The sequence below is a fragment of the Floridaenema evergladense BLCC-F167 genome, assembly GCF_041929205.2.
In the GTDB taxonomy this organism is placed as follows: Bacteria; Cyanobacteriota; Cyanobacteriia; order Cyanobacteriales; family Aerosakkonemataceae; genus Floridanema; species Floridanema evergladense.
In genome coordinates this window covers 2,170,640-2,228,310 of sequence record NZ_CM171625.1, presented here as the reverse complement: position 1 = coordinate 2,228,310, position 57,671 = coordinate 2,170,640, and the positions used below count along the sequence as shown (strand labels likewise).

Annotated in this window: 58 protein-coding genes and 1 pseudogene (1 of these 59 cut by a window edge); 30 read left to right on the top strand and 29 right to left on the bottom strand. The window is 39.4% G+C overall.

Annotation, left to right across the window (positions count from 1 at the left end; translation table 11 throughout):
- The first annotated feature begins 97 nt into the window (after positions 1–97).
- The 4 genes from ACE1CA_RS10855 to ACE1CA_RS10840 all read left to right on the top strand — a co-directional run bounded on the left by ACE1CA_RS10855 (position 98) and on the right by ACE1CA_RS10840 (position 1,135).
- Positions 98–211, top strand: a complete 114-nt coding sequence (locus ACE1CA_RS10855; RefSeq protein WP_486517751.1) for a DUF6888 family protein — start codon at positions 98–100, stop codon at positions 209–211.
- 11 nt (positions 212–222) lie between these two features.
- Positions 223–432: a DUF6887 family protein gene (locus ACE1CA_RS10850; RefSeq protein WP_413280279.1), complete on the top strand. Its 210-nt coding sequence runs from the start codon at positions 223–225 to the stop codon at positions 430–432.
- A 103-nt stretch (positions 433–535) separates the two neighbouring features.
- Positions 536–766 (top strand): DUF433 domain-containing protein, encoded by a 231-nt coding sequence (locus ACE1CA_RS10845; protein WP_413280278.1) that lies wholly within the window; start codon positions 536–538, stop codon positions 764–766.
- 30 nt (positions 767–796) lie between these two features.
- Positions 797–1,135, top strand: a complete 339-nt coding sequence (locus ACE1CA_RS10840) for a DUF5615 family PIN-like protein (RefSeq protein ID WP_486517750.1) — start codon at positions 797–799, stop codon at positions 1,133–1,135.
- Positions 1,136–1,212: 77 nt separating this feature from the next.
- Here ACE1CA_RS10840 and ACE1CA_RS10835 read toward each other — a convergent pair whose 3' ends face one another.
- Complete coding sequence (locus ACE1CA_RS10835; RefSeq protein WP_413280276.1) at positions 1,213–1,614, bottom strand: hypothetical protein; 402 nt, start codon at positions 1,612–1,614, stop codon at positions 1,213–1,215.
- A 271-nt stretch (positions 1,615–1,885) separates the two neighbouring features.
- Here ACE1CA_RS10835 and ACE1CA_RS10830 point away from each other — a divergent pair, with 271 nt between their 5' ends.
- The 5 genes from ACE1CA_RS10830 to ACE1CA_RS10810 all read left to right on the top strand — a co-directional run bounded on the left by ACE1CA_RS10830 (position 1,886) and on the right by ACE1CA_RS10810 (position 5,739).
- Positions 1,886–3,262 carry a helix-turn-helix domain-containing protein gene (locus tag ACE1CA_RS10830; RefSeq protein WP_413280275.1) on the top strand — a complete coding sequence of 459 codons (1,377 nt, stop codon included), beginning with the start codon at positions 1,886–1,888 and terminating at the stop codon, positions 3,260–3,262.
- 29 nt (positions 3,263–3,291) lie between these two features.
- Positions 3,292–3,840, top strand: coding sequence for a Uma2 family endonuclease (locus ACE1CA_RS10825; protein ID WP_413280274.1), 549 nt, complete (start codon positions 3,292–3,294; stop codon positions 3,838–3,840).
- 60 nt (positions 3,841–3,900) lie between these two features.
- Entirely contained in the window at positions 3,901–4,404 is a 504-nt protein-coding gene (locus tag ACE1CA_RS10820) for a DUF29 domain-containing protein (RefSeq protein ID WP_413280273.1), read from the top strand.
- Between the two features lie 74 nt (positions 4,405–4,478).
- Entirely contained in the window at positions 4,479–4,982 is a 504-nt protein-coding gene (locus ACE1CA_RS10815) for a DUF29 domain-containing protein (protein ID WP_413280272.1), read from the top strand.
- Positions 4,983–5,097: 115 nt separating this feature from the next.
- Positions 5,098–5,739, top strand: coding sequence for a Uma2 family endonuclease (locus tag ACE1CA_RS10810; RefSeq protein WP_413280271.1), 642 nt, complete (start codon positions 5,098–5,100; stop codon positions 5,737–5,739).
- A gap of 15 nt (positions 5,740–5,754) precedes the next feature.
- Here the strand turns inward: ACE1CA_RS10810 and ACE1CA_RS10805 are convergent, their stop codons facing one another.
- On the bottom strand, positions 5,755–6,867 hold the full coding sequence (locus ACE1CA_RS10805; protein WP_486517950.1) for an IS630 family transposase: 1,113 nt from the start codon (positions 6,865–6,867) through the stop codon (positions 5,755–5,757).
- Between the two features lie 94 nt (positions 6,868–6,961).
- On the opposite strand from ACE1CA_RS10805, the gene ACE1CA_RS10800 reads away from it, so the two are divergent.
- The 3 genes from ACE1CA_RS10800 (at position 6,962) to ACE1CA_RS10790 (ending at position 9,048) form a co-directional block, all read left to right on the top strand.
- A complete protein-coding gene (locus ACE1CA_RS10800; RefSeq protein ID WP_413280270.1) occupies positions 6,962–7,567 on the top strand; it encodes a cytochrome b/b6 domain-containing protein in 606 nt (201 codons plus the stop codon).
- A gap of 63 nt (positions 7,568–7,630) precedes the next feature.
- Complete coding sequence (locus tag ACE1CA_RS10795; RefSeq protein WP_413280269.1) at positions 7,631–7,732, top strand: DUF4058 family protein; 102 nt, start codon at positions 7,631–7,633, stop codon at positions 7,730–7,732.
- 68 nt (positions 7,733–7,800) lie between these two features.
- Positions 7,801–9,048: an L-lactate MFS transporter gene (locus tag ACE1CA_RS10790; protein ID WP_413280268.1), complete on the top strand. Its 1,248-nt coding sequence runs from the start codon at positions 7,801–7,803 to the stop codon at positions 9,046–9,048.
- Positions 9,049–9,121: 73 nt separating this feature from the next.
- Here ACE1CA_RS10790 and ACE1CA_RS10785 read toward each other — a convergent pair whose 3' ends face one another.
- Positions 9,122–10,690, bottom strand: coding sequence for a hypothetical protein (locus ACE1CA_RS10785; RefSeq protein ID WP_413280267.1), 1,569 nt, complete (start codon positions 10,688–10,690; stop codon positions 9,122–9,124).
- Positions 10,691–10,727: 37 nt separating this feature from the next.
- Here ACE1CA_RS10785 and dacB point away from each other — a divergent pair, with 37 nt between their 5' ends.
- From dacB to ACE1CA_RS10770, 3 genes are all read left to right on the top strand, one after another.
- A complete protein-coding gene (gene dacB, locus ACE1CA_RS10780) occupies positions 10,728–12,236 on the top strand; it encodes a D-alanyl-D-alanine carboxypeptidase/D-alanyl-D-alanine endopeptidase (RefSeq protein WP_413280266.1) in 1,509 nt (502 codons plus the stop codon).
- Between the two features lie 340 nt (positions 12,237–12,576).
- Complete coding sequence (locus tag ACE1CA_RS10775; protein WP_413280265.1) at positions 12,577–13,872, top strand: hypothetical protein; 1,296 nt, start codon at positions 12,577–12,579, stop codon at positions 13,870–13,872.
- 380 nt (positions 13,873–14,252) lie between these two features.
- Positions 14,253–15,242: a hypothetical protein gene (locus ACE1CA_RS10770; RefSeq protein WP_413280264.1), complete on the top strand. Its 990-nt coding sequence runs from the start codon at positions 14,253–14,255 to the stop codon at positions 15,240–15,242.
- Between the two features lie 242 nt (positions 15,243–15,484).
- On the opposite strand, the gene ACE1CA_RS10765 is transcribed toward ACE1CA_RS10770, so the two are convergent.
- The 3 genes from ACE1CA_RS10765 to ACE1CA_RS10755 all read right to left on the bottom strand — a co-directional run bounded on the left by ACE1CA_RS10765 (position 15,485) and on the right by ACE1CA_RS10755 (position 19,014).
- Positions 15,485–16,966: a toll/interleukin-1 receptor domain-containing protein gene (locus ACE1CA_RS10765; protein ID WP_413280263.1), complete on the bottom strand. Its 1,482-nt coding sequence runs from the start codon at positions 16,964–16,966 to the stop codon at positions 15,485–15,487.
- A gap of 126 nt (positions 16,967–17,092) precedes the next feature.
- Positions 17,093–18,115 (bottom strand): long-chain acyl-[acyl-carrier-protein] reductase, encoded by a 1,023-nt coding sequence (locus ACE1CA_RS10760; protein WP_413280262.1) that lies wholly within the window; start codon positions 18,113–18,115, stop codon positions 17,093–17,095.
- Positions 18,116–18,306: 191 nt separating this feature from the next.
- Positions 18,307–19,014 (bottom strand): aldehyde oxygenase (deformylating), encoded by a 708-nt coding sequence (locus ACE1CA_RS10755; protein ID WP_413280261.1) that lies wholly within the window; start codon positions 19,012–19,014, stop codon positions 18,307–18,309.
- A gap of 423 nt (positions 19,015–19,437) precedes the next feature.
- On the opposite strand from ACE1CA_RS10755, the gene ACE1CA_RS10750 reads away from it, so the two are divergent.
- Complete coding sequence (locus ACE1CA_RS10750) at positions 19,438–20,184, top strand: carbohydrate ABC transporter permease (protein WP_413280318.1); 747 nt, start codon at positions 19,438–19,440, stop codon at positions 20,182–20,184.
- A 31-nt stretch (positions 20,185–20,215) separates the two neighbouring features.
- Here the strand turns inward: ACE1CA_RS10750 and ACE1CA_RS10745 are convergent, their stop codons facing one another.
- Positions 20,216–21,244 (bottom strand): hypothetical protein, encoded by a 1,029-nt coding sequence (locus ACE1CA_RS10745; RefSeq protein ID WP_413280260.1) that lies wholly within the window; start codon positions 21,242–21,244, stop codon positions 20,216–20,218.
- A 183-nt stretch (positions 21,245–21,427) separates the two neighbouring features.
- On the opposite strand from ACE1CA_RS10745, the gene ACE1CA_RS10740 reads away from it, so the two are divergent.
- The 3 genes from ACE1CA_RS10740 (at position 21,428) to ACE1CA_RS10730 (ending at position 23,973) form a co-directional block, all read left to right on the top strand.
- Positions 21,428–23,116 (top strand): CBS domain-containing protein, encoded by a 1,689-nt coding sequence (locus tag ACE1CA_RS10740; RefSeq protein ID WP_413280259.1) that lies wholly within the window; start codon positions 21,428–21,430, stop codon positions 23,114–23,116.
- A 195-nt stretch (positions 23,117–23,311) separates the two neighbouring features.
- Positions 23,312–23,602: a DUF433 domain-containing protein gene (locus ACE1CA_RS10735; RefSeq protein ID WP_413280258.1), complete on the top strand. Its 291-nt coding sequence runs from the start codon at positions 23,312–23,314 to the stop codon at positions 23,600–23,602.
- Entirely contained in the window at positions 23,602–23,973 is a 372-nt protein-coding gene (locus tag ACE1CA_RS10730; protein ID WP_413280257.1) for a DUF5615 family PIN-like protein, read from the top strand. Before ACE1CA_RS10735 ends, ACE1CA_RS10730 begins: the two co-directional genes overlap by 1 nt.
- Positions 23,974–23,980: 7 nt before the next feature.
- Here the strand turns inward: ACE1CA_RS10730 and ACE1CA_RS10725 are convergent, their stop codons facing one another.
- Both ACE1CA_RS10725 and ACE1CA_RS10720 read right to left on the bottom strand, forming a co-directional pair.
- Positions 23,981–24,922, bottom strand: a complete 942-nt coding sequence (locus ACE1CA_RS10725) for an alpha/beta fold hydrolase (protein WP_413280256.1) — start codon at positions 24,920–24,922, stop codon at positions 23,981–23,983.
- A 30-nt stretch (positions 24,923–24,952) separates the two neighbouring features.
- A complete protein-coding gene (locus tag ACE1CA_RS10720) occupies positions 24,953–25,438 on the bottom strand; it encodes a DUF4112 domain-containing protein (protein ID WP_413280255.1) in 486 nt (161 codons plus the stop codon).
- Between the two features lie 129 nt (positions 25,439–25,567).
- On the opposite strand from ACE1CA_RS10720, the gene ACE1CA_RS10715 reads away from it, so the two are divergent.
- The gene (locus tag ACE1CA_RS10715; protein ID WP_413280254.1) at positions 25,568–26,167 is read left to right on the top strand and encodes a hypothetical protein; all 600 of its coding nucleotides are present in this window, start codon (positions 25,568–25,570) and stop codon (positions 26,165–26,167) included.
- On the opposite strand, the gene thrC is transcribed toward ACE1CA_RS10715, so the two are convergent.
- The 11 genes from thrC to ACE1CA_RS10660 all read right to left on the bottom strand — a co-directional run bounded on the left by thrC (position 26,112) and on the right by ACE1CA_RS10660 (position 40,160).
- Positions 26,112–27,203, bottom strand: coding sequence for a threonine synthase (gene thrC / locus ACE1CA_RS10710; RefSeq protein WP_413280253.1), 1,092 nt, complete (start codon positions 27,201–27,203; stop codon positions 26,112–26,114). The two genes, ACE1CA_RS10715 and thrC, sit on opposite strands and share 56 nt — an antisense overlap.
- A gap of 75 nt (positions 27,204–27,278) precedes the next feature.
- Entirely contained in the window at positions 27,279–28,058 is a 780-nt protein-coding gene (locus ACE1CA_RS10705) for an alpha/beta hydrolase (RefSeq protein WP_413280252.1), read from the bottom strand.
- Between the two features lie 206 nt (positions 28,059–28,264).
- Complete coding sequence (locus ACE1CA_RS10700) at positions 28,265–31,552, bottom strand: tubulin-like doman-containing protein (protein ID WP_413280251.1); 3,288 nt, start codon at positions 31,550–31,552, stop codon at positions 28,265–28,267.
- 123 nt (positions 31,553–31,675) lie between these two features.
- On the bottom strand, positions 31,676–32,569 hold the full coding sequence (locus ACE1CA_RS10695) for a vWA domain-containing protein (protein WP_413280250.1): 894 nt from the start codon (positions 32,567–32,569) through the stop codon (positions 31,676–31,678).
- A 23-nt stretch (positions 32,570–32,592) separates the two neighbouring features.
- On the bottom strand, positions 32,593–33,732 hold the full coding sequence (locus tag ACE1CA_RS10690) for a PstS family phosphate ABC transporter substrate-binding protein (RefSeq protein WP_413280249.1): 1,140 nt from the start codon (positions 33,730–33,732) through the stop codon (positions 32,593–32,595).
- Positions 33,733–33,753: 21 nt separating this feature from the next.
- Positions 33,754–34,983 (bottom strand): PstS family phosphate ABC transporter substrate-binding protein, encoded by a 1,230-nt coding sequence (locus ACE1CA_RS10685; protein ID WP_413280248.1) that lies wholly within the window; start codon positions 34,981–34,983, stop codon positions 33,754–33,756.
- 292 nt (positions 34,984–35,275) lie between these two features.
- Positions 35,276–36,115, bottom strand: coding sequence for an RpnC/YadD family protein (locus ACE1CA_RS10680; protein WP_413280247.1), 840 nt, complete (start codon positions 36,113–36,115; stop codon positions 35,276–35,278).
- A gap of 74 nt (positions 36,116–36,189) precedes the next feature.
- Positions 36,190–37,329 (bottom strand): S1 family peptidase, encoded by a 1,140-nt coding sequence (locus tag ACE1CA_RS10675; RefSeq protein ID WP_413280246.1) that lies wholly within the window; start codon positions 37,327–37,329, stop codon positions 36,190–36,192.
- A 42-nt stretch (positions 37,330–37,371) separates the two neighbouring features.
- Positions 37,372–38,208, bottom strand: coding sequence for a S1 family peptidase (locus ACE1CA_RS10670; RefSeq protein ID WP_486517749.1), 837 nt, complete (start codon positions 38,206–38,208; stop codon positions 37,372–37,374).
- 244 nt (positions 38,209–38,452) lie between these two features.
- Complete coding sequence (locus ACE1CA_RS10665) at positions 38,453–39,007, bottom strand: COP23 domain-containing protein (RefSeq protein WP_413280244.1); 555 nt, start codon at positions 39,005–39,007, stop codon at positions 38,453–38,455.
- 115 nt (positions 39,008–39,122) lie between these two features.
- Positions 39,123–40,160, bottom strand: a complete 1,038-nt coding sequence (locus ACE1CA_RS10660) for an adenylate/guanylate cyclase domain-containing protein (protein WP_486517747.1) — start codon at positions 40,158–40,160, stop codon at positions 39,123–39,125.
- A 195-nt stretch (positions 40,161–40,355) separates the two neighbouring features.
- On the opposite strand from ACE1CA_RS10660, the gene ACE1CA_RS10655 reads away from it, so the two are divergent.
- Entirely contained in the window at positions 40,356–40,610 is a 255-nt protein-coding gene (locus tag ACE1CA_RS10655) for a UPF0175 family protein (protein ID WP_413280243.1), read from the top strand.
- A gap of 11 nt (positions 40,611–40,621) precedes the next feature.
- Here the strand turns inward: ACE1CA_RS10655 and ACE1CA_RS10650 are convergent, their stop codons facing one another.
- Both ACE1CA_RS10650 and ACE1CA_RS10645 read right to left on the bottom strand, forming a co-directional pair.
- Entirely contained in the window at positions 40,622–41,959 is a 1,338-nt protein-coding gene (locus ACE1CA_RS10650; protein WP_413280242.1) for a TIGR03279 family radical SAM protein, read from the bottom strand.
- 81 nt (positions 41,960–42,040) lie between these two features.
- Positions 42,041–42,994 carry an undecaprenyl-diphosphate phosphatase gene (locus tag ACE1CA_RS10645; RefSeq protein ID WP_413280241.1) on the bottom strand — a complete coding sequence of 318 codons (954 nt, stop codon included), beginning with the start codon at positions 42,992–42,994 and terminating at the stop codon, positions 42,041–42,043.
- Positions 42,995–43,347: 353 nt separating this feature from the next.
- Here ACE1CA_RS10645 and ACE1CA_RS10640 point away from each other — a divergent pair, with 353 nt between their 5' ends.
- The 3 genes from ACE1CA_RS10640 (at position 43,348) to psbU (ending at position 45,691) form a co-directional block, all read left to right on the top strand.
- A complete protein-coding gene (locus ACE1CA_RS10640) occupies positions 43,348–44,046 on the top strand; it encodes a DUF3120 domain-containing protein (protein ID WP_413279032.1) in 699 nt (232 codons plus the stop codon).
- Between the two features lie 115 nt (positions 44,047–44,161).
- Positions 44,162–45,154 carry an adenylate/guanylate cyclase domain-containing protein gene (locus ACE1CA_RS10635; protein ID WP_413279031.1) on the top strand — a complete coding sequence of 331 codons (993 nt, stop codon included), beginning with the start codon at positions 44,162–44,164 and terminating at the stop codon, positions 45,152–45,154.
- Positions 45,155–45,250: 96 nt separating this feature from the next.
- Positions 45,251–45,691 carry a photosystem II complex extrinsic protein PsbU gene (gene psbU, locus ACE1CA_RS10630; protein WP_413279030.1) on the top strand — a complete coding sequence of 147 codons (441 nt, stop codon included), beginning with the start codon at positions 45,251–45,253 and terminating at the stop codon, positions 45,689–45,691.
- A gap of 164 nt (positions 45,692–45,855) precedes the next feature.
- On the opposite strand, the gene ACE1CA_RS10625 is transcribed toward psbU, so the two are convergent.
- From ACE1CA_RS10625 to ACE1CA_RS10615, 3 genes are read right to left on the bottom strand one after another with little or no spacing between them, the layout of a single operon-like run.
- On the bottom strand, positions 45,856–47,862 hold the full coding sequence (locus ACE1CA_RS10625) for a lipoxygenase family protein (protein ID WP_413279029.1): 2,007 nt from the start codon (positions 47,860–47,862) through the stop codon (positions 45,856–45,858).
- A gap of 58 nt (positions 47,863–47,920) precedes the next feature.
- On the bottom strand, positions 47,921–48,955 hold the full coding sequence (locus tag ACE1CA_RS10620; RefSeq protein WP_413279028.1) for a catalase family protein: 1,035 nt from the start codon (positions 48,953–48,955) through the stop codon (positions 47,921–47,923).
- 46 nt (positions 48,956–49,001) lie between these two features.
- Positions 49,002–50,012: a DUF2235 domain-containing protein gene (locus ACE1CA_RS10615; RefSeq protein ID WP_413279027.1), complete on the bottom strand. Its 1,011-nt coding sequence runs from the start codon at positions 50,010–50,012 to the stop codon at positions 49,002–49,004.
- A gap of 601 nt (positions 50,013–50,613) precedes the next feature.
- Between ACE1CA_RS10615 and ACE1CA_RS10610 the strand changes: the two genes are divergently transcribed.
- The 6 genes and pseudogenes from ACE1CA_RS10610 to ACE1CA_RS10585 all read left to right on the top strand — a co-directional run bounded on the left by ACE1CA_RS10610 (position 50,614) and on the right by ACE1CA_RS10585 (position 54,799).
- On the top strand, positions 50,614–51,036 hold the full coding sequence (locus tag ACE1CA_RS10610; protein WP_413279026.1) for a hypothetical protein: 423 nt from the start codon (positions 50,614–50,616) through the stop codon (positions 51,034–51,036).
- A 2-nt stretch (positions 51,037–51,038) separates the two neighbouring features.
- On the top strand, positions 51,039–51,236 hold the full coding sequence (locus tag ACE1CA_RS10605; RefSeq protein WP_413279025.1) for an HNH endonuclease: 198 nt from the start codon (positions 51,039–51,041) through the stop codon (positions 51,234–51,236).
- Positions 51,237–51,514: 278 nt separating this feature from the next.
- Positions 51,515–51,839 (top strand): annotated as a pseudogene (gene rplU, locus ACE1CA_RS10600) (50S ribosomal protein L21); the annotation flags it as partial.
- Between the two features lie 684 nt (positions 51,840–52,523).
- On the top strand, positions 52,524–52,814 hold the full coding sequence (gene rpmA / locus ACE1CA_RS10595) for a 50S ribosomal protein L27 (protein ID WP_413279024.1): 291 nt from the start codon (positions 52,524–52,526) through the stop codon (positions 52,812–52,814).
- A 313-nt stretch (positions 52,815–53,127) separates the two neighbouring features.
- A complete protein-coding gene (gene hemB, locus ACE1CA_RS10590) occupies positions 53,128–54,111 on the top strand; it encodes a porphobilinogen synthase (protein WP_413279023.1) in 984 nt (327 codons plus the stop codon).
- Positions 54,112–54,316: 205 nt separating this feature from the next.
- Positions 54,317–54,799, top strand: a complete 483-nt coding sequence (locus ACE1CA_RS10585; protein WP_413279022.1) for a GNAT family N-acetyltransferase — start codon at positions 54,317–54,319, stop codon at positions 54,797–54,799.
- A 142-nt stretch (positions 54,800–54,941) separates the two neighbouring features.
- Here ACE1CA_RS10585 and ACE1CA_RS10580 read toward each other — a convergent pair whose 3' ends face one another.
- From ACE1CA_RS10580 to ACE1CA_RS10565, 4 genes are all read right to left on the bottom strand, one after another.
- On the bottom strand, positions 54,942–55,766 hold the full coding sequence (locus ACE1CA_RS10580; protein ID WP_413279021.1) for a sensor histidine kinase: 825 nt from the start codon (positions 55,764–55,766) through the stop codon (positions 54,942–54,944).
- A gap of 143 nt (positions 55,767–55,909) precedes the next feature.
- On the bottom strand, positions 55,910–56,491 hold the full coding sequence (locus ACE1CA_RS10575) for an L-threonylcarbamoyladenylate synthase (RefSeq protein ID WP_413279020.1): 582 nt from the start codon (positions 56,489–56,491) through the stop codon (positions 55,910–55,912).
- A gap of 102 nt (positions 56,492–56,593) precedes the next feature.
- Positions 56,594–57,598, bottom strand: coding sequence for a N5-glutamine methyltransferase family protein (locus ACE1CA_RS10570; RefSeq protein ID WP_413279019.1), 1,005 nt, complete (start codon positions 57,596–57,598; stop codon positions 56,594–56,596).
- A gap of 67 nt (positions 57,599–57,665) precedes the next feature.
- Positions 57,666–57,671, bottom strand: partial view of a Tic22 family protein gene (locus ACE1CA_RS10565; RefSeq protein WP_413279018.1) — the end only. It continues 876 nt past the right edge of the window; only the last 6 of its 882 coding nucleotides appear in the window; its start codon lies beyond the right edge, outside the window; the stop codon is at positions 57,666–57,668.

Here is a 57,671-nt window from a genome sequence, read left to right as displayed (position 1 = left end):
TATATAGTTGTAATCAAGGTGGAAAATATTAAAAAAAGGAGCGGATATTCTTCCAACTACAGAACAAGGTTTAACCTGCATTAGGCTATGTCAAGCTTTGACTAATTTTTACCGATCGATCGAAATATTACGTTTGGATGAGCGCGATGGGTCAATTTTCATCTTTGCAGGGGAAGAACTTCAAATCAAAATTATTCGCAATGGTACATGAAGATTTATAACATGAACCCAGATTTTGACAAAATGAGTAAGGCTGAGTTACGTGCTTATGTACTCGCTCATCGTGATGACAATGAAGCTTTTTACAAGCTTGTTGATCGTTATGAAGCTGATTCTAAAGACCATGTATGGCATCCATGTCCTAAGACTCCTGAAGATTGGGAAAAAGTTCCGAAATTAATTGAGGAACAGATTAAGAAATTGGAAAATTAAGGTTTTTGATGGGTTGGTGATTAGCGATCGCTCTAGATAATGTGTGCGATCGCTAATAGCCAAAGTTTAAGATATAGTTGTAACAAAATTGATGGCAATTAAAATGAACGATTGGCAAGAAAGTATTAGCATCGATCCCAAGGTTTGTCATGGGAAACCTTGCATCAAAGGAGCGCGGATCATGGTTTCAGTTATTCTTGATAACTTAGCAGAAGGACTAACGCCGGAAGAGATTGTAGCTGAATATCCACCGCTTACTTTGGAAAACGTCAGAGTAGCTATTTCCTATGCTGCTGCACTGGCGAGAGAAGAAGAATTGTTGCCACTTAGATAGATAAAAATGCTTGTTAAATTAGATGAGAATATGAGTAACTCTCACGCTGAGTTTCTGCGACAGTTGGGTTATGATTGCGATCGGGTTACTGATGAAGGTCTGTCGGGTGCAGCTGATGAGATTGTATGGCAGCAAGTTTGTACTGAAGGGCGTTTTTTTATGACGCTAGATTTAGATTTTTCTGATGTTCGTCGTTTTCCGCCTGGAACGCATCCCGGTATTTTACTGTTGCGTCCGCGTAGTCGTAGCAGTCAGGCGGTGCTCAATCTTCTTTCTCGTATTTTGAGCGAACAAAGATTAGAAAGTCTGCAAGGTTGTTTAGTAGTTGCAGATGAAATACAGACAAGAATTCGTCGTCCGCTTAGTTAATTGAAACAAGAGCGATCGCACATATTTTGGTAAGAGTGCGATCGCTCTTTCCCGTATTATTAAAAATAATTTGCTTGCTATGGTAGACCAGTACAAGGTAATGCACGAGTATCACTTAGTCGAGCTTGTGATTGATCCATCAAACAGATGGCTGCCGGACATTGATTCATCAAGTCTTGCATACTAACCCCACCTCGACACTTGGCATTTGGAGGTATGATAATTGTATTGCCTTGATCTGGACAAGGTGCCCAACGTGATGATGAATAAAAACAAAGAACCTGTCCAGTGTCAGGATTTGTGTATGTTTGTGGAGATACAACTTGTCCCCAAGGACTACCTTGTGCTAAAATTCTCAAGCTTTGTTCCCCTGAATTGACTTCTCTGGGATTAGCATTAGTGATTTGAGCAAATCCTAAACTATAGCCAATAAAGCTTAAAGAAGCTGTTATTGCTAATATTGGTGTTGTATTTTTCATGTTTTTAACCTTAGATTTATTCTTTACGTGCCGAGACTGTGTTGATGGGTTAGGCTTCAACAAGTTTAGATACAAAAACTAATCAGATAAGGCTCTATCTGTATTTTGATTTTCTTTTTTTGGTTCAATTTTGTACAGTCGGGAAAAATCGGAAAAAGTAGGGTTATTTATAAAATAAATGTAAAATTAAGTTCTTTTGAGTTGTAAAAGTCGGAGAAAGTAGGAAAAAGTGGGATTATAATAAGCGAAACCCCAAGCATCTATTCGAGCTATGGACATTAAGGAAGTGTTAAAATTGGCAGATGATATAGTTTTTAAGAATACAGGAAAACACTTAGACGATTTAGAGCAAGCTATATTGAAAGGTGTTTTGCAAAATGAGAAATACTCAAAAATAGCAGAAGAATTTCATTGCAGCGAAGGTCATGTTAAAGATGTTGCATCTGATTTATGGAAAAGAATTTCAGATATTTTAGGTGAAGATGTTAGTAAATCTAATTTACGTTCTACAATTGAGAGACAGCGATTCTCTATAGTTTCATCGAATTTCGCTCAAGATTTTGTAGGAATTGGTAACGTCAACCTTTGTGCAAAACCTTTGCAGCCTCCAGAAGTTTCACAAGATCGATCGCACCACCCCAAAACCCAAATCTCTCTAGAAGATGCACCTGATATTTCCCCTTTTTTTGGACGGAGTGAAGAACTAAATCAGCTGGAAAAAGCGATCGCACAACAACACTCTCGCATAGTCACAATATTGGGAATGAGCGGAATTGGTAAAACTGCACTTGCTTTACAATTAGTCGAACAAATAAAAGATAAATTTGAATATGTAATTTGGCGCAGCTTACACAGCAAACCATTATTAGAAGAACTGCAAACAAATCTAATTCAATTCCTCTCTAATCAACCAGAAAACGGATTAAAACTCAACATTAACTTATCACAATTAATAGAGTATTTGCGGAAACATCGCTGCTTGATAATCTTAGATGATGTGCATTCAATTTTCAGCAAGGGACAATTAGCTGGTTGTTATGAAAACAGTTATGAAAATTACGGCGAATTATTCAAAAAACTGGGAGAAATACATCATCAAAGTTGCTTAGTTCTGCTTAGTTGGGATAAACCGAGAGAAGTTGCTAAATTAGAAGCTGAAAATCGTCAGGTTTGTTGTTTAGAATTGCCAGGTTTAGATTTGCGATCGGCTAAAGAAATCCTTAGAGAAAAGAGATTAGTTGAAGAAGAGAAATGGCAAGAGTTAATTGAAAAATATCAAGGTAATCCTTTATGGTTAAAAATAATCGCTACGATGATTCAAGATTTATTTGCTGGAAGAGTTGGGGAATTTGTTAAATATGATGACCTTTTGTTGAATGAAGATTTAAAAGATTTGTTGTTTCAGGAGTGCGATCGCTTATCCGAAATAGAAAAACAGATAATTTCTAGTATTGCTGAAGAAACCGAAGCTGTTGCTATTTCTCAAATATTGTCACATTTACAATTACCTGCTTCAGACTTGATTAATGCTATGCAATCTTTGGGAAGGCGTTCATTAATTGCTAAAATAAATCAAAGTAATGAAACGCTTTTTAACTTGCAACCTGTGGTAAAACAGTATGTTAAAGTAGGAGTTAATGAAGGATAATGATTAAAGGCTGAATTGGAGAATTAGGAATGTTAACTACTGCCGAAATTTCCCCAGAATCAAAAGTTTTTACTCTTGAAGATTATATGCTCAATCCGCCTGATAATACAGAATGGGTGGATGGACAATTAGTGCAGAAAAATGGGATGACATCAAAACATGGTAAAGTTCAATCAAAACTAAGTACTTATTGGAGAAATTACATAACATCTAGTAATCTGGGTGGAGAAGTTTACGTTGAAACAGCTTGTCGTACAGTAGGACGGGGGCGTTGTCCTGATGTTGCTTATTTGACAGCTGATTTAGTCGCGCAATTTGGGGAATTTACTGTACTACCACAGAGTTTTCCACTAATTGCTGAGATTATTTCTCCTACTGATAAAGCTGAAGAAGTATTTGCTAAAGTCAAAGAGTATTTAGATTCTGGTTGTCAGGAAATTTGGCTGGTTTTTCCTGAAAGTCAATGGGTTTTAGTGGTTACTAAAAAACAGCAAAAGTTGTTGAATTTAGGTGATGTAGTTAGTACAGAAATTATGTTACCAGGTTTTAGTGTGGCGGTTGATGAATTGTTGGCTTAAAAAGATGCAAATATTTAGCTAAAGAAAACTAAAATAGTTGTTGTTACTCATGTTTTAATTATGGATAGAAAAGCGATCGCATCTTCCCCCCAAACTTCCAACCTCTACGAAACAGACTTCTATGCTTGGACGCAGGAACAAGCAAAACTCCTGCAAGCAGGAGTATGGGAAAGTTTAGATATTGTCAATTTAGTTGAAGAAATAGAATCTTTGGGAAAACAAGTAAGGCAGGAATTAAGAAATCGTTTGGGAGTGCTACTCGGTCATTTGCTAAAATGGGAATTTCAGCCTAACAAAAGGTCGAGAAGTTGGTTTTTTACCTTGAGAGAACAGCGTCGAGAAATTGGTTATCTATTGAATGAAAATCCCAGTTTAAAACCTTATCTTCCTGAAGCATTACAAAAAGCTTATCTAGCTGGAATTGATTTAGCTGCCAAGGAAACATCTCTGAATGATGAACATTTCCCTGCTGAGTGTCCTTATGCGATCGAGCAAGTTTTGGATGCTACTTTTTTTCCCGGAGAACCCCTGGAATCGGGTCAAAACTGGGTGGTAGAAAATTAAAATAAGTTCTAGAACTAAGACTTAAACTAAATTCCCAGAAATTTCAAATAGTTATTGTTACTTCAGATTAAATTATGGATAGAAAAGCGATCGCATCCTCCCCCCAAACTTCCAACCTCTACGAAACCGACTTCTACGCTTGGACACAGGAACAAGCAAAACTCCTGCAACAAGGAGTATGGGAAAATTTAGATATTGCCAATTTAGTTGAGGAAATTGAATCTTTGGGAAAACAAGTCCGTCAGGAATTAAGAAATCGCTTGGGAGTGGTACTTGGTCATTTGTTGAAATGGGAATTTCAGCCTAACAAAAGATCGAAAAGCTGGTTTTTTACCTTGCGAGAACAACGGCGTAGAATACGACAATTGTTAAATGAAAATCCCAGTTTAAAACCTTATTTTCCTGAAGCATTGCAAATAGCTTATGAAGATGGAATTGATTTAGCTGCACGCGAAACATCCCTTACAGACAAAGATTTTCCTGCTGAATGTTATTACAGTATTGAGCAAGTTTTGGATTCTACTTTTTTCCCAGGAGAACCAATTACATCAGGTGAAAATTGGGTTGTGGAAAATTGAGAAATAATCAATCAACTGATTGCCATGAAGCAGAATTAATTCTGATGAATCGAACTGAACTGGATCTTGGCAACAATCAAATTATAGATTTAAATATCCTTTAATCACGAATTTTATGGTGACACTGCAACTGAAACAACTTGATATTCCACCCGGACAGCGCCTATTACTGCACAATATTACTTGGTCAGAATTTGAAGCTATTTTAATAGAATTAGGAGAAGATCGCGCTGCGAGATTAGCTTATAGTCAAGGAACGTTGGAGATTCAAATGCCTTCGCCAGAACATGAGGTAGACAAAGAATTAATTGGCGATATGGTAAAACTAATATTAGAGGAATTACAAATGGATTGCGAATGCTTTGGTTCAACTACATTTAAACGCGAAACTAAAAAAGCTGGTGTTGAACCAGACCAATGTTTTTACATTCAAAATCATCAATTGATGCGAGGAAAAAGGCGGGTTGATTTATCAGTCGATCCTCCGCCAGATTTAGCGATCGAAATTGATGTGACTTCTAAAACTCAATTAGAAGCTTATGAAACTTTGCAAGTTCCAGAGTTGTGGAGATATGAAAATAATCAATTACAAATTAATGTTTTGCAATCAGGAAAATATATGATTTCTCCTATTAGTCCGACTTTTCCTAGTTTACCAATTATCGAACTAATCACTGAATTTGTTAATCTAAGCATTACTCAGGGTAGGAGTCCAGCGTTGAGAGAACTGCGATCGCGAATCCAACAACTAATTTGATAAGCTGTTAAGCATTTAAACAGGGATAAGAGCATTACCTTTATTTTTAAGTTTTCGCTCCCATTTAATAATTAACTGTCCTTCATTTAAAAGTTGATGTAATAAATATTCTAATTCTTCGATTGATTTAAATAGTCGATTAGCAATAAATTCTTTTGTTGAATGCCAAACTAATTCAATTAAGTTATAATCCGGGCTATATTTCGGGAGAAACTCTAAATGAATATTGGGCATTTCAGCGGCAACTTTCTGGAGATATTCTGCCTTTTTATGAAAACTAGCATTGTCGAGAATTATCACTATTTTGGCTCCTTTTTCAGCAAATTCATCGGCTTCATTGCCAGCAGCTACCCATTCACCAATCAATTCTTGATAAAACAGTTTTAGCACTTGATAAAAACTTTCTGAATTGCTTTTATCCAGAAATTCCACAAACCTTTTCTTGTCGGAATACCTCAGCCCTCCCATTACATTAATCCGACCCTTTCTTCGATCTCCTCTCACCTCTTTTCGGCTACCTTTTTTACACCAATTCTTTCTTTTTATCACGCTTAAACTAAAACCGCTTTCGTCCCAAAACCATACTTGTAAACGTTCTGGATTCTCTTTTTCTATTTTTAAATATTCGGTTATCTTCTTTTTAAATTCTTTTCTTTTTTCCGGCTCTCGCTTTCCCTCTAAGCTGTACTTCGCCCAGAGGTAAACGAACTTTTTTTGCTCTAATATTCTCCTAACTTGCGACCCACTTAATTTTATTCCTGTCGTTTCTGCTAAATATGTTGCTAACCTTTGTGCCGTCCATCTGCCAAATTCGTATCCTAATTCTTTGGGTTCTTTATCTACTGTCTCTAATAATATTTCTCTATATTTATCTGTAGCTTTTTGATGATTACCCTTCATCCTTTCATCGACTAGGCTTTCTAGATTATCTGGATCTCCATGTACGCACCAATAAGATACTTTATTTATTGAACAGCCCAGAAATTCCGCTATTTTAGCTTGAGTTTTTCCATCATTTAGCAACAGTAACATCAGAATTCTTTCTCTAATGTTTCCATTTTCTTCTTCTTTTAGGGCTTTTTGTAGCTTCTCTACTTGTTCTAAGCTCAGATGATTCTTTGCTGGCATTTCCTGACTCATTTTGCTCGGTTGACTTTTCCATTTTACCCTATTTAAATGATTAACAGCTTATCATCTAAAATAGTTTAATCCTGCTACAACCATGCCATCTACAAAACCTTATCAACCCTTAATTCTCAGAATACTGCACGGCATTACCGCTTTACTTGTAATTAGTGCCGCTATCACTGGATTTTTAGTATATGATAGTTGGGACGGTCGCTTCGGTCGCCTTGCACTTACTTTAAAAAACCGCGAATTTATTGATATTCACGGCACTTTTGGCTTTTTCTTTCTGCCAATTATGATACTTTTTACAATTTACAGTATTCGAGTTGGTTATCGGCGTTTAATTCAAGCTAATTCCTTTAGTAAACTAAAAGAATTTGGTAAACCTATTTGGTGGTATACTCTGCAACGTTTCGCCAATAGTTTAATGTTAATCTCTGCTTTATTTGCCTTACTATCTGGTAAATTTCAAGACGAAAATTGGCTACCTGAAGGGCAACTAAATCATCCTTGGTATTATGCACATTTAATTGCTTGGTGTGGCGTTGTAGTTGCCTTAGCACTGCATTTATTAATGAGTGTAAAAGTTGGGGGAATTCCACTTTTACTTTCCATGTTTGATGCTAAAATTCACCCAGATGATAGTCCGAAATTATGGTCGGAGAAGGTGAAAATTTGGCTGCGGAATCCTCATTTGTAAATAGATTTTTTTGAGTTGTGATTAGATTAGCTAAAATAGAGCTAATTGGTTGGAGAAAAGGAAATGCTTTCTCCGAAAAACAAACGCTCAAAAGAAGGAAAAGAAGCTTATGAATGTAAACGCCAGCAAGTTTTGGCAAGTTTAGTTAGCGATCGCTTTATTTAAACCGAACTCTAGTATAATAATTTTACTTGACTCTTGTACCTAAAAATTGCAATTAAAAAATTAAACAAATGGAAAGAACAAAAGTTTTTGGAATGGCACCAGAACAAGGCAGATGGTTGTACATTCCATTAGGATTAATAGTATTACTGTGTCTTGGAACAGTTTACTCATGGAGCATTTTCCGCAAGCCTCTAGAAAAAGCATTTAGTATTGGAGCTACGGAAAGTTTATTACCATTCACAGTATTATTGGTAGTTTTTGCAGTTTTGATGCCAATTACTGGCTTTTTGATCGATAAATATGGTTGTCGCACAGTTACAGCAGTTGGTGGTGTTATCACCGGACTAGGTTATATATTCTCAAGTTTTGCTAACAATATTTCTAGCCTAGTTTTCACTTATGGAGTTATTGCAGGTGCAGGGGTAGGAATAGCATACGGAGTACCTTTAGCTGTTACTGCTAGATGGTTTCCTGATAAAAAAGGATTAGCAGTTGGCTTAACAGTAGTTGGCTTTGGTTTATCACCTTTAATCACAGCACCAATTGCTAAAAGTTTAATTGAAAGCTATCAAGTACCACAAACTTTTTTGATTTTAGGTGGTGCGTTTACCATCATTATTCTGTTGATTTCTGCTACTCTAACTTTTCCGCCAACTGGATGGAAACCCGCAGGATGGGAACCTTCCCAATCAGTTAGAATAGCCACAAATGATGATGTACAAATGATGCAAACTTCATCATTTTATGGATTGTGGATTTGCTATACAATAGGGACATTTGTGGGACTGTCAGCGATCGGTATTTCCAGCCCAGTTGCCCAAGAAATTATTAAGCTGGATGCCGGAACTGCCGCCGCCACAGTTTCACTTTTTGCCTTATTTAATGGTTTAGGTCGTCCTTTATTTGGTTGGATAGCAGATAAATATAAACCAAGAAATGCTGCGGTTATTAACTACGTCCTCATCCTCATTGCTTCGATTTTAATGAGCAGTGCTGGAAGAGGAAATGTCGCCAGTTATTTGGCAGCTTTTTGTTTATTTTGGCTATCTTTAGGCGGTTGGTTAGCTATTGCGCCCACAGCAACTTTAACGCTGTTTAACCCATTAAATTACGCCAAAAATTACGGTATTGTTTTCACGGCTTATGGTGTGGGTGCGTTTTTCGGTACGATCGTAGCAGGCAGAATTAGAGACATTTTCGGCAGCTACACATTAGCTTTTTACGTCACAGCTGTTCTAGCAATTGTTGGCATAATTTGTGCTTGGTTCTTACTGAAGCGTTCTTGGACAGTTTCATCAGAAGTAGATCTTTCTTAAACAGGGACTGGGGACTGGTAAAATTTGATTAGGATTGACAGATAAACTAGATTTCTTAAATTAATCCTGATAGTTAGGGAGAAGAAATGTCAGGTAGCGATCGTCTTCTGATCGCATTATTTCCTTGTCCCCTTATCTCTGGGTAATTAGCAATTGGCACATTTTTAAATGCACCAGTTTCCGGGACAGAAATATCTATTGAATAGACCCCTTTGGGAATTTTTAACCACACATAAGTATCTATTGAACTATTTTGGGGAATATCTTTCAAAGCGACAGGTAGAGGAACATTTTCCAAAGAATTCGCTGCTTTATAAGTTTGTTGAGAAACCGAATTACTCGCCGTTGTATCACCCACTTTAATTATATTAGTATCCACAACTTTTTCATCCAAGCGGCTAATTCGCATCTGCACGCTTACTATATTAGGCTCACCTGATTGGGGATCGGGAATTCGTTGCACAGCAATTAATTCTACTCTGGCTTTACTACCGTAAGCTAATTGAGCAAATTCCCCTGGTTTAAATTCATTATTATTATTATTATTATCTAAAACTAAACTATGCTCTTGAAGAGTTGGTACAGCTTTATCTGCTAGTGAAACATTAGCTGAGGGAGTAGTTTCTGAGCTTTTTGCTGAGGAATTGATTACAGTTGGAGGCGGGGGAAGATTAGGCTTTGTGGTGGAGTTATTGGCTTCTTGATTAATTAAATTTCCCGCAGCAGGAAGAGGAACTGAATTATTAGTTGTATTTTGATTTGTGGGTGTTCTAGAAGTAGTATTTGCAGCCGATCGCGAATTTTGCCCAATGGCAAGTACTAAAGCATTGTTAATATCTCGATCGCTAGGATTTCTCGCTACAGGAACATCGGGTAAGTTGGCATTTTGCATAGCCGAAGGTAACGGATAAGAAGTATTTCCGGGAATGGGGGTTTTTGGTAGTCCAGAAATTCCGTTAATAGGAGGGAGTGAGGAATTATTATTTAAATTATTAGCTACTGGTTCAGCAATACCAACTAAGGCGTTTTTAAATTTGGTAACATTATCAGTAATAATATCGAGTACGATCGCACTTCTCGGCACTCTTAACACAACAAAAGCATCGACAGACTTACCAACCGGAATACTTGATAAATTAATTATTCGTGAAGATTGCTTTACCGGATCGACTGGTTGATAAGTTTCTCCAGAAATCGAGTTTGTGGCAAATGTCGCCGCCATATTAATTCTATCCGCAGCGGTGACTTCGGTGGCATTCCGATAAATTCGCATTTGCACCTTCACCTCATCAGGTTTACCGAAAACTCGCTGTGTAGAAACTAATTGTATTTGTGCTTTATCCCCTAAAATTGATTGCAAATAAGTATTTTGTTGAACAGTAGAATTATTTTCTAAAGCTAAGTTAGGAGAATTTACATTAGGAATATTTACCGGAGAATTAGCGGAATTTAGTAAAGGTTTGAGGGCTTTTGGGGGAATAGGTGATTCTCGCTCAAAAACATCTAAAAAGCCTATAGCAGTTAATCCTAAAATGCCAATAATAACACTTATTCCGGTAAAAAAAGTTATAAAACTGTTTCCCGGCAACCGAAATTTTTTAGTAATTGGACGTTGGCTAAAATTTTGATTTTTCGTTTTCATAATTTAAGCTATAAAAAGCTAACCTTTTTTGTGTACTATGAAATTTCAAAAGCTAACAGCAGTTGCTAGAACAGTTGGTTGCTTAATATTATTTTCAGGTTTTCCCTTGGGTTTAAAAGCCGTCTGTGCTGAAGCCCAATTAGTTATTTCTCCACAATCTATACTATCAGGTAAGCAGCAATCTGCAACCAATATTTGCCCTGCTCAATTGCCAGAAGCGATCGATGCGATCGTCGATCGACCCGAATACCAACGCCTTCATTGGGGCATCTTGATTCAAACTCTATCACCTCCGCGCACCCTTTACAGCCGGAACGCGCAGCAATATTTTACTCCCGCTTCCAACGCCAAGCTGTTCACCACTGCTGCTGCTTTACTGCAATTGGGATCTGACTTTCGCATCCGCACTTCCGTTTATGGCAAAGATGGCATTGTGCGCTTAGTCGGACGTGGCGATCCCAGTTTAACAGATGCACAATTACGCGACTTGGCGCAACAGTTACGCCGTCAAGGAATTCGCCAAATTCAGCAGTTAATTGTCCAAGATGGTTATTTTCAAGCATTATCTCTAAACCCGACTTGGGAATGGGAAGATCTTTATGCAGATTATGGCGCACCTGTCAATAGTTTAATTTTGAATCAAAATGTAGTGAAATTACAGCTTTCACCCCAAGAAATAGGTCAACCTGTAAAAATTACTTGGAATGATCCTTTTGCAGTTGGGCAATGGCAAATTGAAAATCAAACATTAACAGTGGCGAGTGGAACAAAGAGTGATTTTGAAGTTAACGGTATTTTAGGAAAATCAAGCTTACAAATTCGCGGACAAATGGCGATCGACTCCCCACCCGAAGAATTATCTATACCTGTCAGAGATCCGGGCGAGCAAATTTTACAGCATTTTAAATTAGCCTTAAATCAAGAGGGAATTTCTGTAGCTGAATCTCAAATAATAAACAATGCAGAAAAAACCAATGAACCAGAATTAGCTTTTGTAGAATCTCCCCCATTATTACAATTAATCGCTGACACCAATCAACCCAGTAATAATCTTTATGCTGAGGTTTTGTTAAGAACTTTAGGAGTAAGAAATTCAACAATCCTAAATCAAGACACTGTTACTTTGGGATTAAATATAATTAAAACCACCTTAGCAAATTTAGGAGTCGATCGCGAAAGTTTTATCTTAGTAGATGGTTCTGGGTTATCTCGGCGTAACTTAGTCAGTCCTACATCTTTAGTGCAAACTTTACAAGCAATTTCCCAGTCACCCCAAGCAGAAACTTTCCGCACTTCTTTACCAGTAGCTGGAGTGAGTGGCACTTTACAAAATCGATTTAAAAATACTCCAGCATTGGGAATTGTTTATGCAAAAACAGGTACTTTAACAGGAGTAGTTACATTATCTGGATATGTTGATGCACCGAATTATGAAAGATTAGTTTTTAGTATTATGGTCAATAAATCAAATCAATCTGCTCAAGTTATTCGGCAATCAATTGATGAAATCGTGTTGCTATTAACTGGGTTAAGTCGGTGTAAATAAAAGCTACTTTTGGCGATTGGGAACTGGGAGCTAGGGACTGGGATTTCTTATGGACTAAGCATTTTGCTAATTAAGTTTACTTATCACCCTGAGTAAGGGAGAGTTCGGATTATTTAGACAAATACTTGAACTAGGAACATATTTCCACAAGCTACAACAGCCAATTTTTTCCATTCTAGTGGGTAAGTTTATCAATGAAAAGTTACCTGATTTTTTAACTAATATTGATGGTATTGTTATTTGGCGATCGACCAAATATCTTGACAATTCTTTACCGAAAACTTTCAGGAATATCTATTAAACCAAAGGTATTATTGAAGTATTCTTTTTAATAAAAAATATGAGCTTCTCAGTATTTAACGAATCTTTTTACCTCGCCCATAATCCTGATGTTCAAACAGCTGTCAAAGCCGGATTTTTCGCCTCTGGTCTTGAACATTTCCAAAAACTTGGTTTAGCAGAAGGGCGGGTTTCCGTCTCACCGTTCTACAACGAACAGTACTATTTACGCAAAAATTCAGATGTTGCCACAGAAGTTGCCCTCAAGACATATCATTCTGGTTTAGAACAGTTTATTTTAGCTGGTGAAGCAGAAGGAAAGGTTTCGGTTTCACCTTTCTATGACGAACGGTTCTACTTACAAAAAAATTCAGATGTAGCGACAGCAGTTACCTCTGGAAACTTCCGTTCTGGATTACAACACTTTTTTGCCGCAGGTGAAGCAGAAAATCGAGTTTTCATCTCACCTTTCTATGACGAACAGTACTATTTGCAAAAAAATCCAGATGTAGAAACGGCAGTTGCTTCGGGAATTTTGCGTTCTGGTTTACAACACTTTATCTTAGCTGGTGAAACCGAAGGTCGGCAAGCTAGTTTACTATTTGATGAACAATTTTATTTGCGGAAAAATCCCGATGTAGCAGCGCAGGTAGCAAATGGTAGATTTAGTTCTGCTTTAGACCATTACTTACAAGTAGGAAAGTTAATATATCTTTCGGGAACCAATTTTAACGAATTTGGTTATATTGGGCTATCTACTCTTCAAAAAGTCAATCCAGATGTAGAAGCATCGGTAAAAGCCGGGTATTTTGGTTCGGCTTTAGAACATTACATTCAATATGGACAATTTGAAGGTCGAAGAGCTATTTTTAATGGCACGAAAGGCAACGATACTGTTACTGGTTTCGGTCAAGTAGATGCAATTTATGGAGTAGATGCAAATATTTTTCAAGAAGCATATGCTGGTTCTCTCACTGGAGGTCAAGCCTTATATTTTGGCTCTGGGATTAACGAAGTTGATGTCCTTGTTGGTGGTAATGGACAAGATACTTTTGTTTTGGGGCAAACATTTATTAGCAGAGTTGGTTATTATGGTTACCCATTTTATCGAGGAAATGGAGATGCTGATTATGCCAGAATTAAAGATTACGAAATTGGCAAAGATGAAATTGTGTTAGCTGGGGCAGCAAGTAATTATGATTTTGTTCAGTCTGGCGATAGTTTGAATATAATTCTCAGTCGTTTTGGTTATGAGAATCAACCATTAACTACTCCTGATTTAATTGCTCAAGTTGAGGGAGTAACTTCTGTAAGTCAAATTGAGAGTAAGTTACGATTTGCGGGGGGATATATATAGCGTTTCTCGATCTGATGAGGTACGGCTTTAAGAGCTAAATTGCTGATTAATCAAGGGTTTTACTGTACCTCACTTGAGTAGGAATCGCTATAGTAAGTTGAGCTTAAATATTTATTAACCCAATCTAGAGATGGGAAAAAGACTAATTTAGGTGCAAAATGACAGCAGCGATCGCCATCTTTGTTACCAGTAAACTTAGCCAATTTTTTCCATTCTAGTGGGTAAGTTTATCAATGAAAAGTTACCTGATTTTTCAACTAATATTGACAGTACTATTCTTTGACGATCGACCAAATATCTTGACAATTCTTTACCGAAAACTTTCAGGAATATCTATTAAACCAAAGGTATTATTGAAGTATTCTATTTAATAAAAAAATATGAGCTTCTCAGTATTTAACGAATCTTTTTACCTCGCCCATAATCCTGATGTTCAAACAGCTGTCAAAGCCGGATTTTTCGCCTCTGGTCTTGAACATTTCCAAAAATTTGGTTTGGCAGAAGGGCGGGTTTCTGTCTCACCTTTCTACAACGAACAGTACTATTTACAGAAAAATCCTGATGTAACCAGAGCCGTTACTTCTGGGACATTTCGTTCTGGATTACAACACTTTATCTTAGCTGGTGAAACTGAAGGTCGGCGAGCTAGTTTGTTGTTTGATGAACAATTTTATTTGCGGAAAAATCCCGATGTGGCAGCAGCAGTAACATCGGGCAATCTTAGTTCTGGTTTAACTCATTACTTACAATTTGGACAATCGGAAAATCGCTCTGGAACCAGTTTTAACGAATTTCTTTATAGTGGGGTAACTAGGCCAACTTCTGCATTTCCATTCAATTTAGAAAAAGCCAATCCAGATGTAGAAGCAGCGGTAAAAGCTGGTTTATTTGGTTCGACTTTAGAACATTACATTAAATACGGACAATTTGAGAACAGAGAAGGTGTTACTTTTAATGGCACAACAGGCAACGATACTGTTGTTGCTTTTGGACCACTAGACACTATTTGTGGAGTAGACGTATATATTGGGCGAGTACAATATGGAGGTGAACCTTTGTATTTTGGCAATGGAGTTAACGAAGTTGATGTTCTTTTTGGTGGTAATGGACAAGACACTTTTGTTTTAGGAGGGACGAGTAAAGTGGGAATGGGTTTTAAGCCAGCGCCATTTTATCAAGGAAATGGAGATGCTGATTATGCCTGGATTAGAAATTATGAAATCGGCAAAGATGAAATTGTCTTAGCTGGGGGAGCAAGTAATTATGATTTTGTTCAATCTGGCGATAGTTTGAATATATTCTTTAGAGATAAAACCCCTGATTTAATTGCTAAGGTTGAGGGAGTAATATCTGTGAATGAAATTCAATAGAATTTGCAATTTACCGGGTGAGAGTCGTTTCTTTGAAGTTGAAAAATAGTAGGTTAGGCTAAACATTTATTAACCTTAACCTACAGATGGGAAGAAAGCTAAGTTATCATCAAAATGACAGCAACGATCGAAATCCGTGCTTCACTAAAACTTAGCCAATTTGCTCCATTTTTGCCACTGTAATTTGGTCTTTCCCCCAAGAAAAGTTGGTGTACCACTTTTCAAATTCGAGGACAAACAGGTTATTTAGACATCCCAATTAAATAGAGAATTTTATCATTAAAGTGGAGGTGTTGCAATTCATCTGGAGGCGGAACTAGAGGCGGACTTTCGATAATCACAGGAATAATTTCTGGGGGATTTAGTCCATCTTTTCCTTGTCGTTCTAGAGCATATAACACTTCTTTGAGTACCCACTTTGACTCTTTTGCAGCTGTAGACCAAAACAAGAGAAATAGGTCACATTCATTAATATGACGATAGAGTTCTTTTTCCCAACGATCGCCAGGTTCTAAATTTAGCACATCCTGAAAAATTTCAATTCCCGTCACAGCAAGTCCTTGTACTCGTTTTAGGACTTCTTGACGGTCTTTAGAAGAATAAGAAACGAATGCTTTTTTATAAATTCGTGCTACTTCTCCGACAGGTTGAAGTTGGCTGGAATTAGCAGAATTAGAAGTAGCGATCGACAGCTTAAATTTTAAATGACCAAGGGGAACACTGTTTTGGCTAACTGTAACAGTACCAATAACAGTCTTCTGAGTCAAATCGGCAGGAACCGTTACTCCAAATTGCACTGAATTAGCTTTTCCATTCCAAATTAACTGTTGAATAGGTTCATCAACTTCTAGTTTGGGAATGGAGAGAGAAAAAGTAAGTTCCGTTCCCCTTTCAATGGGAATTCCTAAACTTCTCACTCCTAGCTTTTTACTCTCTGAATCAGATTGTTCCGCCTGTTGTTGGACAATTTCCACTTCCTCCGGGAGATGGACAAATACTTGAACTAGGAACATATTTCCACAAGCTACAACAGGAGGACTAAAAACACTACAATCTACTAAGTCTTTGTTAGTAACTGCAACTTGTTTAGAAGATTCTTGAACTCGGTAAGTTTGTTCGAGTTGCTCTTTCAACTGAGCAGTATCGTAACCTGTGTTTTCTTGTCTCTCAACAGGAGAAAAGCCTCTAGCTGTATCGATATCTACACCCCGCGTCCAGCCTCTTGTTGCTACATCCGACTTAGGTTGAGAAGGTGGTAGAACTACTCCCCTAGTTGCACCACTCACTACAGAGAAGTCTAATTCTGAGTCTGTTGGAGAAATTATTTCATCATAAATGACTTCTGCTGAGTTCTTTAAACTTTCTATCTGCTCTTCCCAAGATGTCATAGAGGAATAATCAAGCACTTGAGAACAAAATTCTGGGAATTGAGAAGTAGCTAATTCATCTGGACTGAAGTTAATCGCAATAACCTTGTTTTGTGCTGCTATTTGTTCTAGTTCCCATCTTCTCTGAGAAACAGAATCAAGGTAAGCAGAAGTAACTAATATTACAACCACATCGGCGGAACGAATCTGCGATTTAAAGTCCTCTTTTTGAATGTTTCCTTCATGATAACAGTAAGTAGTAATAGACTCCCACTGAAACGATGTTAACTGCCTGAGAAATTCATCAAGTAAAGCTTGGTCTGGAGATGTATAAGAGATGAAGATATTAGCTCTCATAGTATTTGCTCCTTTTGCATAGTTCTTCAGCTTATTTTGTTAATTTAACTTTAAGTTTAAAAATAGTAGGTTAGGCTAAACATTTATTAACCTTAACCTACAGATGGGAAGAAAGCTAAGTTATCATCAAAATGACAGCAACGGTCGAAATCCGTGCTTCACTGAAACTTCGCCAATTTGTTCCATTTTTGCCACTGTAATTTGATTTCTTCCCCAAGAAAAGTTGGTGTACCATTTTTCAAATTCGAGTAGCATTGATTCAGCGAAACAGGCAAATAATTGGCGTGCTGGTACGTCCATGTTGACGATGCTCATGATTTTCCAATCAATATCGAGGGAATGTTCCACGATACCGCCATTGAGGACGTAGACACCGGGATGTTGAATTTTTGTGCCTAAGTTTTTGGGATAGCCGCCATCGATTAGCAAGCAGGGTTGTTTTAAGACTGTCGGATCGATTTCCACGCCTTTGGGCATACTGGCAACCCAAACTACAATATCAGCTAAAGGTAGAGCTTCTTCTAATCCCAGGATTTTGCCGCGACCGAGTTCTGCTTGTAGAGAGTTTAACCGATCGCGATCGCGAGCAATTAACAACAATTCTGCTACATCAGTTCGCGCATTTAGCCAACGGCAAATTGCACTACCAATATCACCAGTTGCACCACAAATTGCTATTGTCGCCTTTGAGAGTTCAATACCCAATTTTTGCGAGGCTTGCTCTATTTGCCGACAAATAATGTAAGCTGTGTGAGTATTGCCTGTAGTAAAGCGATCGAATTCTAATTTGATATTGCGAACTTGAGTGATTTGACTAAGATTGAAATTTTCAAAAATAATCGAAGAGAAACCACCTAAAGCAGTAATATTAATCCCATGTTTTTGAGCATGAGCCATTGCATTCACAATTTTGCGGGTTGCTGCTTTAATTCTTCTATTTGCCAACATTTCTGGTAAAAAGCAAGATTCCACATATTGACCTTGAATCTTTTGACCTGTAATGCTGGTGACTGTAATTTTATCGACAATCTGAGGTGGTGCAGAACACCAGAAATCTAAGCCTTGATCGGCATATTCCGGGTAGCCCAAATCTCTTGCTACTAATTGGGCGTGTTCTAAACTGGTAAGGTGACCGATGAGACCAAACATGAATTGTTTTAAGTACTGATATTTAGGCTGAGATAGAGGTTAAAAAGAAATACAGTTATTCGCAGTTAAAAAATCGCACACAAAACTGCCGATTAGAATATTTATTGGCTAATCGGCATTAGTATCGATTTTGCCTGCTTTTCCTATCAGCATGGGTTTTTGGAAGCTTTTAGGATATTTGATGACATGGATTAAGCAGCTTTTAGTCCATAAGCTGACATCCGCATAATATCGCGAGTGGTGAAACCAATATTACTTAAAGCTTCGCCATAAGCGATCATGAAATCTTCAACTAAAGCATCTTTTTCCATTGCTAAAACACGGGCATCATCTGCAACTTGATTGAGCATTTGCCAAACTATGGGTAAGTTTTGTTTATTTGCTTCTTCTAATTCGGCTCTTGCTGCTTCAAAATTTGCTTTGAGCCACTCTTCACCAAAATTGAGGTGTGAATATTCGTCTTTGACGACTCCTTCGGTGATTTTGCGGGCAAAGTCGTCAGCTACGGGGATGTAGATGTTGTATGCAGCGATCGCAAAACACTCGATAATTAGAGATTGAATCAGCAAACAAGTAACTACTTTGCCTTCGGCGAGTGCATCTTGAAAATTTTGATGCAGTTGAGCGAAGAACTCACGGGCAAAGTCCATATCCGGTGTCACTTCGAGATTCCGACCACAAGCCTCAAAACCTTTCTTGTGGCGACTTTCCATTTTGGAAAGACGAATTAACTCTTCCCCGTGATCCGGTAGCAGTTCAGCCAGTTGAATGTAGTTTTCGTAGGCTTCTTGTTCGCCCTCAATCACGATCGCATTAATGCGGCTGTAAGCGTCTTTGTATTCGTCGCTGTGGAAGTTTAGTTCTTGTTCTAATTTTGGACTGGCTTCAAGCTGCGGCATAAGTAACTTGTCTCCTCAACTTCATTTGGTAGATATTGGTCGAGTGAAAATCGACAGCGGGCTGAGACTTAGGGCAAGAAAAGCTACCCTGCATTATTAGATACAATTTACCAGAATCACCAGAAATCACTGATTTTTCTCGCCAATTCATCTCTTTCGACTTACTCTATCATTAACTGTAATCAGCCAGACTGATATCTAGCCTGAGCATGATCACTGGAGTTAATACCTAGTCTGTTATTGTAGGCAACTATTCACTTATTTGCTCAATGTTCAGAAAATCGATACCTCTAAGGAGTTTCTATACTTATTTCACTTATGAATCAACCTCAGTCTCAGCCAAACACTACACCCATTTTCGTTAACTCGATCCTGACCTGGTTAAATCCAGTGTTGTTGGTTTTTGGTGCGATCGTCGTCTTAATGCCATTGCTAGTGGTTTTTTTCACCTCCTTTGCTCCTCCCGGAACTCTTTTTAGTAGCACTATGCCAGCTAATCTAACTTTTGAGAACTACCTAGAAGCTTGGCATCGGGGTAATTTTCTGCTGGCGTTTGCTAATTCCACTTTGGTTGCTTTGGCGGTAACAGCGTTTCAGGTTGTCACCTCGGCTTTGGCTGGTTACGCTTTAGCTAGATTGCGATTTCGTGGTCGTCAGGCTTTGTTGCTAATTATTTTGGCTACTTTAGTTATTCCCTTTCAGTTATTAGTAATTCCTATATTTTTGGTACTCAAATGGGGACACCTGATAAACACTTACTGGGCGCTAATTTTACCTACAGCCGCTAACGGTTTTGGCATCTTCTTAATGCGTCAATATTTCCTAACTGTACCTTTGGAATTGGAAGAAGCCGCTGCTATAGATGGCGCAAATCGATTACAAATTCTCTGGCAAATCATGATTCCTTTATCCCGTCCGGCTTTGGTAACTCTGTTTTTATTCACTTTTATTGGGGAGTGGAATGATTTGTTTAAACCGTTAGTTTTTACTACTCGACCAGAACTGAAAACAGTACAATTGGCTTTGTCAGAGTTTCAAGAACTATTTACGAATAATTGGCCTTTGTTAATGGCTTCTGTGGTCATTGCTACTATACCAGTTGTACTACTGTTTCTAGTAGGACAAAAGCAGTTTATTCGGGGTATTGCTACTACTGGGATTAAGAATTAGGGACAAGAGTCCCCTTGTCCTCTCTCTCTGCCTAACTAAGAATTCGCAGGCGAACAACTTGCTGACCTTCGTCGTCTAAGGGGACTTCGATGATTTCGCCGGAGAGACGTTCTATGCAGGAGAGGAGCGATCGCAAATGTGGTGTACTCGCGCCTGTGTCTACATAAAGTCGATCGGCTAAAGTCCCTAAACGTTTCCAAGTGGTGAAAAATTTAGCGATCGTTTGTTCTAACTGCGCCGCTTGTTTTACTAACTCGGAAGTAGTATTTAAACAATCAATTCGTAACGCATCTTCTAATGCTAATTCAACATCAACTGATGATTGATTAATTGCTTGTACTTGAGCCGCAGCATGGAGATATTTGGCTAAATTTCTTGCATCAGAAGTTACTTGTTTTAGTTTATCTACTGTTGGTTCTTCGGCAACTTCTTCTTGTAAAAAATTTACATGAGATTCGGGTAATTTGCCTAATTCTTTCACTAAAGGTGTTAAATACCGGGAAGGAAGGGTACGATCGGCAACTTTGGCTTTCACTTCTTCTGGTAGGAGATCGGAACTCATAGCTGTCCATTCATCAGTTAATTGACGAACTTCGCGCCTGGTGATGCGATCGCCTTTTTGTGCTGCTTCTGTCACCATTTGTTGTACTTCTGGAGCAGATTTAGCTGTTTCCACAAAAGCACGTTTACTGAAGTTTCTAATAGCATTGGGATCGAGTCTTCCTTCTTCTAGTAAAGTATCGGCGCTATTGGCTAATTCAATTAAAGAATATGCTTGACTTTTGCTAATTTCCCGATCTTTAAGCCAATTTAAAAAGCCGCTACCCCTGCCATCGCCGCGTTTCTTTTCTCGATCGCGGATCGCTCTTAAAATCCGTCCTCGCCAAATTTCCGTTAGCAGATCGAAGCGATCGCAAACTTGCCAAGCAGTATCTAACTGTTCTTGAAATTGATCTTCGGGAATCTCTTCATCTTCAGGATCTGGCAATTGAAAGTCGATATCACTGATACCTTCTAAGGCAGATGCGAGGTCTTCTTGGGACAGAGGATATTCAGGCATGGAAAGCGCGATCTTTAAGTCACAGAAGGATCATTATTGCACGATCGGTCCAGAGATGCAGCGAACTACTGAAGATTTTCCCATTTTGTCATCCACAAAAATTTCCCAGGCTGTAAACTTTTGACAAGTAAAATTAGTTACTCTAATATAAGTGACTCGCCTGCTAAAGTAATCCCTCTATCTATGGACGTTCCCAACCCAGAACACGCAATTTACTGCCAGCCTTTAATTGTATCTCCCAGCACACCCTTATTAGAAATGCTGTTATTGATGAATCAAATTCGAGGTAGAAGCTATGCTTTAGGTAATCAAACGGAAGATAACTACAAAAATTCCCTTTTACCCAACATTTATCTGTCCTCTGATTTAGCAGATTACGAAGTAAATAGTTGCGTTTTAGTACTAGAAGAAGATTATATCAAAGGTATAGTTACCGAAAGAGATATCGTAAAATTAGTGGCAACAGGACAAAAGTTAACTGTACCTGTTTCTGCAATTATGACACAAGAAGTAATTACTTTATCTTTATCTCAATTTAAAGATGTTTTTGTGGCTTTAAATTTATTCCATCGACACCAAATTCGCCATTTACCGATTGTAAATGAGCAGGACAAACTAATTGGTATCGTCACCCCAGGAACTATTCGTCGGAGCTTACAACCTACTAGTTTATTAGCGATGCGCCGAGTAAGTGATGTAATGACAAAACAAGTAATTCATGCTGCTGCTAACACTTGCGTTTTGGATTTAGCAAGATTAATGAATCAGCATCAAGTAAGTTGTATTGTGATTACCTCCCAGCTAAATTCTCAACAATTCATTCCTTTGGGGATAGTCACGGAAAGAGACATTGTACAAATGCAGATTTTGGGTTTAGATTTAGCACAGGTGTCAGCGGAAACTGTGATGAGTCAACCTTTATTTTGTTTGTCTCCAGAAGATTCTTTATGGTTAGCACATAAAGAAATGCAGCAACGATTTATCCGCCATTTAGTAGTAGTTGGTAAAGCAGGTGAACTTTTAGGAATTGTAACTCAAAGTAACATTTTGCGATCGCTCGATTCGATCGAACTATGCAACGTTGTCGAAACATTACAGCAAGTAGTAGAACAGCAAACAACTGAGCTAGTTCGAGCTAATCAACAACTACAACAACAAACAGAAGAAGTATATCGTACCCTAGAAAAAGAACAAGAACTCAATCAGCTTAAATCACAATTTATTTCAATGGTTTTTCACGAATTTCGCAATCCCCTAAGTGCGATTCTCATGTCAGTTCAAAGTATCCAAATTCATGGTTCTAGACTTTCCGAAGCCAGAAAAGATAAATTTATAGAACAAATTCAAAATTCGGCTCAACAAATGCTCAGATTGATAGAAGATCTTTTAGTAATAGACAAAACCGAGCCAGGAAAAGTTCAAGCTAATCCGGTGCCAATCAATTTACCATATTTTTGCCAACACTTATTAGAAGAATTACAATTCTCTGATGAAAATCGGCATCAATTCAGCTTTATTTATCATGGTAAACAAGAATTCGTTAATTTTGACCAACAATGGTTACGCTATATCCTCGCAAATTTATTGTATAATGCTCTTAAATATTCTCCTCAAGGAAGCACTGTAAAATTATTACTGTCTATTGATACAACAGAGGTAACTTTTCAAGTAGTCGATCGGGGAATTGGCATTCATTCAGAAGATCAATTAAATATGTTTAAACCGTTTTATCGGGGGAAAAATGTTAATAGCATTACGGGTTCAGGTTTGGGACTAGCTATTGTCAAAAATTATGTAGAACTCCTTAAAGGTCAAATAAGTTTCACTAGCGAAATTGGAGTAGGGACAACTTTTAAGCTGTTCCGCATTTAAATTGGATTGTTTGGAAACAGAAGAAAATTCGTCTAATTCTCTCCCCTGCCCCCCTGCCCCCCTGCTCCCCTGCAATCTTAATAAGTGATTTAAATGCGTGACAGCTTATTGTAACCTTGCCATTAAATAATTGAAAAAATCTGAATGTTTTTAGATTTAAGTAATAGAATATGAATTAGTTACATAGAGGTAAATATGGCAATTTTTACTGATATCGGCACATTGATTGTTAGTACTCCCGAAATTTGCGGAGGTCGTCCCAGAATTGCCGGACATCGCATTACCGTTGAACTGATTGCAGTTGAACACAAAGCAGGAATAACTCCAGAAGAAATCGTCAAAGAAAGACCGCAGTTAACATTAGCACAAGTTCACGCAGCGTTAGCTTACTACTATGCTAATCAAGCAGAAATTGATGCGAGTATAGCAGCAGAAGAGGCTGAATGGGAACGTTTGAAAGCTGAAGATAAAGCAGGTAAATTATAGTGAGTCAGATCAGCTTGTATTTAGACGAAGATACTCAAGAACAATCTCTAATTTTAGCTTTGCGAAATTCTGGTATAGATGTGTTGACTACCTCAGAAGCTAATAATATTAGTTGTACTGATGAAGAACAACTAATTTGGGCAACTGAAAAAGGTCGTGTTATCTACAGTTGCAATCGCAGAGATTTTAGTCAGTTGCATAGTATGTTTCTAGCACAAGAGAGGAATCACGCTGGGATTATTCTTGTACAGCAACAGCGATATTCAGTTGGCGAACAGTTGCGAGGAATTCAAGGATTAATTGCTACTAAATCAGCAGAAGAAATGATTAATCAATTAGTGTTTTTGGGTGCTTATATTCGTACCGAATAATAAACCTTTATTTTACACTCGCAAAATTAGTATTGTGCCAGAACTCTAAAATCGCTTCATTGACAATTTCTGGACAACTTACAGAAGGATCGTGACCGCAATTTGGTAAAATTTTTAATTGAGAACCAGGTAAATGCCGTTGCAATTTTTTTCCGTTACTAACATCAAACCATTGGTCTTGTTCTCCCCACAAAATTAAAGTTGGACAATTAATTTTGGGTAAGTTTTCTTGAATGTTACCGATCAGATTTGGTTCTTTGTTTAGTAGGCGATCGATCTCCCTAGCTGCTTTTTGCAGTTCTTCAGCGTATTTGGTAAGGGCATTGGTAAAATTGATATAGGGGTAAGCAATCCAGTAAACATCTTCAGAAGTGATTGATTCTGGATTTACTACTACTTCTCGTCGTTCGATTTCAATAATTCGTTGCACCAATGGCGCACAGAGTTTTAGCAGTCGCAAATTATCTACAGTTCGCACTAAATCTATTGGCAAATAAGATAGTAATCTCATAGCGCGATTTGGCAATCTTTCTGGGAAAATTGGGACGTTGATTACGATTAAGCGATCGAACAATCCAGGATATAAACTAGCTGCACCCAACGTTACCAACGCACCTAAAGAAATGGCTACAACTATAGCAGGTCGATCGCATAAAGCTTCTACAATGCGCTTCATTTCAATGATTTGATGTCCCACTTGTTCCGCATATAATGGTTTATCAGAAAAACCATGACCTTTAGCATCAAAACAAATGACTCGAAAGTGTTGTGAAAGTTTATCAATATTGTGTCGCCAACCAAAACTCCAACTACCAATTCCATGCACTAAAAACAAAGGTTTACCTGTACCTTTTTCCCCATAAGCAATTTGCACCGGATAACCACTAGCGTCAATAATTGTGACAGTTTGCCGACCATTTGGAAATGTCACTTCCCACCAATCTTGCATTTTTCACTCCTCACTCTTGAATTATTCAGGTTATCTGTTACCTGTAACTAGACTGAACAAAAAACTAATTAGCAAAACGCTAATAGTACCGACAATTGCCACGAACAAAATTAACCCAATGAGTAACAGAAACAAAAACCATTTATCTGCTTTTTTGGTTGATTGGGGTAATTGTAAATGCTCTTCTAACAAATCGACATTTTTGGCATTAGCTTTCCAAGCAACATCAAATAAATCTCCGGCTACTGGTACGCTTCCGACAAAAGTATCAAAGAGAATGTTAGAAAACATTTTAATTAAAATTTCTTTTGGTAATCCCAATTTAGCTGACTCCCAGATGATGTAAGCAGCAAAGAATGCTGAGAGAGTATCACCTCCACCAGGGATTAATCCTAAGAGTGGATCGATACCAAAGCGAAATTTTGTTCCGGGAATGGGAATGGCATTGTCTAATACATGACTAATCCTCCGCAGACGCTTGAGGGTCGATGCTTTACGTTCAGATTGTGAGATCATAGCGGTAGTAAAATAAGAAGAGGTTAACTTTTATAAGTTTTGCTGGGGCAAAATCCAGTATATTTAAAGCTAAATGGGTGTTTGGTCTTTGAATATAAGCAGCTGCTAATAGTTTAGAAATTTAAAGATATGAGTCAAGATGTTAGTCAGTGGATAGCGGAAATTCAGGCTTTGCGGGAACAGGTAGCGCAAGCACAACGCGATCGCGATACGGCTTTAGAAACTGCTACCAAATGGAGCGAGCTTTACAACACCGAAGCCGAACAACGTCGCAAGGAAGCTAAACTATCACAGGAGATGATAGAGGCACTAAAAGCAGAAATCCAGCAACTAAAGGCAGGTATTTCTCTAAAAACCGACGATACTCTTGATGTAACGGCTATTTCTCAAGAGGTAGAAGAGTTGCAAACTGTAACCCAATTGCAGCAGAAACTTATTGAAGTGACGATCGAACGCGAACAATTAATTAAAGCCTTAAAAACCGAACAAGAAAACCACATCAACACTCGCCAAAGTCTGACTACCGCTTTAAGCGATATGGTAGACCTCCTCACCAAACATTCTGGTAGCGACTCTGGGGAAACTACACCAAAACCTAAGAGCGAGGAGAAGCAACCGGAACCTGCGAAATTGCCCGAAGCAACCAAACCACCCGTACAATTACCAATTCCAGCTAAAAGCCCATCACTTCAGCTACCGCCGACGCGTCCGGCTCCACCCCGTTCTTAAATTGGTTTTCACAGTGTTTAATAGCTGTATCTGGGTCTTTTAGTCCATTTCCGGTGAGTACGCAAACTACTGTTGCACCGCTAGGAATTTGGTCTTGAACTTTCAGCATTCCGGCAACCGAAGCAGCACTGGCAGGTTCGCAAAAAATCCCTTCTTCGGAAGCAAGTAACCGATAAGCTGCCAAAATTTCTTCATCGGTGACGGCGTTGAATGCTCCCAAGCTGGCTTGTTGTGCGGCAATGGCTTTTTCCCAACTCGCCGGGTTGCCAATGCGAATGGCTGTGGCTATGGTTTCGGGATGGGTAACTGGTTTACCTGTGACGATCGGTGCGGCTCCCGCTGCTTGAAATCCCATCATTTTGGGTAAGCGATCGCATTTCCCCTCTTGATGGTATTGACAAAAACCCATCCAATATGCAGTAATATTTCCCGCATTACCAACCGGGATACACAACCAATCAGGCGCATTACCCAAAGCATCGACGACTTCAAAAGCACCTGTTTTTTGCCCTTCCAAGCGATAAGGGTTGACAGAGTTAACCAAAGTTACGGGGTAGCTTTGAGCCATATCCCGGACAATTTTCAGCGCATCGTCAAAATTTCCTTTAATTGCCAACACTTCTGCGCCATAGAGTAAAGCTTGGGCTAGTTTACCCAAAGCCACGTAACCATCAGGAATCAACACAAACGCCCGCATTCCACCCCGTCGCGCATAAGCAGCAGCAGCAGCGGAGGTGTTACCCGTGCTGGCACAGATGACGGCTTTCGCGCCAGCTTCTTTGGCTTTCGAGATTGCCAAAGTCATGCCTCGGTCTTTAAAACTTCCTGTAGGATTAAGTCCGTCATACTTTACGAAAACCCGGACTTGTCTACCGATGCGAGAAGCGATCGTCGGAACTGGAATCAACGGTGTATTGCCTTCCAACAAAGTCACTACAGGAGTGTCTGAAGTCACTGGCAAATAAGGACGATAAGCTTCGATAAGACCAGGCCAGCTGTTTAATTTAGAGTCAGCAAGAGAAAGACTAGCAATCACAGGTAAAACAAAACTCCGAAATATACCCTCAGTTTACCCTTTAAGGTTCCTTCATGAGCAGGGGAAGTAAAACTTTTAAAACCAGCCACTCCCTACCGTTGGTTCTAATAACCAAGTAAGCATTTCTGGGAAACGTTTTTGCCAAGCAGTTTCGTGGTGAATATCACCTTCAGCAAGTACAAAACATAATTCCTGTTCGGTATAACCTAAGTTCTGCAAATGTTGATAAAAATACTCGTTAATAGGGACAAAATCTAGTTCAGTTCCATAATAGTTGTATTGTTCGGCGCTACCAACGTGCAAGAGAATTTTTGACCAAAAGCGAGTATGTCTATCCCAATAACGAAACATGAAATCTCCACCAAACATTAAAGCGGGAGAAATACCGCCAATGCGTCCAAAAAGTTGCGGGTATGTTTTGCCGATATACAAAGCAAATAATCCCCCCATACTTGAGCCTAAAACTGCTGTATTCTGAGGGTCTGTGAGAGTGCGATATTGGCGATCGATATAAGGTTTTAAACTATTTACTAAAAACTCTGATGTTAAATGTCCCCTTCCATCTTGCCAAGGAGAGTATTCTTCCATGCGGTTTGGTAAGTGATCGATCCCAACAATAATCCAAGGCTGGATAGTCCCTTGAGAGACTAAATCTTCTAGGGCAACATTGGCACACCAAGTATCATAAACTGCCGATTCCGGGTGAGAAAAGATGTTCTGCCCATCAAACATATAAAGTACCGGAAACCGTTTGTGAGGTTGTTCGTGGTAAGCGTCGGGAGTAAAGATGCGAAGGGTGCGATTTGTTTGTTCGGGGAATGAGTAAAAGTTGCGGATAATTTGAATTTCGCCCATTGTTCTTAATAGTTGGGTACTTTTGTATGATAAGAGTTATTTTTTGTTTGTAAATAGCGATCGCACTCTTTCCTCTTCTAGCAGTGAGAAGCGATCGTTCTTACTGCTAAATTTATTTTTAATGAAGTTTTACAGGCAGTTTGGCGATCGATAAAAATTCACTAACTTTAACTGCCTGCATCCAACTTCAATTAAGTTTATCCACCTTAAACTAATCTATGACCGCAATTAGAACAGAACTTAGAATTTAGTGGATTTTTATGACCGCATTGAGTACAAAAAATATGTGTACGAAGTGGAGGATTTCCACCGTCGTTAATTGTAGGTGGTTGTACAGAAGTTGAGTTATCAGAATTAGAATTTCCAGTATTATCTTGCACTGGAATTTCAGAAAACAAATTTCTCTCCTGAATTACATCCTGAATTACTTTCAACTCTCGTTTGTAATTCAAACTATCTGTTCCTCCTTCTTTTTCTAACTCTACTTCTCGCTGCTTCAAATACTCTAATAACTGTTGATACAAAGTTCGTTTTTGCTGTTCATTTTCTGCTTCGCTTAGTTTAGCTATTACCTGACGTTCGATTTCTTCTTTATCAGGACGACAAGCTAAAACTTGTAGCACTTGTACTGTTTCTTCCCAACTAGAAGCTAAGTCTATATTTTCGGTTCCTGTGACAGTTTTCCGCGTATAACGAACGACTTTCTCTTTAGTTAAGCGATTTTCTTCTAAGCGTAAAACTTTCAAGGCGCGTGCTTTCACAACTAACTGAAAAATTTGGGGACTTTCGGGAAAAATATCCCAGAAAGGTGGTTCTTTTTGAATGTGAACGGGAATCGGAGGGTCTTTACTTTCGCCTTTTAATTGTGCGCGTTTTGCTTGAATTGATTGCCCTTTCCAATCTTGATATGATTGCTGTAATTCTGGCATTCCTTCGATGCAACGGAGGGAAAAACCACCAATTTCTTGCACGAATACAATGCGGTGACGTTCTGCTTCTCCTAAAGGTGTAATGCCATCGTTACTACCTACTCGTTCGCGTAATATGGGAATCAATTTTTGAGCAGCTGGATCTTCACTATTGCGCCCACCAATAATTGCTACTTTACTATTAATTGCGGGGGTAAAACCTGCGTCTTGACGTTTTAGAACTGCCTCGGAAAGTAAAATTAATGGTTTCGATTTTCCATAAGCAATTCCAATGCGGTTACGGATTTCTAATTCGTCGTTGTTGTACACTTTATAAAGTCGATCGCACGCTGCTAACTCTCGCTTCAACCGACTGCTTCCGGGTGCATTAATCATTACCGATTTAGTTTCTTCAGCAATGATTTCTTTAAAATCATTATCTTGCACGTCAGCTAAGTTCGGTAAGTCAAATAATTGCATTACTTCATCAGCAGTACGATTTTTTTTCCACAGTGGACTTGCGTCTGATAAAACTTCTTTGGAAAGGTTACTGCAAATTCCATCCATTCCTAATTCATAGCGAGTTTTACTACCTTCTGAAGCACCCGCCATTTGCTCGATCGCATCTTGGTAAAGTTGATTTAATTCCTCTCGATTATAAAGTTTAATTCCGTTAATTATCAAAGCATCAGCACTACTAGCTTGTTGGTCTGCTTTTTGTTGAAATTCATCTCGTAATTGCCGTAATTTCTGATTGAGTCGCGCTAAACGGCGATTCAATTCATCTAAATGTTCTTCCATTCTGGCAATTACTTCTATCCCTAAAGCTCTAGCTTTGCGCTGAATTGTTGCTACTAAAGTTCCCTCCAATCCTGTTAGCGCTGAGTCACAACGCTTCTCCATATCTGCTTGCTTAGTAATCGCAAATTTGTCTTTAAATTGAGCAATATCTTGCAAGGATATTTCGTATTGTGTTTGGCGATTCTTTTCGTTTGGTTGCCAAACTTTCTCTATTTCTCGACGAAACTTTTCTGTAGCACTAATAAAGTATTGGCGTACTGTTGTAACAAAAGCATCAGCAAATTTTGGCCCACGATTGCGGTCTTCAATGATGCGATAAAACTCTGCTTCTAAGGATTTACGACCTTGTTGAATAATGCGATCGCGGTTATCATACATCTTTTGCAAAAAGTCGCCATGCAATCTTGCATCAGGACTTAATTCTCGTAGATGATTATCTCGATATTCATTGACTTTCGGTTGCAAATAATCCAAGAATTGCAGAATTTTTCCCCGTTCTGCACTGATTACATTTACTCCTTCTTGGGTACATTTTAATTTATTATCAGTAGCAATTTCGTTGCGAATGCTATTAACCCATTCGCTAATTACTGCTAGGTAAGATCGATCGCCTGCTGAGGACAAATCTGCTATCAATTCTGCATCTGTTAACCGCATTCTTTTGAGAATATCAGTTTCCACTAACTTGGTCATATCTGGTGGTAAAGGCACAGATTCATTCAACCACCAACCGATAAAATCAGTAGCAAGACGATTAGATAAGGAAGTCCGAATTTGAGCAATCGGAATTTCTACGCTGGATAATCCAAAGCTCATAAAATTCTTGGGATAACCCCTTCCACCTGGGTCTGCTTGTGCCCAAGCGCCTTTAATATTATCACGAATTGAACGTTTGTGAGGCGCAAAATCCGAAGTTAAATCTAGGAATATATTTTGCGCGATCATCTCTCGAATTTGGTCTAAACTAAATTCGCTTTCCCCGTTTTTTGTTCCTACTAAATAAGTAAAATCAAAAGGTGCAGATTGGTTGCGAATTTCATCAGTTAATTGACTGCTATATTGAGCAACATATTCCGTTCTATAATCGGAAAAATAGCTCAATTCCATCATAGCTGCATAGCCATTTGCTAAGACGCGATCGCCTACATTTATCCCAGTAAAAGCTGTTGGCATCGGTACAATTGCTGTTACCATTGGACTTCCCTGACCTCGCAACCAATGGCGTACAGCATAGCCAATATCTATCAGCATTCCGCTGCCAGTTCCCCCAGAAAGCGAACCAACTAAAAACACATTCAAAGCATTTGAATCAACTTTAATGCCATGTTTATCGCGCATCAAAGTTTCTTTACCTTTGACGTTATCACAAGTTTCTTTAAACTTTTGTTGAATCTTGTGATAATTACAGAAAAAGGCAAACCTTCCATAAGCACGAATTTGTCCTGCACCAGCTTCAATAGCATTAATATTGCGTTCTAATTCTGTAGGAAACCAACTTTTAATCCAGGGAAAATTGTCCATATCGGACATCATTCTTTTTACTTCATTTCCCGATACACTAGCCCAGAATTTTTCACTATCTTTAAAAGCAGAACCAGCTGCGCCTGGATTGGTAACTTTATATCCCTTATCGGTATCTATGATTAAAAAACTAATAATGGGAAAATTTTCTAAACTGCCATAAGTTTCTTCGACCAATCTTCGCACTCTTGATAACACTTCTTGTCCTGTTCCACCCACACCTATCAATACAGTAGGAACCATGCTTTTTTCTTCTACTGCCATAACTTTTTCTCCTAATTAATTATCACTTTTTACTTAAGAAATTGAGGTTTTCCTATTTTGTTTCCCAGTGCAACTTGGAAATTAGATTTGGAAGTATATGCCTCTCTTGAGGCAAAATCTAAGTTAACAAATTGAGCCAAAAGGTAAACCAAATATTCGCCAAACTATTAACGGAGTAAGCACCGTCCAAAACAAAGCATTTCCGATCGCCAATTGACCAGCAAGATTCGGTGGTTGACTCATCAAACCTCGAAAAATCCAACGGTCTAAGGGAATAGTAATCATCCACATCAAAGCAATCCAAGCAGCACCTAACCAAAAAATCACCCACTTGATATTACTGTTAAAGCTAATAAAGAATTTGTCTGTAAATAAAGCTGCCAAATTATTCTGTTGATTTGATAAATAAATGCCTCGCGTAGTAAAAGCCGCTAATTGAATTGCTGGAGCATCTGCTCCTACCACCACAGCATTAATTTTAACTCTTTGTCCTACTGCTTGGGCAATTACTAAAGGTGAAACTTCAGCTTGTCCATCAGTAACTAAGAGTAATTCCCGACAACGATCCTGGATTGAACTAAGTGCTTCTGTTCCTTTTTGAATTGCTTTATTAATATCCGTACCTCCGCCAATTTGAGAGGACAAATTAGGATTTTGCAAAGTTCGATCTAACTCTGATTCTAATAGTTGTTTATCAGTTTGAAAAGAGTTTGTCAGAGGAATAACTTCTCCAGCAAATGCAAAAATTTGAATTTGATTGGGGGTTTTCAATTGGGAATTCTGTGCTAGGTACGATCGCACGGCGGCAATTTCTTCTGCCATGACTGTACCTGGCGAGTTGAAAGATTGCGGTTGGTAGGTACTACTGCTGACATCAAGAGCGATCGCCACCGCCACATTTGGTCTACCCAATCCTAACAAAGCAAATAAAAGTGCTGCCAGTAAAAAAGCTAAGAGAAACATTGCTGGAATCTGGAACAGCGGATACATCCAAAAATTGCGCCGATTAAAACTCACTTACACCTCTTAAATGAAGTTAATTACTTACGAATAGGTACAAAACCTGCTTTTTCTACAACTTGTTGACCTTCATCACTCAAAATTAAATTTACATAAGCTACACCAGCTTGTTCATCAATTTTGTTCTCTGGACTATTACTCCTTTTAATGACAATAAAAATTCGTCTGGTAATCGGATAAGAGTTATCTTTGAAAGCAGTTTTATTTACCTCTTTGCCAATACAAGCAGCTACCAATGGCTGATTTAAGTCTCTTGCCAATGATAGAGAAGCTATCGGTTGATTGCAAACTTCCGAAGCAGTTGCATAGCCAATACTACCAGGTATGCTCCCAACTTTTTGGATACCAGTTGTAGTATCTCTCACCTCTTGTATGGCAGAGGTAAATTTTTCTTTACCTAACACTTCTTCTTGCAAATATTTTGGCGTACCTCCATCAGACAAAGAACGACTAAAAATAGTAATAGCCAAATTAGGGCCGTTTACTTCTTTCCAGTTAGTTATTTTCCCTGTTAAAATATCTTTGAGTTGAGGAATAGTTAAACCAGAAATAAGTAATTGAGGATGAGTATAAAATGCAATGCCATCAATAGCAATTGGGATTTGTTCTAATTGAAAACTGCGTTTTTGGGCTTCTTGAATTTCAGAAGTTTCTAGAGGTCGGGAAGATGCAGCAAAACTGAGTTGACCTTCTAGAAGCATTTTGATTCCTATCCCAGAACCAGGTTTTCTTCCTGCTGGTGGTTCTCGATAGATTAAGTTATATCCTGGATGAGCTTGGCGAATTAATTGTACTATTTGGGGCGATCGCAAAGGTGCAAAAGTTGTAGAACCCCCATAGTATATTGGCCCCGATGGAACGTTCGGCACTTCGGCAAAACTTCGGTAATAGCAAGGAGGAGTAGTGCAAGGTGGTGGTAGTATGGTTTTACTATCTAAAAAAGAAGCAATTATTTTTGCCCCACCAATTAGTAAAAATATCCCAACTCCTGCAAAAATTAACCAGCGATTAATTCCTCGCTTACTAATAACTACAGCTTCTCTGGGTAAACCACACTTTTCGCAATTTGGGATATAGTTTTCATGTTGAGGATGAACACCAGAACAATTAGGATAAGACTTTCCATCTTTAGGAATACCATCGCAGATCCAAATTTTCACACACACCTACCTTGGCAAATATTAGCGGCGAATTGGTACAAAACCAGCTTGTTCTACTAATTTTTGACCTTCGTCGCTCAAAATTAAGTTTACGTAAGCTACACCAGACTGCTCATCTATTTTTCCATCTCTTTTAACAATAATAAAAAGTCGCCTTGTAATGGGATAAGAGTTATCAGAAAAAGCGGTGTTATTCACTGTTTTACAACTGCTATCACCACAGGGAGACACAAAAGCTTGACTTCCATCTTTACCAATAGGAAGAGGACGGATTGTTTGCTGATTAATCACTTCCGATGCAGTAGCAAAACCAATACTACCTGGAGTTTTAGCAACTGTTTGAATACCTGTGGTAGTGTCTCGCACTTCTTGTAAATTGGAAGCAAAGTTTTCTCCACCCAACACTTCTTTGTGAAAGTATTCAGGAGTACCACCATCACTGAGGGGACGACTGACTAGAGTGATGGGTAAATCTGGGCCACCAACTTGTTTCCAGTTAGTAATTTTGCCTGTGAAAATATCTTTTATTTGCGATAAATTTAAGCCAGTAATATTTAATTTCGGGTTGACATAAAATGCAATGCCATCAATAGCAACTGGTATTTGTTCTAAGGAAAAACCCTTAGTTTTCGCTTCATCAAATTCAGCTGTTTCGACCGATCGAGAAGATTGAGCAAAACTAAGTTGCCCATCCAAAAGCATTCTAATTCCGGTTCCAGATCCAGGTTTTTTCCCTGAAGTTGGTTCTACATAGCGTAATTGGAATCCTGGGTGAGCTTGACTAATTAAAGATACTATTTGCGGAGAACGCAACGGTGCAAAAGTAGTAGAACCTCCGTAGTTAGCTACAGTCGATGGTACATTTGGTACATCTGACAGGATGCGATAGGTAGTCACCACAGCAGCAGGATTAACTGATGAACCAGTTGTAGGAGTAGTTGGCGGCGAAGTCGTGGTTGGAACGGCTACAGGAGTTGGTGTTGGAGTTACGGCTACAGGAGTTGGTGTTGGTGGTTGAGGTAACAAAAAATAAATCACGCCACCCAGTAATGCTAATGCAACTGCGCCACCTGCAAAAATTGCGATCGGGGGAACTCCACCTCCCGTCTTACTCCCAACCACTTCCTCCCTTGCTAGACCGCACACAGCACAGTTTGGACCGAAGTTGTCAAAAGGTTCGTGACTGCCAGATACCGAAGGTGTTCCATCTTTTTTCACGCCCTTGCAAGTCCAAATATTTTGGGAACTCACGCTTATTTGATCTCCAAATTAATCTGTTTTTTTCTCTATTCTAGAGACTAAAATCATTCATAGGATAGAGGTATCAATCATCTTTAAACTTCACTTAACTTCGTTAAGTTTTCTTACAAAGATTGCTTACTTTTTAATTATCTAAGTATTTTTACTGAGCAATGTCATGAATTAAAAGTGTATTCCTCACAGGAAAGCCAGGTATGAGAGGTAAGATTATTTTTATGCTGAAAAACTAGAATGGGAGGGGTGCGATCGTACTTACCTCTAAGCCAATCATTTCCTAACAAATTTATCTGTAAATTTGCCGCAACTCATCAAGAGTATTTAAGGTTTTAATTCCTTCCACAATGGCTTCTAAAGTCGCCACATCTTCTATTTGTTCAATTTCTGGCATTAGCTGTAAACCTTCCGTGCCAAATTTCAATTCTAAACCCAAAGCAACAGCTGAAAGTTGCCCTTGTCGTAAACCTTGTCGTAAAATTTCTTGATACCAAGGAGATTCACGTAAAACTGCCATATCCCACCTCATAATTTGCTGAACTAAGGGAGTTTCTAAGACAAAGGTAGCAAAAAATGCCAGCAAAGATTCTAAATCATTTAACTGTTCATCCGTTCGTAAAACCTGTAAAGCTTGTCGTACTTTCGATTCGTTACCACCGCCTTGGAGAATGGGAACAAAAGGAATTAAGGAAGGAAGAGGTTGTTGAAAAACTAATTCTGCGTCTACTTCCCAAAGGTTAATTACTCGATAGTCTTGTCGCGCTTGTAAACCTCTGAACTCAGATTCATAGCGAGTGGGAATAGTGACAGAAGAAGCGGGAGGTAGGATGTTGATTAATACTGGGTAAGTGGGTCTATTGTAACGTTCTTCTGCTAAAGCTGCATACGCTCGCATTCGCAGAGGCATTTCAGCTTTATAGCGCAATTGTAGTTCATTGAGTACGAGAAATTCGCCATCTTCGGGAGTGTAGGCGCGGACTAAAACATCACTTTCACGACTTACCCATTGGAATTCTGAGGTGATGATATCTCGCACTTGAACGTTGGGAATTTGTGTTACCCATTTTACCCATTGTTCAGGGGCTAGGCTGATTAGGCGTTTGCTGCCGATGTCTGCTTTTTTAGACATAATAAATAACCAGCTTTTCTGAATTTAACATAAATTTATTTATGAAGTTGATGGGTAAACAATAATTTTTTTAGCTATCTAGGCTTCGTTCTTAAAATATAGTTTCCCATACCATTAGGATAATAAGTAGTGACTCGAATCAAGTATTGTATCCCTTGGTTGACAGTGAAAATCAGTTGTGAGTTTCTACCCCCTCCTCGTCTATCGTCATTTTGAGAAATTACTTGATTATTAGCAGCATTTATAATCTGCAATGCAGGATCAAATTTGGAAGAATCTAAGTTTATTTCTACCGATTGACCAGGCATTACTCCTATTAGCTGATAATCCTGAAAGCGACCAGATGTATATGAATTTATAGGAGTACTTGCATTTAAGCTGCCACTAATTGTTTGATTGATATTGATAGTAGCTAGATTACTATTAAACCCAGAGTTTGAAGAAATTATAGTTGGTGAGGGAGTTGGTGTTCTTATTGAACCTATGTTATCTGTTGGTGTTTTACTGTTTAGTACACTTCTAACTTCTGATGGGGCTATTTGCAAAAAAGTGTTAATAGGAATACCGCCTTGTCCCCATGCAGGGTTTCTTCCATGAATACCGACTACGAGACCCTTTTCATTCAAAATCGGCCCTCCACTCATGCCATTTTCTGTTTTGACATTTCTGTAAACTAAAGTATAACCATTTTCTTCGATTCTCAAGCTGTTATTTGTCACAATTCCGTCAACAAATCTAAAGATTTCTGGCTGATTTTCCGACCATCCAGAAATATAAATTTTAGCTCCATTACCCAGTTGTTTAGGGTTAGAGTCACCTAATTCAGCAACAGTATAATCTCTGTCACTATTGAACTGTAATAGTTGTAAATCTATACCTTCGCGGAGCTTAGAAACAGACTTAATTAAGTGTTCTTTCCTATCATAAGTTACAACTTTATCTTTATTCGCAGCCACTGCTATGTGCTGGGCTGTGAGGATATAGTAAGTCTTTGTACTCTTTTCCCTGGCAACAATTACTCCTGAGCCTGCCATACCAATTTTTATTTCTCTACCCTCATATCTGCCTAAAACAGGCAATGGCCCAATAATCTTAACTGTGATCTTCTTTGCTTTACTTTCCAGGTCAGAAGTCGCTACTGCTGGTGGAAAAAGAACAGTTGCGGCAGTAAGTCCAATAAATACTACAAGTAGTTGATGGAAATTTTTCAGCATTGGGTACTTGTCAAATAATATGTTTTATCTAAGAAGCGATCGCTAGAATACAGCTAGATGTGGTTTAGGTTGTTGAGATGATGGAATAGCACTTTCGGTTTTTTGTATAATTGATTTCGATTGAGAAACTTTTTGGGAAACTCTGCCTGGGGAAACTGGGATAGTAAATTTAGAAGCTTGAGTTTGTCGTGCAAAGGTTTCAATAGGAATTGCCCAGCTAGAAGCGCTCAATTCGTTTGGTGGGAAAGGAACTGGCACACCATTTTTGAACAGATAATTACTGCTATCATTTCCACCCCAAAGCGGGTAACTATGCTGACCGTTTATGCCCACAACTTCGCCTTGTATATTGAGCAACGGGCCACCACTCATCCCTTTTTTGATATCAATACGGTATCCTACTTGATATCCTAGCCTCATAGGTTTTTCCAGTAAATGAGATACTTTTCCAAATTGTGTACATTCAAACTTACTGGAGGAATTAGCATTAAATGGAAAACCTGCGGCAAAAACTTCATCTTCTTGTTTTAGGCTTGTTAATGCCTCTCTTAATTTTCTGGCTATTGGGTAGTTATTAGAGCTTCTAAATTGAAGAATTGCTAGATCGTCGCCTGTCGAATCATCTTTATCTAGAGTGTCGATAGATTCAACTGTATGCAGCTTTCCATCAGGAGTCTGAATTCTGTTATTTTTGTTTTCTCTAACCACATGAGCACTTGTGACAACTTTATATACTCTTCCATTTCTGTAAATTAAAATTCCCGAACCTGTACCATCTCCTGATAGTACCTTAATAGTTATTAAACGCGCCTTTTGACAAAGTTCCTGCTGGGATACCGATAATGGTTTTGAAACTGGAGGAACTTCAGCTTTAACCACCAAACCTGAATTTGGTTTTTGTGCTGCTGCGTCACTTAACAACATGAAAAAACTGAGCAAAAGTACTAACGATCGCCATTTCATTGAAGAATATCCTTTGGAGTAAAGTCAGGTCTGTAAAAAGAAAAATAGCCTCCACAGCCTCAACAATTTTGTTTCTGGCTAAACATAAATTATTAAGCTATCAAATTTTAGCCTGTGAAGGGTTATTTTTGCTTTTATTAATTAAATTGGAAATCTATTTTTACTTCCCTACTCTGTCTAATACTCTTATGTAGTTGAAGACATCAACATAATATCGGATTTCTCCTTGTACTGACTCAGGTTTCATATAAGTTGATTGTTCAATTGGTGCATTTGCACTTAAAGTCCGAATTTCAAATAATTGTCGCAATATTGCGTTGCCATCATCGCCCATTCTGAGGGTAAACAATAATGCTACACAAGAGCCACCTTGGCTAGCGGCAGTGCAAATCACAGGCTGTCTGCCTATTCTTCCAGTTGTAACATAACTCAAACGGCCTATCTTATATTCACTTTCAAATCTATCAGAAACTGTCTGACAACGGCTTTGAGCACTAAAACCACCATAATTAGTATTCCACCTAATTAAGCTAATATCATCTCCACTTCCTCTCCGAACCATTGTTGCAGGTACCCCTCTGAAGGTTCCGCAATAGAAAGTACGATCGGAGTTTACATCTGCTTGAGAATAACTCGGCTGAGCAACGATGGTAGCAGCACCAAAGGTAAGCGCCTGTAGCGCCACCTTTTGAACTGATTTTAATTTCAAGTTCATAAATACTTCCCACTGGTAGATGTGGATATAAGAAGATAGTTCCAATTTATCAGCTTAAATTTCTCTCGGCAAGACGGAGTACATTAAAAGTTTCCATTTCTGAATATTGGGGCTACTAACGTTTAAAAATGTCTGTTTTGAGACGATTTTTCATCTTAGTTAGTTCTTGTTTATAGCCCGGAAGTACTTTCTGCACTGTCGGATAGATAGTGGCATTTGGCGGAATAGACTCAAATTGGTTTATAGCTTCCTCCAATTGATCGGAAGCCTGTTTCAAAGCATCATAATCTGTGGCTTCCTGGGCTAACTCACGAGCTTTTTTAGCTTGATTCTCTGCTTTGTAATGGCGGGCCTCCCACTTGTTTTCGGCACAGATTGGCAGTATGTCACATAAGTTGGAAATGTAAGAGGGATTAATCAGTGGAATAGCCACTAATACAAGTAATAGCACTACTGAAAAAGGCATTAAAAAACTAATTCTAAAAATTAGGGGACGCAGGCGCTTCTCGGTTGCTGAAGTATCTCTTTGAGTTTCCTTTTGGCTCTTATTGTGTTTAGTATCAGGTGCAACTTTTATAGTGGCAGGTTCGTTTTTAAGTGGTTGTGGTTGTTTGCCAGCGTAAAGGAGTTCAAAAATTGGTTCGTTGCCAATCCCTTTAAAGTCACGTTCGCCGTGACAATACAGTTGTAAGCCCTTGATACTGGCTGTACGCACTAATGCCGCCATTGCTTCTGAGAGTAGGATTTGTCCTCCGTTACCAAAGGCAGCGACACGAGAGGCGTAGTGTACATCATATCCAACCAGATTTTCTCCTTCGAGAAGTGGGTAGCCGATGTGGATACCGATTCTCACCGAAAGTGGGCCTAGTGGGGTCAAAATAGGGTCTATTGAGTGGCTGGTTTGTATCTCAACTGCCCACCGTACAGCTTGGATAGGGTGGGCAAAGCGCAGGAAGTATGAGTCACCCTGAGTATCGACTTTGCGCCCTCTGTATTTCTCAAGAGTGGTTTCCACTCGCTGAGAGTGTGGTTTTAAAATCGTCTCATGGTAGGTACGATCGCGTGCCATTGTGTCCTCGTCGCACAATTGTTTGATGATGGCGGTGGAGTTGACCAAATCCGTAAACACCATCACTACCATATTCTCAGACATGAAAACTCTTCTATCTTCAGATGGTTGTGTCTAGCTCTAGCATAAACCTTTCTTTGTGCGATCGGAATCATAGGGACACTGTATTCTTCGCTATAGCGATTCTTTTACTAGTTTATTTGCGGGAAATGCGATCGCTCCTCCTACCATACCTGAAAGTGCTACCTTATAAATACAAAAACCAATAACGGTAAAACTATGACAGTGCAAATAGTTATTGAACTACCAGAAAGTGCATTTTCAGCACTGCGAACTACCCCAGATGATTTCGTTAAAGAAATGCGTCTAGCTGCAACAGTCAAATGGTACGAAATGGGGACAATCTCTCAATCCAAAGCATCTGAAATAGCTGGTATCAGTCGTCAAGAATTTTTGGCAGCACTTTCACGGTTCAACATTTCTCCCTTTCAAGTAACTCCTGAAGAATTGGCTGAGGAACTAGCCCGTGAGTAGAAAGTGGGTAATTAACGCATCTGCCTTACACAACCCTCAATCAATCCCTCAATTCCATTAACCGGAAAAATCTTCACACCCAACTTATCAGCAACTTCCTCAACAGTCCGATCGTCCAAAAATCTTGTATCTCCATGTTTCAACATTAAAGATGGCAATAAAATCCCATCTCCCAAATCTTTCCCCTGTAAATTCAACAGCAAATCTTCCCCAGTCAACAACCCAGTCACAGTAATTTTCTGTCCCCAATATTCGCTAGGAAAAGCAGCCATCTCTACTGACAAACCTTCCACTTTGTTCAATCTTTCTAAAATCGGTTGAAAGGCTTTTTCTACTGCATTTCCTACTACCCAAGTAAACTTTCGTTCCGGCTCAACTTTCGCGGGTAAACTCTGCGCTGCTTCCTCAAATTTTCTTAAAAACAATCTAATTGAACCGACACCATTATCAATTTGTGGGTAATCTTCATAATGTGATTCTGGAGGTAATTCTTCACCCGCAATCAAAAACCATTCATCGGCTAACCAAACACAATTTTTTCCCTTCTTTTTCCCTAATTCGCCTTGAAGTTTTTGCACTTGGGAAATAACTTCTTTGGCTTTTTCTGGTGTTACTGGGATTAGTTCATCTTCTTCTGGACGAAAGCGAGTTAAACCAACTGGAACAACTGCGATCGATGCAACTGCGGGAACTTCGCCTTTGTGGAATTTGGTTAAATCTCGCAATGTGCTTTCTAAGTGAATTCCATCATTAATTCCCGGACAAACTACTACTTGGGCGTGAATTTGTAATCGCCGTTTTTGAAACCATTTAATTTGTTCCAAAATTTGTCCAGCACGTTGATTTTTTAATAGGCGAGTTCTGATTTCTGGTTCAGTTGCGTGAACAGAAACATAAAGCGGGGAAAGCCGCATTTGTTCAATTCTATTCCAATCTTTTTGAGTAAGATTAGTTAAAGTTAAATAAGAACCATAGAGGAAACTTAAACGATAATCATCATCTTTTAAATATAAAGATTCTCTTTTTCCTGGGGGTTGTTGGTCGATGAAACAGAAGGGACAACGGTTATTACATTGAATTAATCCGTCAAATAAGGCGGTTTCAAATTCTAAACCTAAGTCTTCGTCGTAATCTTTTTCTATTTCAACTTGATGGGTTTTGCCTTTTGCGTCTAAAACTTCTAATTCTAAAACTTCATCGGCGCATAAAAATTTGTAGTCGATGAGATCGCGGGGTTTAGTACCGTTAATTGCCACTAAACGATCGCCAACCTCAAACCCAATCTCAGCCGCGATCGAATCTGGCAAAACTTTCGTAATTAAAGCCGGACGAAGAGAAATTTCACTCATTGGTCATTAGTCATTGGTTATTGGTCATTAGTCATTGGTGAAAGTTCTTGCAAATGACAAATGACCAATGACTAATAACTATTAACTATTTTGCAACACTCCAGTAAAAATTGCCGCTAAAATAGCTACGCCGAAAATTAACCGATACCAAATAAATACCCAAGTACTTTGGGTTTGCAGGAACTTCAGCAACCAAGCGATCGCTAAGTAAGAAAAAATCGCCGCCGAAATCACCCCAACAATTACTGGCGCTATTCCCAAAGCTTTCCAATCCACGCTTTTTAATTCCACCAAACCAGCTAAAGTAATAGCGGGAATTCCTAACAGAAACGAAAACCTTGCTGCTGTTGCCCTTTCTAAACCCATGAATAAACCAGCAGTTAAAGTAGAACCAGAACGGGAAACCCCCGGAATTAATGCTAATGATTGTCCTAAACCCATCAAAATTCCATCTTTTACACCCAATTTATCAAATTTTCGTTTTCGGCTACCAATTTTTTCCGCTATTCCCAACAATAATGACATGACTATTGAGGCAACAGCGATCGCCCCTAGACTCCGCAAAGGAGAATTATCAAAATCAGGAATAAAGATTTTAATCAATAGCCCAAGGAATACGATCGGGATCGTACCAAAAGCAATTCCCAATGCTAATTTAAATTCCTGAGCTTCATAGTCTTTTTGTGCGATCGCTGCGATCGATCCCATCGCAATATTTTTTAAATCTCGCCAAAAATACCACAACACTGCCGCAATACTACCCAATTGAATTACTGCCGTAAAAGCTACACCCGGATCGCCCCACCCCAAAGCAACGGGTACAACTTTTAAATGCGCCGTACTACTAATCGGTAAAAATTCTGTTGCCCCTTGCACAAATCCTAAAACAATTGCCTGAAATATATTTACCTGACTAGTCGTTGCTGTTGGTGTTGCCACCGCTGACTGAGAAATTACTTTTAAAGGTAGGGCAACAAGAATGCTAAGAACTCCTAAACCCAGAAACTTGTGCCATTGGCGTTGTGATAAACCCATATCTACTTTTCTTTTAACTCTTAATTTGACTACCAAGCATAGCCTACCCAAAAAAATAAGCTTCAAATTTAAAGTTTCAATGTGAATTGAGGGAACGGGGACTGGGGACTGGGGACTGGGGACAAGGGGAAGTCAGGCAAACAAAAGAAGAATCATCAAGCATCTCTTTCCCCCCACCTCCCCATCTCCCCATCCCCCCATCTATTAAATTTCTTTGGCGACAATGAAGTAGCGCTGCCCTGGAGTCCCCTATCACATTTCCAAAAACTAAGGTATTATAAAAATACCCCCCTGGGGGATATTTGTTATGATAGATTAAATAAGGTAAACTTAAGTAACAAAAATTAAAAATCTTGTTAAATAATACCTTGTCTGCTTACACCTCTTGTCGAGCCACCGATCGGTGGCGAATCGGTTCTAAGAAAGCCTGGTTAGTCTTCCTGGCAGCATCATTCCTGGTTTCGGTGCCAGTGTTCATCCAAGCGCCCCTAGTGCGCCTCTTGCCCTTGCTGAGCTTGTTATTGACCTTGGGTTGGGTGGGGTTAAGTTTTGTGCTGCTGAAGAGGCCAAAAACCCAAGTTTGGGGAGATTTGCTTTTAGGGTTTAGTTGGAGTTGGTTAGCGGGTTCAATTTACTGGGGTTGGCTGCGTTGGGAACCGCTAATTCACCTGCCAGTGGAAGCGATCGGACTACCCTTTGCAATCTGGTGTCTCAGACAAGGTTGGGGCAAAGTAGGCAACTGGTTTTATCTCGGTTCCTTATTTGGTACAGTAATTACTGATACGTATTTTTACTTAGTAGATTTAATTCCTTCCTGGCGGCAACTAATGCAGGTAGAGCCAGAATTAGCAATACAGATATTGCAAGATGCAACAACTCATGTTAATACAGCCTGGGGGATTGGTTGGGCGATCGTACTTTTAGGCATACTCTTGGGGGTGGGTACTTTACCCTGGCGCTCAAGACAGTTACACTGGTGGGCGTTTAGTGGAGCAGTTTTGAGTACGATTTTGGTAGATGGCCTATTTTGGTTAGCTGCCTGGGCTGCCTAAATTAAACCCCTAGCGTGACGAAAGTGTTATACACATCCGTCACGCGACTTCAGGCAGTTAAATTAGTATAAATAATAGAGACTCTGACTACTCCACGTCGCTTCTCTAACATCCGGTGACGTTGCAACCTACATCCGTTCCTTACCTGCTACTAAAAACCGACTCTGGGAATCGGTACCTACCATTAGTCGGCAGCCACTGCTGGACGATCGGTAGGAGCGATGATAATAATTTTGTGATCCCAGATCGCTGGATTTCCCGTAACCATGCAATGTTACAGTGCATGGAAACAGGGGAATTTTATTTAATCGATTTAGGAAGCCGTAATGGATCTTTCGTCAATGGGCGCAGAGTTAGCATTCCCGTAACCCTGCGAAATGGCGATCATCTTACCTTCGGTCAAACCGAATTAGATTTCTTTACTCCCAGTAGCGATAATTCTTTACAACAGGTTAACACCAATTCTGACGAGTTAACTGCTACTTCCGCCCTGCACGTTCGTCGCTTAATCTCGGTGATGGTAGTCGATATTCGCGACTTTACCGTTCTAACTCGACAATTAGACGAGAAAGTGTTGTCTGAATTGATTGGCACCTGGTTTCGTCATTGTGGAAGTATTATCCGCGACTACGGTAGTTGGGTGGATAAGTACATTGGTGATGCAGTTATGGCTGTTTGGTTTCATAGTGGACGCACAATCACTAATGAGGAGGTGAGTAAAATTTGTCAGGCACTTAGCGAACTGTACAAAATGACACAAGAGTTAGATCGGGAATATGTGTTACCATTTCCACTGCGAATCGGGGCGGGAATTAATACTGGTTATGCGATGGTGGGCAATACGGGGAGTGGCGATCGTCCAGACTACACCGCTTTAGGAGATACTGTTAATGCCACATTCCGCTTGGAATCCTCCACCAAGCAACTGGGAATGGATGTCGCTTTAGGTGAAAGTACTTATCAATATTTATTACCTCTAGGTGTTGAGGACGCTGGCTTTAAGCAAAAAGTAGTGGATCTCAAAGGCTATGACAAACCAACCGTTACCTACGCAGGCACTTTTGCCGACCTGGATAGATTTTTGGCGATGCAAACCAAAAGTCAATAAAGACAAGTTAATAAACACGGTACTATAAGACCGATAATATCTGTTGATGGAAGCTGTGTGGACATCAGTCCAGTTTTTGAGGGAGGTACTGAATAAATGAAAAAATTGTTACGCTTCTTTACAATATTCGCCTTAGTCATCGGTTGCTGGGCAGGACTGGGATTAACCCAACGTGCTCATGCAGTTTCTTTAACCAGCGTGGCGTTTAACTCTGCACCAGTGTTGGCAGAAACAGCGGCTGAAGCTGAGTTTAGAAATCGAGTAGATAAGAAGTTAGGACAAATAGCCAACAAGATTGATTTAAACAACACTAACTTACGCGCATTTAAGCGTTTTCCGGGAATGTATCCCAACTTAGGTGCGAAGATCGTCAAAAATGCGCCTTATCAAAAGGTAGAGGATGTATTGGAGATTCCAGGACTGAGCTCTCGGCAGAAGGAAATTCTCCAAGCTAACTTGGATGAGTTTACTGTAACACCAGTAGAATCTGCTTTTGTGGAAGGAGACGATCGCATTAACAACGGTATCTATCGTTAAGTTGGTCGTTGGTAGTGGGTAGTTGTTCCAGAATTAATTACCCACAATTCCTATGAAAAACACCCCTGATTAATTCAAAAATCAGGGGTGGTTTTTTAGGTTATCACCTAGTTACTACAAGTGATGAAACTAGGATATGAGATAATCGCCAACGGGCAGATTAATCAAATATTGATCAAGGTTCTGATATTGCCAACTTCATAACCCAGGTCACTAAACTGTTGTTTATAACGGGCTAAGTTCGTTCTCAATTCTTCAGGAACATCATCATCTTCATTCTTGAGAATTAAGCCATACTTAATCCCATTTAACACGCTGAAGATATAAAGCTGATTTGTTGCTTCTATAATATCAGGTGCGATCGCTGGATCGTTTTCACTGCCAAAACTACCATTGCGTAATGCCAATGAGTTATAAGCGAGTTCTCCCCCCTCATCAGTTTGAGAATCATTGACCCAAGTGTGCCATAAAGTAGTGTGGAAAATTACATAACGGCACAACTCTTTTAAGTTGTCAATATCTGCCACACTGGGACTGTCAGAAACAGTAATTGGTCGGAGAACCTTCACTTGACCATTAATAGTTGGTCTAGGAAGATCTGGTTTATCTAGTTCGTTTCGATCGTACCACTCGTAATCACTATCAGTATTAGCCATTATTCCTTGGATTGGTTGATAAGCCATACTATGCTCGACCAAATCATCAGATAAACGGCGAATTTCAATCCATTCCTGAACAATTTCTTGTTGATACTTCTGGAAAAAAGTATCTACATACTCTGTTAAAATCTGCCAGTACAGATTAGCTATCTTCGCATAAGCATGAGCTTCGCAAAGGGGTTGACGTGGCTTCCAACCTTTCCAATCATAAGTTGCTACCACTTCCTTACACATTTGCAAGAATCCCGGATAAGTCAAGGGTCCGTTAGTAACAAATAGACCAATTTTTGGCTCTACAAGTAAATCATCACCACGTCGATTGATGTTGATAATGCTTTTTAAGTGAGGAGATAACATCAAGCGAATCGGATTTTTTCGCAAGTTGCGGAAAACAGCAACAGCATATTGCTCCATTTGTACGTGAGCTTTAGCATAATGCTCAATTACTTCACCTGTAAACAAGGAATTAGTCCGAAAAATGCGTTTTGCTTGTAACCATTTTTCTCCATCATTGGGTGTATAGGTAACAGGATCTTTCAGGGGAGAATGGGGAGCAATAGAATCAGGATAGCGGCTTTGAATGACGATCGCAGTAGGAAGTAGTTTGCCCTCTTTCAATTCAAAAAAGGCTTCTACATTATTGAGATCGTGTTCATTATCTTTTTCGTAATTATCCCAATTGAATGTTACCTTAAACTGATTGGGATTGCTCTTATTACGCTTGAGCAAACAGGGATTCATCCCGTTCAAAATTCGCAAAACAAAATATTCATCGCTTCTAGTGTAACCGGGAATTTCCTTTTCTAGTTCACGAGTCAAATTCGGGGGATAATCTGCTTGAATTTGGGTAATGCTTGGTTCGTTGGGATTGAGCGTGTTAGCGATAATATGCTTGGCTTTAATTGGAGTTAAAGTATTCGCCGCTTCGTAAGCTTGAAATTTGCGCCCAACAGCATAATCATCTGGGGTTTCTTCAGGATTGGGAAGTTGTATTCTGGCAAAGGGACTCTCAGGATTGTATTGCCAATAAGGAACAGTTAAAGTGCCGAAATCATAAACTTTTTCAGTTACATTGTCCCCGCCTTTGATAATGTAGGCAATACGATTGCTATAAACTGGCTGATTGTTGGAATTAAAAGTAATCCGATTATCAATTACCCTTAATTCCAAATCGGGTGCATCTTTGAAACCTGCTTTTTCTGGGTCGTAGTAGATTTCAAAACGACCATTTTGGTCAGTTATACCTTTAGCCAAGTAATCATTAGGTGTACCGATGTCTCGATCCCAGAGTTCGAGTCCAATGTTATGCAATGGTTTCTTAGTATCGCTAAAGGTTAATTGACCTGTAGCTTTGTGTAATTGAGCGATCGGTTTTGTTGGTTGATCCTCTTGGGATTTAGAGATTTTTTGCGCTGCTTTCTCTTCAATTAAGCGTTGTGCTATTGGTGTGTTAAGCAGTTTCATTACCACCACAGCTTTTAATTCGTCAAAAATTGTTTTTGTTTTGGACATTTTGTTCCTCTCCATTTCTAGTTAATTCTCTGTTGTTTTAGTTCCCGGAGTAAAAAGATTATGCACTTGGCTCCTTTGTTGAAGCATTATTCATTTGGTGACGGAGCTTGGAAATAGTTGGATAGACTTTCTGGCGGATTCGGTTAAGTCCCCCTAGTGGTTTATGTTCTGGCAAAGAATGCCAAGGAGTGTAAGATAAATTCTCACAAAACTCCCGCTGTTCATCCGAATCAAACGTTTGCGGAGGAATTCTGATGGTTGCTATCTTTTGGAATGGTGATAGCTTTTCATCCCATCTGACTCGTGGATCTTCAATCGGCATTTTATCAGGGTCTGTTTGAAACTGAATCATAAAATCAAATCCAACTTCCTGGTTTTTTAAATGCCGAATAAGTCCTTCACGCAGATAATTTTCGGAACTGATAACTGATTTGTTGGAAAAATTAATGACATGGGGTTTAACCGAATACTTAACTGCTCGCGAGCCAAATTTGTAAGGCAATACACTCCAATACTGTCGATCCAATAGATTAGTAATTTTTTGCTTGCATACCTGAGCAATAATCAGCTCTTTTAGTCGCCATTTAAAAGGGTTAAAGCTAGGGAAGAAAAACTTTATGAGTTCACCTTTTTTGTAATTAGTAAATAACTGCATACAGTCTTGGACGTTAGCAAAAAAGAAGATGGGATAGTCAATTAGCAAAAAATCTTGAGTGGTTTCAAAACGTTCTTCTGACAAAATTTTTTCGCCTGCCACACCCATAAGTTTAATAGCCATACCATGAATATCCGCTTGAGAATCATGCTGACATTTCGGTGAGCTATTGGAAAAGCGAATCCAAATTGGGTAAGTTCGTGGCTCTCGAAAAACACCAACTCTCAATTCTTCAGGGAGGTCAGCCTCAATGATAAATTCACCTCTAACACAGCCATGATCTTTAGCGTGTTGATCGCGACGAGCTGGTCTTTTGCCCTCTGGATAGTCTTTCTGCATCATCTCTTTTGCGATTTTGGCAATTTCCTCAATAGCCGCTTCCTCATTAGGTAATGGATATTCCTGATAAAGTTCTAATCGGTAAGTTTGATTTGCCATAATATATCAACGACATTAGTTTGATTAGTTTGAATCTTTATCTATATTATTCCAGTAACTTGGAGATAACCTTTTGCAGATTTTTGGGTCGATAGTCCATGCGAGTTTTCAAACGCTCAATGGTGCTTTCATGCAGATCTTCAAGCGCATCCCCAACTTCACGAACTTTAATTCCAGCTAATCTGAAGAAGCCTGGATCGTTCTTAAAGTTGCATTTATAGTCGGGATTAATGCCTGTGGGAATGACATTGATATCAAACTCTAGTTTCAATCCTAAGTGACCAACTGAATCAATCATCCATTTTAAGGCAGCATCGGATAATCCCCTATTTTCTTCTGTTCCACCACCAACGCAGCCATGTTCGCCGGGAAACCATTTTTGAATCACCCGTTGGTTTGGGGCTTCAGGATGGGGTTTCATGGGAGTGACATCGAAGACTTCGCGGATTTCATCGATCGCCATTGCGTGCAAGGCATTCTGAACATATTTATTCAAAGTGGTGTCATGGAATCTGTACCGCTTGTTTAGCTGCTCGTGAAATTTTTTGAAGGCGGCTAGTCCAGGAATACCAAGGGCTCCAACGGTGTCAAAACAACCAAGCAAGGTGATGGGAACGCGATCGCCAAAGGCATCACGGTAGTCCACTGCTTCTTTATCCCTTGGTTTAATACCTCTTTTACGGTAAAGCTCGTAAGCTTCATGTGTTTTGGTGACGTGCGGGCGCTCTAAAAGACCAGAACAATAGATCATCCCTGCTAAACTCCGAACTGTGTATGCACCTCGGCTGAAACCGAACATATAGATTTCGTCACCAGGAACATAGTTGAGACTCAGAAAGCGATAACCATCTTCGATATTTTTATCGATTCCTAGTCCAGTGGCTCCCCCCAATACCTTTTGATACTCTGTTCCAATACCCTCGTCATAAAACACGATTTGTGGAACTCCATCACTGGCGATCGGTTTCACAGCTTGAGCCAACTTAACCACATTGCTAGGGCAAGGACTCGCTAAATTTTGCCAAGTTCCATCACAACAAATCACAAGACGCTTCATTATTTTATCCCTAAACTCTGTAATCAATAAATAACTCGACAAACAAGAATTACAGCTTTTGTCATTACTGAGAAAAGCTTCAAAAAGTATGTCGTATAATTAAATTTTGTCAAATTACTTGTAGCCGTTCTCTTTAGATGTTGCAAATCCTTTCACAACCCTTACACCTCTAACAGAATGATCGTAAATTGACGCTACAAAATTTCCATTTTGCTCAAATAGTTTTCCTTACCAAGGTAAATTATTTCAACGAAAAAATTTGTTTTGCGACTTTACCCAATAGAGAAAGCTATAAATTTTTGACTAATTATGAGTTTATAGATTAAGCAAAAAAAAAACTAACGTAACTTTACGGAAACAATGGGTAATTACATTACCATTAATTACCTCCTTTACACCCTTGACATTTACCCACAAAAAAATAAATAATAATAAATTTGTTTGTATATTCATACTCCGATCGGTTCATTCAATTTTAGATTTTGGTTTTACCCTAAAGCATCGATCCGGTTGTTCAGACAAAGGTAAGAAGTTTTTTATTTCCACAAATTAAGTCGGGCGGCTTACATCCACCTTAGAGTTTGGTTTATTGAGGTCAGAAATGCCTAATCGCAGAGTTACAGTAGAACTGCCAGAATCAGTATTTTTAGAACTAGCGAGAATTGCAGAAATAAGCAACCAATCTCTAGAAGCTGTAGCAGCACAGAGAATTATCACAAATTTACCACCTTCTGTAGACAATGCACCACCAGAAATGCAAGCAGAATTGTTATTATTGCAGACTTTACCAATTGACGAATTACTAAAAATTGCTCGTAGCAAAGTTACCTTGAATCAACAACAACGTCATGAGGAATTGTTAGAGAAAAACCAAATAGGGGCTATTACTTCTCCAGAACGGCAAGAACTTCGAGAATTAAGTTTAGCTGCTGATAAATTGATGCTGAAAAAAGCTTATGCTTGGGCAGTTTTGCGTTGGCGTGGTTATCGGATGCCCACATTAGAAGAGTTGCCAGAGGAATAACTGTGGCTGCAATTTCAGAAACATTAAAACAACAAATTTGGGCGGAAGCAGGTTATCGCTGTGAATACTGTCGCACATCAGCTAGATTGGTTGGAATGCCTTTAGTAATAGATCATATATTTACAGTATATTGCACAGGACTTACGCAACTGGTTCAATTAGTAGTATTACTTTCGATATCAGAGGCAAAAAAATTCTAGATTTTCGCTCTTGGTAAGCACTCTCTTTTTTCCTCTATATCCTCTAAGCCTGGAGCACTTCAATAAATTAAAAAATCTCTTGCTTGACATTCACCCATAAAAAAACAGATAATAATAGATTGTCTGTCTACCCCTGCTCGGATCAGGTCAAGACATTCCAAAAGCTTGATTGGTCATTGGTTATTGGTCATTGGTCATTGGTTATCCATACCAACTACCAACTACCCACGACCCACTACCAATTGAGCTACCTGTACGGCTAAAATCAGCAAAAACTCATGACTTACGCAATTATTGAAACAGGCGGCAAACAATTACGGGTAGAACCCGGTCGCTTTTACGACATTGAACTACTGCACGTCGAAGCAGATGCCGAAGTTACCATTGACAAAGTTTTATTTGTTAACAACGATGGCGATGTAAGTATCGGTCAGCCCTTGGTTGAAGGTGCTACCGTTACAGGTACGGTGATGCGCCATTTTCGGGGGCGCAAAGTCCTGGTTTACAAGATGAAGCCGAAAAAGAAAACCCGCAAAAAACGGGGACATCGCCAGGAACTCACTCGTTTAATGATTGATTCCATCAGTCTGAACGGTACAGTAATTGGTGGGAAAAGAGAAGTACCTATACCTGTAATTGCAGAGGTAGTTACACCTGTAGAAGAAGAAACAACTCCGATCGCAGAAGATGAAGCACCTGCACCTGTAGCGGAAGAAACAACTTCGATCGCAGCAGATGAAGCACCTGTAGAAGAAGAAACAACTCCGATCGCAGAAGATGAAGCACCTGCACCTGTAGCGGAAGAAACAACTTCGATCGCAGCAGATGAAGCACCTGTAGAAGAAGAAACAACTTCGATCGCAGCAGATGAAGCACCTGCACCTGTAGCGGAAGAAACAACTTCGATCGCAGCAGATGAAACACCTGTAGCGGAAGAAACAACTGCGATCGCAGAAGATGAAACACCTGCAACTGTAGTGGAAGAAACAACTTCGATCGCAGAAGATGAAGCACCTGTAGAAGAAGAAACAACTCCGATCGCAGCAGATGAAGCACCTGTAGCGGAAGAAACAACTTCGATCGCAGCAGATGAAGCACCTGTAGAAGAAGAAACAACTTCGATCGCAGCAGATGAAGCACCTGTAGCGGAAGAAACAACTTCGATCGCAGCAGATGAAGCACCTGTAGAAGAAGAAACAACTTCGATCGCAGAAGATGAACCACCTGCGACTACAGAAGCAGCTGAATAATAGTAAAGAGTGGACGTAGATAGATTAGGAAGGAAAAATGGCTCACAAGAAAGGTACTGGTAGTACGCGCAACGGGCGCGACTCTAACGCCCAGCGTTTAGGTGTTAAGCGCTATGGTGGTCAAGTTGTTCGCGCTGGCAACATTTTAGTTCGCCAACGGGGAACTAAGTTCCACCCTGGTAATAATGTCGGTATCGGTGGCGATGATACTTTGTTCGCTCTCATCGATGGTATTGTTACTTTTGAAAGAAAGGGTAAAACTCGCAAGAAAGTTAGCGTTTATGCTGTTCCTGCTGCTGAAGCGGAAACCGCAGCTGTTACAGCTTAAGGCTAATTGAACCCCACCCCCAACCCCCTCCCCGCTTGCGAGGAGGGGGCTTTTCTGAAGTTTTTTCTCTGGGGATGGTGCGTTACTACGAATAGAGAGGCTTTTTGTTCAGATTCCTGACTTCTTGAAGAAGTGGGGGATCTAGACCCCTAAAAATATTATGATTTTCTATTAGCGTATGTCAGCTAGTGCAGAGTTGTGGAAATAATTATTCAGTTGAACAAGGTTGAAAAGCTCAAAGCTTTCTTTACCTTCTGCTCTCTGCCTTTCTCAAATGAGTAACTCTTCAGCAAAATAAGGTTTAAAAAAAGTCATGTTTCCAATTCATCGCCCTCGCCGTCTCCGTACTTCTTCTCAATTACGCCGTATGGTGCGGGAAACTGTTCTGACGACGAATGATTTAATATATCCTCTGTTTGCTGTTCCTGGTCAAGGGATTGCTAAGGAAGTGCGATCGATGCCAGGAGTTTATCAGCTTTCGGTAGATAAAATTGTCGAGGAAGCTAAGGAAGTTTACGATTTGGGGATTCCGGGCATTATTTTGTTTGGGATTCCTGAAGATAAGGATGTTGATGCTACTGGCGCTTGGCATGATTGCGGGATCGTACAAAAGGCGGCGACTGCTGTTAAGGAAGCGGTGCCAGATTTGGTGGTGATTGCTGATACTTGCCTTTGTGAGTATACCAGTCACGGTCACTGCGGTTATTTGCAGGTTGGGGATTTGTCGGGACGGGTGTTGAATGACCCGACTTTGGATTTATTGAAGAAGACTGCGGTTTCGCAAGCTAAGGCGGGGGCGGATATTATTGCGCCTTCGGGAATGATGGATGGTTTTGTCCAGGCGATTCGCTTGGCTTTGGATGAGGCTGGGTATCAGGATACACCGATTTTGTCTTATGCGGCTAAGTATGCTTCGGCTTATTATGGGCCTTTCCGGGATGCGGCTGAGTCTGCGCCGCAGTTTGGCGATCGCAGAACTTACCAAATGGACCCAGGTAACGCCCGCGAAGCCCTCAAGGAAATTGCTTTAGATATCGCTGAAGGTGCTGATATGCTCATGGTGAAGCCAGCTTTGGCTTACATGGATGTGATTTGGCGGGTTAAGGAAGCAAGCAATTTGCCCGTTGCTGCTTACAATGTTTCCGGTGAATATTCAATGGTAAAAGCTGCCGCTCTCAACGGTTGGATTGATGAAGAACGGGTGGTAATGGAAACTTTAACCAGTTTTAAACGTGCTGGTTCTGATTTAATTTTGACCTACCATGCGAAAGATGCGGCTCGTTGGTTGAATGGTTAATTTTTAAATGGTAGTGGGTAGTTGGTAGTTGGTAGTGGGATAAGAATGAGGGTTAAAGAATGGGCTTTTTCTGACTATCTTGATTTTTATTCCCATTACCAACTACCTACTACCCATTACCAAATGATTCAGTGTTTTTAGACACCACAATAACTCCGGTTTAATTAGTAAAATAATTCGGTAATATACTGGGAGTTGTTAAGGAATGAAGTGTGGTCAAATTTGGGTTAGCGATCGCCAATCAGATGTAGACATTCAACAGTTACAAGGATTATTTAAACTCGCTGCTTTTTGGGCGCAAAATCGCTCAATTGAAGATTGGGAAATTGCGATCGCTAACAGTGACCCCGTAATTACTATTTGGGATGACGATCGCTTAATTGGATTCACCAGAGCTAATTCTGATTGCGTTTTTCGAGCTACAATTTGGGATGTGGTAATTCACCCAGATTATCGCGGTCAAGGTTTAGGGCGAAAGTTAATCGAAACTTTGCTCGATCATCCCCGCATTCGGCGCGTGGAAAGAGTTTATTTAATGACTACTTATCAACAGGGATTTTATCTCAAGTTGGGGTTTGAATTTCCGAATCCTAGCACGGCTATGTTACTCTACAATCAACGCCGAATTAATGCTTTAAGCAAAAGCGATCGAGCAAATGTTTGCAAAAACAGTTTAAAAATTGAATAATAGTTGGCGGTTAAAACCGCACCTACACAAACAAAGTCCGCCTACGCGGACTTGCATAAAATAAAAATTTTAAAACCTGCGGAGGCAGGTTTTGTCTGTATAGCCTGCGACTTTAGTCGCTAGGCAATTTGACAAAATTCCTTTAACCTTCAGCATCAATTATTTCCTTTTTACACAAGGGAATTGAACACTGAATTTTGGTAAATTTTGCATCAGCTGAAGGAACGGCGATAACTTCTAAATGCCCTTTCATTAATTCCAGTATTGTTTGACTCATCATCAAAGATAATCCTGGTGAAAGGGTAAAATCTTCATTTATAGGCAGAGGTTCTTTGTCTTCAAAAGTAGTTTTTAATAAATCTATTGGTTCGCTTAAAGCCTCTGCTGGACGTTCATCTTCCACCCAAATATTAACATAATCTACTGCCAGATCTAAATGTACAGAAACCCGAACATTAATCGGTTCTGGATATTTTAGTGGAGTATCTACTAAGTTTAATAACACCTGTCTTAACCAGCGTGGATCTGCTAATACAAAAATATCTGATGCAGGTGTTTCAATTGTTAACCGATGATTGCGATTTGCTGCTTGTAAATGAGTGAGATCGTAAACTTGAGAGAGAATTTCTGCTAATTGTAACGGTTGAGTATCTAATCGATTAGTGCCATATTCCGTGCGGGAAACATTGAGAATTTCATCGATTAAACCTACTAATTTTAAAGCTGAAGCGTGAGCTTGTTCAACAAATTCTCGTTCTTCTTCGGGACTTTCACACAAATCAGAAATAATTAATTGGTGTAAACCGATTAAACTGTTTAAGGGCGATCGCAATTCATGAGAAATTCTTGCCAAAAAACCCGCTTTAAATTGGCTCATTTCCGCAGCTAGATGATAAGCCGCATTAGTCAACTTAAGTTGTTCGGAAAGAGCAGAAACATCAGGTTGAGAATCTTGAGGTTTGTTCATCAAAATCGAATTTAGAAATTAGTTATTAACCTGTTACTTTCGCCAAATTAAATTTACTAAGTTTATAGCTCAACCAAGGGGAAATAATTTACCCGTTGCCAAAAATTTAAGAAAACTGTCTAAGCTTTTTACCTTCAGCCTTCTTAAACTAATTTAATTGCTCCTTGGCGGAGAATTTGCCAACCATTATTTGTCCATTTGGCAACTGTGGAAGGAATCCCACCAGCCTGATTCTTCAATTCTTCCTCCAATAATAGAGTCAGTACATCAGGAAATTGTGCGTCAATTTCTGCCATAGTTTCTAGTGGTGGCTGACTAGACAAATTAGCGCTTGTAGTGGCTAGAGGGCCTGTTTGCGCTAGTATTCGGCGAGCGATACTGCTATTGGGCACCCTTATACCAATAGTAGTCGGATTTAGGGGATTTACCTCGATCGGTACTTTATCAGAGGCAGGTAATACTAAAGTTAACGCACCAGGCCAATATCGATCGGCAACTTCTTGCCAAATGGGAAATTCTGGTATATTAGTGATACAAAAAGGCCAAAGTTCCTCAGCAGTTGCCGCCATCAAAATCAATGGTTTATCTTGACTCCTCTGTTTAACTTCAAAGATAGAATGAGAATTTTTTGGGTTAGCAGCTAATGCTGGTACAGTATCTGTAGGAAAGCTGACTACAGAACCAGATTTTGCTCCCGCTACTAAGGCATCTAGGGAAACTCTCATTTCTAATAAGTTATTAACTAATTGGTTAATACCATGTTTCTATTTTGCCAAATTTCCCAACAATAATACTCTATTTTGGTATGTTTATATAAATATACTTTATTACTTTAAACAATAAGCGAGAACGAAGCGATCGATCCCTGACAAATCAGCGAATACTTGAATATCATAGTAACTGCCTCGCTCTTGTAACAAGTCTACTACTGCCTCAGTTTGTCCCGCCATAGTTTCTATCAACCAAATCCCACCAGGAAGTAAATATTCTGGCGCTTCTGCTACCAACAACCGGATACAATCCAATCCATCATTACCACCATCAAGAGCTAAATGTGGTTCATGATTTGCCACTTCCGGTTGTAAAATTGGCACGATATTACTAGGAATATAAGGGGGATTTGATATCATGCCAGCTAGTTTACCTTTTAACTCTTTTAAAGGTGCGAACCAAGAGCCATGATAGAAACGAATTCTTGATGAAAATCCCAAACGTTGAGCATTTTCTTGAGCAATCTTTAAAGCTTCTATACTTCGATCGACTGCATGAATTATCGCATGAGGAAAAGCATCTGCTAAAGCAATTGCGATCGCACCACTCCCCGTGCCCAAATCTGCCCAATGTGGTGGGGACTGGGGACTAGGGACTGGGGATTGGGGACTGGGAGAGTCTTCAGTTGTTTCCCCATCTCCCCATCCCCCCATCTCCCCATCTCCCCATCCCCCCATCTCCCCATCTCCCCACCTCCGCTGCGCTGCTTCTACTGCCAAATCAATTAAAATTTCGGTTTCTGGGCGGGGAATTAAAACTGCGGGAGAAACTATTAAAGAGAAGTTTCGCCAAGGAGTAATTCCCGTAATATATTGTACTGGTAATCTTTCTTGGAGTCGCTTTTGCCACAATTCATTTAGTTTTTTTAGAGGTATAGTTAGGGGGATTTGCGATCGATCTTTAAACAACTCCAACCGCAAAGATAAAGTATCTAATCCTGCCACTTCCTGCAAAATCCAATCCACTTCCATTGGCGAAACATCAGCAAACTTTGCCTCATTAATTGCCGCAATTCGCCACTGCCAAAGTTCCAATCCAGAAACAACTTCTTCTTGATACATTTCTCAATCACTAACTAAATTTAGACCCCCAACTTCTGCAAAAAGTCAGGGATCTGAGCAACATAAATTACTT

Bases quoted from the DNA above. Each gene is read 5' to 3' on its own strand.
- ACE1CA_RS10850 (WP_413280279.1), top strand. From the start codon at position 223: ATGAACCCAGATTTTGACAAAATGAGTAAGGCTGAGTTACGTGCTTAT.
- ACE1CA_RS10845 (WP_413280278.1), top strand. From the start codon at position 536: ATGAACGATTGGCAAGAAAGTATTAGCATCGATCCCAAGGTTTGTCAT.
- ACE1CA_RS10840 (WP_486517750.1), top strand. From the start codon at position 797: ATGAGTAACTCTCACGCTGAGTTTCTGCGACAGTTGGGTTATGATTGC.
- ACE1CA_RS10835 (WP_413280276.1), bottom strand. From the start codon at position 1,614: ATGAAAAATACAACACCAATATTAGCAATAACAGCTTCTTTAAGCTTT.
- ACE1CA_RS10830 (WP_413280275.1), top strand. From the start codon at position 1,886: ATGGACATTAAGGAAGTGTTAAAATTGGCAGATGATATAGTTTTTAAG.
- ACE1CA_RS10825 (WP_413280274.1), top strand. From the start codon at position 3,292: ATGTTAACTACTGCCGAAATTTCCCCAGAATCAAAAGTTTTTACTCTT.
- ACE1CA_RS10820 (WP_413280273.1), top strand. From the start codon at position 3,901: ATGGATAGAAAAGCGATCGCATCTTCCCCCCAAACTTCCAACCTCTAC.
- ACE1CA_RS10815 (WP_413280272.1), top strand. From the start codon at position 4,479: ATGGATAGAAAAGCGATCGCATCCTCCCCCCAAACTTCCAACCTCTAC.
- ACE1CA_RS10810 (WP_413280271.1), top strand. From the start codon at position 5,098: ATGGTGACACTGCAACTGAAACAACTTGATATTCCACCCGGACAGCGC.
- ACE1CA_RS10805 (WP_486517950.1), bottom strand. From the start codon at position 6,867: ATGCCAGCAAAGAATCATCTGAGCTTAGAACAAGTAGAGAAGCTACAA.
- ACE1CA_RS10800 (WP_413280270.1), top strand. From the start codon at position 6,962: ATGCCATCTACAAAACCTTATCAACCCTTAATTCTCAGAATACTGCAC.
- ACE1CA_RS10795 (WP_413280269.1), top strand. From the start codon at position 7,631: ATGCTTTCTCCGAAAAACAAACGCTCAAAAGAAGGAAAAGAAGCTTAT.
- ACE1CA_RS10790 (WP_413280268.1), top strand. From the start codon at position 7,801: ATGGAAAGAACAAAAGTTTTTGGAATGGCACCAGAACAAGGCAGATGG.
- ACE1CA_RS10785 (WP_413280267.1), bottom strand. From the start codon at position 10,690: ATGAAAACGAAAAATCAAAATTTTAGCCAACGTCCAATTACTAAAAAA.
- dacB (WP_413280266.1), top strand. From the start codon at position 10,728: ATGAAATTTCAAAAGCTAACAGCAGTTGCTAGAACAGTTGGTTGCTTA.
- ACE1CA_RS10775 (WP_413280265.1), top strand. From the start codon at position 12,577: ATGAGCTTCTCAGTATTTAACGAATCTTTTTACCTCGCCCATAATCCT.
- ACE1CA_RS10770 (WP_413280264.1), top strand. From the start codon at position 14,253: ATGAGCTTCTCAGTATTTAACGAATCTTTTTACCTCGCCCATAATCCT.
- ACE1CA_RS10765 (WP_413280263.1), bottom strand. From the start codon at position 16,966: ATGAGAGCTAATATCTTCATCTCTTATACATCTCCAGACCAAGCTTTA.
- ACE1CA_RS10760 (WP_413280262.1), bottom strand. From the start codon at position 18,115: ATGTTTGGTCTCATCGGTCACCTTACCAGTTTAGAACACGCCCAATTA.
- ACE1CA_RS10755 (WP_413280261.1), bottom strand. From the start codon at position 19,014: ATGCCGCAGCTTGAAGCCAGTCCAAAATTAGAACAAGAACTAAACTTC.
- ACE1CA_RS10750 (WP_413280318.1), top strand. From the start codon at position 19,438: ATGCCATTGCTAGTGGTTTTTTTCACCTCCTTTGCTCCTCCCGGAACT.
- ACE1CA_RS10745 (WP_413280260.1), bottom strand. From the start codon at position 21,244: ATGCCTGAATATCCTCTGTCCCAAGAAGACCTCGCATCTGCCTTAGAA.
- ACE1CA_RS10740 (WP_413280259.1), top strand. From the start codon at position 21,428: ATGGACGTTCCCAACCCAGAACACGCAATTTACTGCCAGCCTTTAATT.
- ACE1CA_RS10735 (WP_413280258.1), top strand. From the start codon at position 23,312: ATGGCAATTTTTACTGATATCGGCACATTGATTGTTAGTACTCCCGAA.
- ACE1CA_RS10725 (WP_413280256.1), bottom strand. From the start codon at position 24,922: ATGCAAGATTGGTGGGAAGTGACATTTCCAAATGGTCGGCAAACTGTC.
- ACE1CA_RS10720 (WP_413280255.1), bottom strand. From the start codon at position 25,438: ATGATCTCACAATCTGAACGTAAAGCATCGACCCTCAAGCGTCTGCGG.
- ACE1CA_RS10715 (WP_413280254.1), top strand. From the start codon at position 25,568: ATGAGTCAAGATGTTAGTCAGTGGATAGCGGAAATTCAGGCTTTGCGG.
- ACE1CA_RS10705 (WP_413280252.1), bottom strand. From the start codon at position 28,058: ATGGGCGAAATTCAAATTATCCGCAACTTTTACTCATTCCCCGAACAA.
- ACE1CA_RS10700 (WP_413280251.1), bottom strand. From the start codon at position 31,552: ATGGCAGTAGAAGAAAAAAGCATGGTTCCTACTGTATTGATAGGTGTG.
- ACE1CA_RS10680 (WP_413280247.1), bottom strand. From the start codon at position 36,115: ATGTCTAAAAAAGCAGACATCGGCAGCAAACGCCTAATCAGCCTAGCC.
- ACE1CA_RS10675 (WP_413280246.1), bottom strand. From the start codon at position 37,329: ATGCTGAAAAATTTCCATCAACTACTTGTAGTATTTATTGGACTTACT.
- ACE1CA_RS10665 (WP_413280244.1), bottom strand. From the start codon at position 39,007: ATGAACTTGAAATTAAAATCAGTTCAAAAGGTGGCGCTACAGGCGCTT.
- ACE1CA_RS10660 (WP_486517747.1), bottom strand. From the start codon at position 40,160: ATGTCTGAGAATATGGTAGTGATGGTGTTTACGGATTTGGTCAACTCC.
- ACE1CA_RS10655 (WP_413280243.1), top strand. From the start codon at position 40,356: ATGACAGTGCAAATAGTTATTGAACTACCAGAAAGTGCATTTTCAGCA.
- ACE1CA_RS10650 (WP_413280242.1), bottom strand. From the start codon at position 41,959: ATGAGTGAAATTTCTCTTCGTCCGGCTTTAATTACGAAAGTTTTGCCA.
- ACE1CA_RS10645 (WP_413280241.1), bottom strand. From the start codon at position 42,994: ATGGGTTTATCACAACGCCAATGGCACAAGTTTCTGGGTTTAGGAGTT.
- psbU (WP_413279030.1), top strand. From the start codon at position 45,251: ATGAAAAAATTGTTACGCTTCTTTACAATATTCGCCTTAGTCATCGGT.
- ACE1CA_RS10625 (WP_413279029.1), bottom strand. From the start codon at position 47,862: ATGTCCAAAACAAAAACAATTTTTGACGAATTAAAAGCTGTGGTGGTA.
- ACE1CA_RS10620 (WP_413279028.1), bottom strand. From the start codon at position 48,955: ATGGCAAATCAAACTTACCGATTAGAACTTTATCAGGAATATCCATTA.
- ACE1CA_RS10615 (WP_413279027.1), bottom strand. From the start codon at position 50,012: ATGAAGCGTCTTGTGATTTGTTGTGATGGAACTTGGCAAAATTTAGCG.
- ACE1CA_RS10610 (WP_413279026.1), top strand. From the start codon at position 50,614: ATGCCTAATCGCAGAGTTACAGTAGAACTGCCAGAATCAGTATTTTTA.
- rpmA (WP_413279024.1), top strand. From the start codon at position 52,524: ATGGCTCACAAGAAAGGTACTGGTAGTACGCGCAACGGGCGCGACTCT.
- hemB (WP_413279023.1), top strand. From the start codon at position 53,128: ATGTTTCCAATTCATCGCCCTCGCCGTCTCCGTACTTCTTCTCAATTA.
- ACE1CA_RS10585 (WP_413279022.1), top strand. From the start codon at position 54,317: ATGAAGTGTGGTCAAATTTGGGTTAGCGATCGCCAATCAGATGTAGAC.
- ACE1CA_RS10580 (WP_413279021.1), bottom strand. From the start codon at position 55,766: ATGAACAAACCTCAAGATTCTCAACCTGATGTTTCTGCTCTTTCCGAA.
- ACE1CA_RS10575 (WP_413279020.1), bottom strand. From the start codon at position 56,491: ATGAGAGTTTCCCTAGATGCCTTAGTAGCGGGAGCAAAATCTGGTTCT.
- ACE1CA_RS10570 (WP_413279019.1), bottom strand. From the start codon at position 57,598: ATGTATCAAGAAGAAGTTGTTTCTGGATTGGAACTTTGGCAGTGGCGA.